The sequence below is a fragment of the Nocardia lijiangensis NBRC 108240 genome (assembly GCF_001613045.1).
Classification (GTDB): domain Bacteria; phylum Actinomycetota; class Actinomycetes; order Mycobacteriales; family Mycobacteriaceae; genus Nocardia; species Nocardia lijiangensis.
On record NZ_BDBP01000032.1, the window covers coordinates 1 to 56,978 of the forward strand.

Sequence of the window (56,978 nt, forward strand, 5' to 3'; positions counted from 1 at the left end):
CGGGCGCCGGGCTTGCGCGTGGCCGCGGGCGCGGTGCGCGATCTGACGCACCGCGGCCGGGGTGCGGCCGAGGATCTCGGCGATGTCGGTGTGCGGGTACCCGAACACCTCGTGCAGCACGAAGACCGCGCGCTCCAGTGGGGTCAGCGATTCCAGGATCACCAGCAGCGCCATCGAGAACGCCTCGGTGCGCACCACGCGGTCGGCGGCGTCGGGCTCGGGTTCGGCCTCGCGCACCACGGGCTCCGGAAGCCACTGTCCCACATAGGTTTCCCGTCGCCGGATCATCGCGTTGCGCCGGGCCAGCGCCTGATTCACGGCGACCCGCACCAGGTAGGCGCGCGGATTGCCGATCTGCTCGGCCGACAGCGCCGTATTGCGCGGCGCCAGCGACAGCCAGGTCTCCTGCAGGACGTCCTCGGTGTCGGCGACGCTGCCGAGCATCGTGTAGACGACCGAGAACAACAATTCGCGGTGTCGCACGAAAACCTCGGTCGCGGCATCGGTGTCCAACGCGCCCACGGTCCGATCTTCCATCACTTCTCCCTCTTTCGCCCGCTCGTCTCTCGAGCATGAGAGTGCTTCGCACCGTCACGGTGTGACGCCGCACGGCCTCGGCGTGATCCATCTCACTCCTGCGTCACATTCGCGGCGCCCGCACCACTCCTGATCTCCGTACGCGGCACCCGCCGCCGAGAACGAAGGAGACCACCCATGCGCACCGTGATCCGCGACGTCCGGCTGTTCGACGGGGAGAAGACCAGCCACGACGCCACCGTCCTGATCGTCGACGACCGCATCGCCGACTACGACGGCGGCCCCGCCGACGTCGAGATCGACGGCGCGGGAAAGACACTGCTGCCGGGACTCATCGACGCGCACACCCACGTGTTCGGCGACGACCTGGCGCAGGCGTTGCGCCACGGCGTCACGACCGAACTCGACATGTTCTGCCTGCCGAACCATCTACCCGCTCTGCGGGCGCTGGCCGCCGAGCGGGACGACGTCGCCGACCTGCGCAGCGCGGGCACCCTCGCGACCGCGCCCGGCGGACACCCGAGTCAGCTGCTCGCGGCGCCCGGGATGGACGCGCTCGATGTCGCACCGTTCGACACCATCGAGCGGCCCGACCAGGCAGCGGATTTCGTCCGCGCCCGCCTCGCCGAGGGCGCGGACTACCTGAAAATCGTCGTCGACGACGGCGCGGTACACGGCGCCGAACTGCCGGTGCTCGGTGCCGACACCGCGCGGGCGCTGGTGACCGCGGCGCACGCGGCCGGGTTGCGGGTCGTCGCCCACGCCATCACCGCCGCCGAGGTGCGCATCGCGCTGGACGCGGGCGTGGACGGATTGGCCCACGTGTGGACGGACCCGGACGACGCACTCGTCGACCGGGTCGCGTTGCAGGGCGTTTTCGTCGTCTCGACGCTGGTGTATTTCGCCGCGATCAACGATCGGTCGGTGCAGACGCCGGACTGCGCACGGAACGGAACCCTCGACGGCGCCACCTGGGTCGCACGCGCCCTGCACCGCGTGGGCGTGCCACTGCTGGCCGGTACCGACGCCACCCCGTTCGTCCCCGCGCACGGCGTGGACCTGCACACCGAACTGCGGCTGCTCACCGAGTCGGGCCTCACGCCGGAACAGGCGCTCGCCGCCGCGACCAGCCTGCCCGCCCGGCATTTCGGGCTCGCCGACCGCGGCCGGATCGCGCCGGGGCTGCGCGCCGACCTCCTGCTCGTCACCGGCGACCCGACCACCGATATCGCGGCGACCTCCGCGATCGCCGAGGTCTGGCGGCGCGGCGTGCGGCAGACCCGCTGACGCCCATCGATCCGACTTGTTCCGGGAGAATCCGTGACCGAATCCCTTGCGCCCCCGTCCTTCTGGCCGCTGGCGCTGTTCCGGGCCGTCACCGCGGCGCAGGCCGCGCTCGTGCTGAGCCAGGCCTTTCTGGCCGGCGAGTTCCTGTCCGGCCATTTCGAGGCGCTGGCCGCGCACGGACGCAACGGTGGTTTTGTCGCGCTGGCGATGGCCGTCCAGACCCTCGCCGCAATTCTGTTGTGGCGCCGCGGTTCCGGACCGTCCTGGCCGGTGCGGACCAGCGTCGTACAGACGATCGTCGCCGGTGCGCTCATCCCGCTCGGCGAACAGCGCGTCCTCGCGGTGCACGTACCGCTGGCCGTGGGACTGGCGATCGGCACCGCGCTACTGACGGTCTGGGCATGGCGGTGGCGCGCGTGAGCCGGATGAGCAGGCGCGGGTTCCTCGCGGCCGGTGCGGGTCTCGGCGCGGCGGCGACCTTGGGTGCGGCGGGTGTTCGCGGCGGCATGCTGCTCACACCGGGACAACCCGGCCGGTTGCTGCCGAGCGCGACGCCACCGCCACCGGCCTTTCGAACACCGCTGCCCATTCCCGCCGTGCTCGCTCCGGTGCGCAGCGATGTGGACGCGGACCACTACGAAATCGTCCAGCGCGAAACCGATTTGGCGATCCTGCCGGGTCTGCGCACCCCCGCGTGGACCTACGGCGGCAGCTTTCCCGGTCCGACGATTCGGGCGCGAGCGGGTCGCAAGTCCGTGGTGCGCCACCGCAACGAATTGCCGCATCCGGTGGTGGTACACCTGCACGGCGGACACACCCCGGCCGAGAGCGACGGCTACCCGATGGACGTCATCCTTCCGCGCGGAGCGACCGCTGCCCCGAGCGCGCACCACGGCGGACACGGTGCACCGCCGAGCGCGCACGCGGTCTCCCACGGTGAGCGCGACTATCACTATCCGAACAACCAACGCGCCGCGACACTCTGGTATCACGACCACCGGCACGGCTTCACCGGACCGGCGGTGTGGCGAGGCCTCGCCGGATTCCACCTGATCACCGACGACGAGGAAGCGGCGCTGCCGCTGCCCACCGGCGAACGCGACATTCCGCTGCTGATCGCCGACCGCTCGTTCGCCGAGGACGGGTCGTTCGCCTACCCGCTGGCCGATCCGGCGCTGCGCGTCGCGGGCGTCACCGACGCCTACATGAACGGTGTGCTCGGCGACGTCGTGCTGGTCAACGGCGCGCCGTGGCCGTGCCTCGAGGTCGACCCGCTGCGCTACCGGTTCCGGCTGCTGAACGGATCCAATGCCCGCCGCTATCGCCTGGCGCTGGATCCGCCGCCGCCCGGCGGTGGCGGGCTCGTCCAGATCGGCAGCGACGGCGGACTTCTCGAACGTCCCGTCGCCCACGACACGGTCGATCTCTCGCCGGGCGAACGGGTCGACCTCGTCGTGGATTTCGCGCGCTACCGTCCGGGGACGCGGGTGCGCCTGCGCAACGAGTTCGGTGCCGGACGCACCTCCGAGGTCATGCGCTTCGACCTCACCGGGTCAGCGGGGCGCGACGACACCGCCGTCCCCGAGCGGCTGAGCCGGATCGCCGCGCTGGACCCGAGCACGGCTGTCGCGGTGCGCACCTTCCACTTTCAGCTGCGCGAGCACGGCTGGGCCATCAACGGCAGGCTCTACGTACCGGGCGAGCCGCTGGCCAGGCCGAAACTCGGCACGGTCGAGATCTGGCGCTTCCTCACCGATTTCCACCACCCGGTGCACGTCCATCTCGATCCGTTCCAGGTGATCGGCCGAAACAACCGCGCACCAGGCCGATTCGACGCGGGCTGGAAGGACACCGTCGACCTGCGTCCCGCCGAGGCGGTCGAGGTCGCGGTGCGCTTCACCGACTACCCGGGCCCGTTCATGCTGCACTGCCACAATCTCGAGCACGAGGACATGGCGATGATGGCCGACTTCGTCACCGAATGACCAGAGCGCACACAACATTGGGGCCGGCGTCGCCGCCGACCCCAACGTCCCGGATTTCCCGGCCGGTGCTCAGACGCGGACGGCCGCGAAGTTCGCGGCGAGCCACATCGCCCAGCCGTAGTTGCCGTGCGCCGCCGGATCGAAACCGCCGCCGCACACCGGGTCACCGCCGGTGCAGTAGTTGGCGGTGCGCCAGGCGTAGTGACCTGGCACGTTCCATCCGAGCAGGCGGACAGGATCACCGAACAGCAGCACCGCGGCAATCCTCGATTCCAGCTCGTACGGCAGGACGTACATGCCGGGCAGCACGGTCACGATGCCGGTGCCGAGCACACCGTGCGTGACGACCGCACCCTGCGAGTAACCGACCAGGATGAACCGCTGATCAGGGCACATCGCCGCCTGGGCCATGATGTGCGCGGTCATGTCCCTCGTCCCGTCGCTCACCGAGGACGGAACGAGCAGGTTCGCCGGGTAGTTCACCGCGTACGCCGTGGAGTCGACCGGAAGTGCCTGGAGCAGAGTGCCGTACAGCGGGTCTCCGACCACACTGCCCAACCACCCCGGTTCCCCGGTACCTCGGGCCACGACCACGTCCACCGCCGCGCACGCGTCCGCTGACGCGTGCGTGCCGAGACTTGTCGCCGCTCCGACCCCCGCCACGAGCAATAGCACTGCGAATGCTCTTGCCAGAGGTCGCTTTCGGAACAGATTTACCTTCCGGTTCGCCATGACGATCACCCACTCACGCCGTTGTGAGAAAACACCGAGTGACGGTTGTCAGTGACAATCACTCGGCTATATACGCGAAGGTAAGAAGGTGAGTGGGTTGCGTCAAGCAACTCGATCCAAGTGAGACCGAGTCATCGCACAATCGTTGTGTGCGTGGGTCGCCCGGCGCCGCGAGGACGCTACGGGACGAGAACCGCTGCGCCCGTGAAACGTCCGTGCGCAAGATCGGCGAGGGCCCGATCCGCCCTGTCCAGGGAGTACCCCCGCGTCGTCACGGTTATCCGGTGTTTTTCGGCCAGTGCCAGGAATTCCCTGGCATCGGTTCGGGTGTTCGCGGTGACCGAGCGAATCTCCCGCTCCTGGAACAGGTGCCGTTGATAGTTCAGCGCGGGGACGTCGCTCAGGTGGATCCCGGCGATCGCGAGCACACCGCCGCGATCCAGTGCCGCGAGCGCGGGCGGTACCAGTTCGCCCACGGGCGCGAACAGAATCGCCGAATCCAACAGCACCGGTGGCGGATCGGCTGCGCCCTGCACCGAGGCGGCGCCGAGCTCGTGCGCCAGCTCCCGCGCGGCCGGATCACGGGTCATGACATGCACTTCGGCGCCGCGGGCCAGCGCGACCTGCGCCGCGATGTGCGCGCTGCCGCCGAAGCCGTAGAGGCCGAGCCGCCCGCCCTCGGGGAGGTCGGCGCGCTGCAGCGCGCGGTAGCCGATGATGCCCGCGCACAGCAGCGGCGCGGTCTCGGCGTTGTCGTACCCCGCGGGCAGGTGGTGCGCGTACTCGGCGGGGACGGTGGCGAATTCGGCATAACCGCCGTCGGCATCCCAGCCGGTGTAGCGCGAGTTCGGGCAGAGGTTCTCGGCGCCGCGCAGGCAGTAGCGGCAGGTTCCGCAGGTATGGCGCAGCCAGGCGATGCCCACGCGGTCGCCGGGCGCGAAGGCAGGTCCGGACGACGCCGTCGCCCCGGGACCCAGCGCGACGACTTCACCCACCACCTCGTGGCCGGGCGTCACGCCGTCCCGGTGCACCGGGAGATCGCCCTCGGCAACGTGCAGATCCGTACGGCACACCCCGCAGGCGAGCACCCGCACCAGCAACTCCCCCGCGCCCGGCTCGGGCACAGGCTCGCGCACCAGATCGATCGGCCCGCCATCGATCGGGCCGGGGCGGCGTACGCGCCAAGCGATCATCGATTCACTCCGATCCACCTCTTCGCGATGTGACGGACCCTCGAACAAGTCTGGCACGATCGCGCCGCCGCGGCGCATTCCCGGCTACCGGGCAGGTCGACGGTAGAGAACGAGTCGATCGCGCGGGAAGTCCAGCACCTGGCGCAGCGCGGCCCGGGACCGGTTCATCGACCCTCCGATCGGCCAGCCCGTCACGCTAGGGAACGCACAGCGCGGAGGCGACGGTCGACGGCTGGGTGTGCACGGGCAGGGTGGCGGGCGTGAAAAGCGGTCCGGGACCAGCCGGGGCGGCGGAGTACAGCCGCACGCCGGTCCAGTGTTCGCCGGGATCCGTCGTCACCCCGACTATCTCGGCCTCGTGCCCGTACGCGTCGGTGATCCGCGCGACGAACGGTCCCGATCCGGCCCCGGCGAGGGTCCAGTAGTTGTCGGTCCCGCGCCTCAGCTCGCGCCACTGCACGCCTTCCTCGTCGCGCAGCGCGACCTGGCGGATCGGGTTGCCGGTGCCCGTGACCAGCAGGGCCAGCCAGGCTGCCGTCGAGTCCGGCTTCACCGTGTAGCCGAGTTCGGGGGCGGGCTCCGGATCCCGCACCAGCCGATAGCTGATCTGCGCGACACCGTCGGCCGGGTCGGCGATCCGGTCGAACGCGGCGGCGCTCAGATCGAGCTGCCCTGGAGCACATCCCGGGCAACGATCGGCGACGAGCACGCGCACCGCGCCGAGCGGACCGCGGACGTCGAGGTGACCGCCGCACAGGTCGGCGCGGCCGAACTCCGCGGTGGACAGGCCGGCGTAGAGCCCGTCCGCGGGCAGGTCCTGGTACGAGCACGCGACGTTCGAGCCGAACGAGTAGTACCGCGCCTCACCTGGCATCGGCGGCAGCGGCGGCCAATGCCGCGCGGGCACACCGGGACTGCCTCCGGTCACCGGCGACCACGTCGGGACGGCCTGCTCGCCGCCACCCGCCGCCGGCTCGCACGAGACCGCTTCGGGCCGTGCCGCCCACACCGCGACGCCGACCAGCGCGATCACCGCGCCGACGACCGACCACACCCAGCCCATCCGAAAACGATCCTGCTGTATCGGTATTCGGTGCACCGCTGTCACCGGCTTCCACATGTCCCGCTCGCGGACTGTCGATCCTGACTCGACAAGGAAAGCAGCAGAATTCGTACCGTATGGCCTGAACGGAAATTCTTCACCGTGCGAGACTCACAACCCGGCAATCCGCAAGCAAATAGCCAGCATTCAGCGGAGGGCGACAGAGCGGCACCGGAAAAGATCCGACCGGTGTTCCTTTCGCATCCGTTCCGGCCGCGCGCGACTGTCGACGGAGATCGCCCGAGCGGACGCTACGAGCTCGCCCGCTCCAGCTCCGCCTCCATCTCCGACAGCTGGTGGTCCATCCGGTCGCGCTTGGCGCGCAGGTACCGGATGTTGTGCTCGGTCGGCGTGGATTGCAGCGGCAGCCTGCGCGCCACGGCGATGCCGTGCTCCTCGAGCCCCGCCTGTTTGGCCGGGTTGTTGCTCAACAGGCGCACCGAGCGGACACCGAGATCGGCCAGCACCTGCGCGCCCGCGGCGTAGCGGCGCGCGTCCACCGGCAGCCCGAGCGCCACGTTGGCCTCGACCGTGTCGGCGCCGAGATCCTGAAGCTCGTAGGCGCGCAACTTGTTCAGCAGTCCGATGCCGCGCCCCTCCTGCCCGCGCAGATACACCACCACGCCGCTGCCCTCGGCGGCGACCGCGCGCAGTGCGGCGTCGAGCTGGTCGCCGCAGTCGCAGCGCAGCGAGCCGAGCGCGTCGCCGGTGAGGCATTCGGAATGCAGGCGCGCCAGCACCCCGTCCGGCCCCGGATCGCCGAAGACCATGGCGAGCGCCTCGGTTCCGGTGAGCTCGTCGCGGTAGCCGACGAGCCGGAACTCGCCGTACTTCGTCGGCATCCTGGTCTGCACGACCCGGGTCACCGTCCGCTCGACCCGGCGGCGGTACTCGATCAGATCGGCGATCGAGATGATCGGCAGTCCGTGTGCGCGCGCGAACTCGCGCAATTCGGGCAGCCTGGCCATGGCGCCGTCGTCGCGCACGACCTCGGCGATCACCCCGGCCGGGCGCAGTCCGGCGAGACGGGCGAGATCCACCGCCGCCTCGGTGTGCCCGGGCCTGCCGAGCACACCGCTCGGGTGGGCGCGCAACGGGAAGACGTGACCGGGGCGGGTCAGCTGGTCCGCCTCGGTGCGCGGGTCGGCGAGTGTGCGCAGCGTGTGGGCGCGGTCGGCGGCCGAGATGCCGGTGGCGACGCCGTGCGCCGCGTCGACCGACACGGTGTACGCGGTGCCTTTCGGGTCCTCGTTGACCGCGGTCATCGGCGGCAGCAGCAGGCGGTCCAGGTCGGGCCCCGCCATCGGGGCGCACAGGACGCCGCTGGTGTGGCGAACCAGGAACGCGATGGACTCCGTGGTCGCCAGTTCGGCGGCCAGGATCAGATCGCCCTCGTTCTCGCGGTTCTCGTCGTCCACGACGACCGCCATACCGCCCGCGCCGATCGCCGCGATCGCCGTCTCGACCGGATCCAATGTCCGCTGTCCTGCGAATTCGGTACGCATGACCACCTCCTATATGACTAGTAGAAATATCCCTAATCGATATAGGAAGCGGCAGTCCCGCTCAGCGGGCCTGCCTCACGACACGCGACGCTTGCCCTTGGCGGCGCGCTTCGGGTGCTGCCCCGCGGCGAGCTTGTCCACATCGGCCAGCAGCTCCCGCGCGAAGTCCCGCTCGGCCTCGTAGTGGCGCACACACCAGCGCAGCACCGCGCCGGGGTAGGCCCAGTCCGGATTCTCGTCGGCGCCCTCGGCGTCCACCTCGGCGAGCTTGCGCATCCGCTCGGCGTAGCCGATGTGCTCGGTGAGGATCTCCCGCAGCCGGTCCGGTTCGGCGAGATGGCCGAGCCAGGCGCGCAGCATCACGCTGTGCTTGAGGACGGGCGCCTCCACCGGCGCGTGATTGACCCAGTGCGCCGCCGCGGCCCGCCCGGCCTCGGTGATGGCGTACATCCGCTTGCCGCGCACCCCATCGTCCTGCAGCACGGTGCGCGAGGTGGCGTAGCCGTGTTTCTCCAGCCGCTTGAGCTCGGCGTAGATCTGGCTGAACGACGGGCTCCAGTAGAAGAACTGCAGGCTCCAATCGGCCCATTTCTTCAGGTCGTAGCCGGACAATTCCTCGGCATGCGAGAGCATTCCGAGCACCGCCCAGCTCGTCGTGGGCAGATCGGGCACGCCGGCGTCCGCGGGAGCAGGCTTGGCATCGGTCACGCTAGGACTATATCGCCTAGGCATATAACAGGTGAAAAATCCCGTTGAGTGGGATTCGCGCGGCATCGATCCGGCCCCGGTGTGACAGGTTTCACAACACGTATCACCAGAACATCGGAGGGCGACCCATGTCCACCATTCCCCGCGACCCCGCGACCACCGAAAGTCCGGGCGTCGTATCCGAATCCGCCGACGACACGGGACGACTCGACGGCGCCTCGCGCGGCCGGATCTTCGCCGTGCTCGCGGTCATCGTGCTGTTCACCGAAGTCGCCCCGATGCAGTACACGATCGTGGCCGCGGCGCTGCAGAAGATCGCCCCGACCTTCCCCGGCGTCGGCGCGAACATCAACTGGGCCATCATCGTTTTCGGCCTCATCGGCGCCGCCGCCTCGCCGCTGATCGGCAAGATGAGCGATGTCTGGGGCAAGAAGCGGATGTTCCTCGTCTGCGGCGTGCTGTTCATGCTCGGCTGCCTGCTCGACGCGGTCACCTCGAACTGGGCGCTGTTCCTGATCGGGCGCGGCCTGCAGGCCACCGCCATCGCGACCGCCGTGATCGCCTACGGCCTGATCCGGGATCTGTTGCCGCGCAAGTATGTTCCGCTCGGCCTCGGCATCACCGCCACCGGTCTGGGTCTCTCGGCCATCGCGGGTCCGCTGCTCGGCGGCTTCCTGGTGGACAACTACAGCTGGCGGGCCATCTTCTGGTGCCTCGCGGGCTTCACGCTGCTGATGCTGCCGGTGGTCTACTTCGTGGTGCCGGAGTCCAAGCTGCGCGTGCCCGAGCGCATCGATGTCGTCGGCGCGGTGCTGCTCTCCGCGGGCGCCGGACTCACCCTGATCTACCTGGACAAAGGCCACGACTGGGGCTGGAGCAGGCCGACGACGCTGGCCTGGCTCGTGGCCGGTCTGGTGCTGCTCGTGCTGTTCGTGGTGATCGAGAACCGGGTCAGCCGGCCGATCATGGACATGCGCCTGCTGTTCCACCCGCGGGTGGCCCTGGTGCTCGCGGGCGCGCTGTTCGCGTCGTTCCTGATCGGCGTGCAGTCGTATGCGCTCGGCTACATGACGCAGACGCCCGACCAGGCCACTGTCTCCGCGGGGGTGCAGCAGGCCACGCTGGCGCAGATCCAGCAACAGACCGGACAACCGATGCCGCCCGAGGCCGTGCAGGTGGCCTTCGATCCGGGCTACAGCTACGGAAACGGTTACACGCTACTGGAATTCGCGGTACGCATCGCGCTGCTGCAAGCCGTGCTCGCGATGCTGTGCGGCGCGCTGGCCGGTGCGCTGGCCCGCAGGATCGGCGCTCGGCTGCCGCTGATCGCCGCGCTCGCGCTGTTCGTCGGCGCGGGGGTCTGCTACGCCGTCCTCCCGCACACCTCGGCGACCTTCCTCTGGGTGAGCGCCGCGTTCGGCATCGGATTCGGGTTCTACTACGCGGCGATGCCGATCCTCATGGTCGAGGCGGTCCCGCAGGAGCAACAGGGCATCAGCCTGGGCATGCTCGGGGTCATGCAGTCCATGGGCGTGGCGATCGGGTTGGCGATCGTCACCGCGTTCCTGAACGCCAGCCCGATGCGGGCGCTGGTCAGCGTCGCCGGTCAGCCCGCTGTGCCGAGCCCGATTCCCGACATCTTCGGCGACCGCGGCTACGAACTGGGGTTCTGGGTTGCGGCGGGAGCCTCGGCGCTCGCCCTGCTGATCGCGCTGGTCATGCGGCACGGCCGCACTCCGGCGACCGGCGGCACCGCCTACTGATGCCGTTGCCCGTGGCGGGGCCGGTCAGCTACCGGCCCCGCCACGCGTCATTCGGCCGTGGTATTGCTCAGAAAGCGATACTCCGCGTCCACGATGGTGCCGAAGTCCACCCCCGTGAGCCGCGAGATCAAGGCGAAGACGTCGTCCTCCTCGTACAGACCGATTCCGTCTTCCTCGGGCAGCGGGACGCCTTCCTCGGCGACCGTTTCCCCTTCGACCACGAGCACGTCGCGCACGACGGCCCCGTCTACGTACCAGCCCATGCCATACGTGCTGGTCACGCTGTTCGCGATGAACGTCAGCACCCGCCGCCCTTCGGCCAGGCGCGGCGAGAGCGTCTCGTCGTAGAGCGCGCTGATCCACGGGTCGGCGAGTACGGTCCAGCCGCCGACCGTCGCGACCGCGTAATCGGCCGGAAAACTGTTGCTGAAAACCTCGTCGCCCGAACCTTTTTCGCCCGATGCCTGCGGCGCGCCGGGCAGCGCTGCCAGCACGTCGGAGCCCACTTCCCCCTCCACCAGCAATCCGGCGGCGTTCCAGCCCATACTCTTCTCTCCTTGCCCTCGGTGACGGGGCGATCACCCCGGGAGTAGTCTGCTGCCCATGTCGCGGACGCGCATCATTCGCATCGCTACCCGATCCAGCCCCATGGCGCTCGCGCAGGCCGAGCACGTGGCGGCGCTGCTCGCCGGGCTGGGGGTGGACAGCGAACTGGTGAAGGTCACCACCGCGGGCGACCGCTGGATGGGGGACCTGTCGAAACTCGGTGGCAAGGGCGCCTTCGTCAAGGAGATCGACCTCGCGCTGCAGACCGACCAGGCCGACCTCGCGGTGCACTGCCTCAAGGACATCCCCGGCGACATCCCGGTGCCGGAGGGCTTGGCCTTCGCCGGATTTCTGGCCCGCGAGGACGTGCACGACGCGGTGATCACCGCGAGCGGCGCGAGGCTGGCGGAGTTGCCGGAGGGCACCGTGGTCGGCACCAGTTCGGTGCGCCGTAAGGCGCAGCTGAATCTGCACTTCCCGCACCTCACCGTGAAACCGTTGCGCGGCAACGTGAACACCCGCCTGGCGCGGCTCGAGGAGGGTCACGTCGACGTGCTCATCGCGGCGGTGGCCGGACTGCATCGGGTCGGCCAAGAGCACCGAATCACCGAGATCCTCGACCTCGACACCATGTGCCCGCCGATCGGCGCGGGCGTCATCACACTGGAATGCCGCGCCGACGACGCCTGGCTGCTCGACGTCGGCGGCGAACTCGATCATCCGGAAACGCACCGGCACGCCGACGCCGAACGCGCCATGCTGCACGCGCTACAGGGCCACTGCAACTCCCCCATCGCCGGCTACGCCACCACCGACCCCACGGGCCGACTCACCTTGCACGGCAAGGTCTTCAACAGCGACGGCAGCCGCTGGCTGGACGCCAAACACTGGGGCGTGCCGGAGGACCCCAAGGCGCTCGGCTTCTTCGTCGGCGCCGACCTGCTCCGCCAAGGCGCCCGCGCGCTCATCGATTCCATCCCGCACTGATACTGCAAGGGATCGCCCGAATGTGACGCGAGGGGACACACCCTATGGCGACCGGCGATCCACCGCGCGCTGCGCGATCGGCTCTTCCACCGCGGCCTTGGCCTGCGGCCAGATGCGGGCCAGGTCGATCAGGTGCGAAAGCTCGGCGTCGAAATCGTGCGCGACCACGGACAATGGCGGTGGTGCGCCGGCGCGCGGTAGGCCCGCCTTTCTGGCCTGCGCCGCCCGTATCAGCCGATGGGCGTAATCGGTGAGCTCCCGGTCGGATTCGTGCTCTCGCACGGTATTGCGTTGCGTTTCACCGGTTTCGGCCGGGAGGTAAGCGCCCAGGTGGAGCATTGCGTCGCGAATCTCCACGATCATCCGCAGTAGACGGGTGGCTGGATCCGAGCCGTGCCGCGCATCGACGGGCATGACGATCTCCGGGACCGCCGCGGTGAGATCACGCCACAGCGGCAACAGCCGACGGCAGGTTCTGGTGGCGCGATCCATACCCGCTCGCAGCACCAGCTCCGCGACCAGCGGTATCGCGTGCAGTGTCGCATTGATCGCGACCCACAGGGTGAACGCAGCTTGGACCAGCGATAGTTGTGGTCCGTCGGGCCATCCGGTGGCCAGCTGGGAAAGCGAGAGTGCATGCGCACCAGAGAGAACGGCATTGCTGCCGATCAGGACGGTACACACGATCCGCGCCGCGCGCGGGCTATCGACATCGCGGAGTGGGCCGAGACATATGCGAGTGAGCACGAACGTGTTGTAGGTGACGGCGAAGGCGCAACCGATGCCCAGTCCAACCCCCGCGAGGCGCAGGTCGACCGATCGTCCCGTGTATCTCGCCGCTGCCGCGGCCAAGACTATCGAGACCGTCGCGGTCAAGGCGAGGAGCGCGACGTTGCGCTGGTGGCGCCATACGGTATCCGGCTCGGAATCGGCGCTGACGAGCCGACCGATGCTGTACTGGTATGTGGTGATCATGAGAACGCAGCCCAGGGCAAGCTGATTTGCCGGGTCATCAATGGTCGGCGTCGATGCACACCGGTATATCAGCAGGGTCGCGATGCTCCACAGGCCCGTGTGGTTCACGAGCCGATCCATGACAGCGCCGCCGCCGAGCCAGAACCGAGCCGACAGGAGAACCGTGACGTAGCCGATCACCGCCCAGGCCACGACTCCCGGTATCGGTGACGACATCGACGCATCCTCTCGGCCCGGCGGAACTCGTGCCCGTCGGAGGATACTGCCCGCCGAATCGGCCCGTCGGCCGGAATGTGATGCACCGCAACGGCGTAGGCGGACAGCCGAGCGGCGAGGGCTGCGCAACGGGCCGTGTTCGGCGGTGCTGAGCACGGTCGGCGGCAGATCGGCAGATCCGCGCGCCGCAGATCGACCGCCGGATCCATGCTCAGTGCGCGGATTCGCCCTTCACGCGACCTTTGTCGCGGAGAGGATGGCTGGCACGGGAATGACGTCCGCCGGAAGGTCGGCGGAGCCCCTGGTCATCGCCTTGGTGACAGTGAACCCGCATTCCTCGAGCCAACTTTGGTAAGTGGACAGCTTCTGCGGTCCCCCCTGGCCCATCGTGCAGCCGAGGAAGAAGGCTGGGAAGAAGTCGACGTTGTAATTGTCCGAGTCTTTGATGTTCTCGGGGTAGACGGGCACCATGATGTGGACCTGACCACCGACCTCGAGCGAGCTGTTGACACCCTCGAGGATCCTGAACACATCGTCCTTGTCGAACATGTCCAAGAAATGCTTGATGAGTACGGTGTCGAAGCCCTTCGGGACGCCATCGAAAACGTCACCGCCGATGAACGAACAGTGTTCGTCCACTCCATGAGTCCTGAAGTTTTCCAGACACTCCCTTTCCTTCTCGGGCAGGTCGAAAGTGGTCACCCGAAGCCCGGGCGAGGCCTTCAGCTGGTACGCGTGAATCGCACCGACGCCGGTGTTTCCAGCCAGGTCGAGTACCTGCGCGCCGGATGGTATGTCTACGTTTTCGAAGAACCAGGGATCGATGCGGGCGGTGACGGCGTTCATCAACGTTGCCCAGGACTCGCGCAGATCCTTGTGCTCGGCCACGGCACCGTACAACGTTCCCTCTGATCCATAGAACTCTTTGAGGCCGACGAGCGTTCCGCTCCGCACGCTGTCGGCGAGGTAGTACAACTGCCTCAGCGTGACGACCTTGATCATGTTCATGTAGGTGAGCGCTCGCTGCAGATCGGCCTCGGCGACGCCCGCAAGTGCATCGAGGGAGTAGGCGCCCGAACGTTCGTCGTGCGCGACGAAACCCTCCTTGACCAGAAGATGCAGAAGTTGTTCGACGGCATCCGGTTTGGCGCCGATGGCTTTGCCGAGATCGGCCGCGGTGATCCCCGGGCTGTCTCGGAGACTATCGATAATGCCGAGCTGGAAGCAGGACAACAGGGTCATGAACCGTGTCGGTCCGACCATGTATTCGCGAAATCGAGCGAGTGTTTGTTCCGGTGTCATTGTGGCGATCCTCATTTCAGTTGGAAGTCGGCTGTTCCCCGAACCGACGCGCCAGCGCAACTCGCTGCACCTTCAGCGTGGCGGTTCGAGGTAGCTCTGCCTGCGGTATCTGGATCGGGTCGGCCAGCTGAGGGAAATCGGCGACGGCCTTGCGCCAGCGACCCTGGTCCACCGGCCGGTCGTCGTGCGTGCAGATCACCGGGACGGCCTCGGACTTCCGACCTCGCACAACGACGAGTTCGCTCAACTCTTCCAGCCTGCTCAACAAGACATCCTCGACTTCGAGAGCACTGCGCACGCCCGGGATCATGTCCACCTCCCGGTCGAGCATGTGCAGGCACCCACGCCGGGTGCGGTATCCGACGTCCCCGGTCCGCCACCAGTCGCCGAACCGGTTCGCGTCGTACCGATCCTGCTCGGCAAGATAGGTTTTCGCGAGCCCCTCCCACGCAACCTCGATGAAACCGGGGTTCGTCTCGGACGGCCGCGAGCCGTCCCGGCTCACCACCCGAACCTTCGCGCAGCCCGGCATTGCCCAGCCAACGCACCGCCCGTCCGCTCGGTGAGCGGACTTGCGGACATAGGCTCGCCCGACTGCCGGCCCGACCTCGCTCTGCCCGTATATCTGGAAGTACAGCGCCCCTCGGCGCTCGGACGAATCGACGAGGCGACTCATCGTTCTGGGATGGATCGCGTCGAATGTGCTGCTGAAGTATTTCACCGATGCGAACGGCTTACGCGGATCCTCGGTGAGGCATTCCCATTCCATCAACGAATTGGGAAGAGCCTCGATGAATCCTGGCCGGTACTCGACAAAGAACGCGGCGACCTTGTCAGGATCGGACTCCTTCATGAGCAGGACCGGCAGCTCTTTGAGCAGCGCCAGAGCCATCGCTGCGAACATCCGCGAATGTACGAAGGAGATGTGGATCGCGACGGTCTCGCGCTTCCGCATCAGCGACAGCAACCACCATTGCGGCTTCAGCCGGGCGGCCATGCTCCGTGGGGTGTGCACGACGAGCTTGGGCAGGCCGGTCGTGCCGGACGTGTGGGTGATCAGCGCGGGCTCGTCCTTCGGTCGAGACACCGGCTCGACTCGGGGAGCCCCGGCAAGTCCGGCGAGCGATACGGCACCCGGCCGGTCGCCGGACACGGTGATCACTGGATCGGCGAGGTCCATCACCGGCACGTCGGCCAGTGCGTCGAGCTTGTGCAGATCGGTGAGCAGGGCCGGCTGGTCCAACCGGCGGAGCAGGGCACCGACGGTGGCGCCGTCGAGGGCGGGCGACAGCATCACCGGAACTGCTCCGATGCGTGCGGCAGCGGTCGCGAGCACCCACACATCGAAGTTGGCGGCCTTGTAGATCGCGATGTGCCGGCCTGGTCGAATCCCGGCCGACCAGAGCCGGCCTGCGAGGTCGTCCACGTGGTCGGCGAGCTCGGACACAGTCAGTCGTCGCCCCGCCTCGGGAAGGACATCGAGATCGTGATCGAGCGTGAGCGGCGTCGAACTCTTCCGCGCAGCAGCCGTTTCCGGCACTGTGCCGAGAAAGAGACCTCGCCGGCGTATCGATCGCCAGATCGTGAAACCGTTCATTCGACATATCTCCTCGTCGATGTGTCGCCAACCCGATCAGGCGGCGGCACGTCCGGCCTTGAGTGCCGCCGCGATGTCGACGACGCGGCGGGCCTGGTGATGCGCCGCCCGCAGGGTCGCCTCGCTGGGTGGGCCACCGAAGGCCGCGTGGGAGGTGCCGTACGGATTGCCCGTCTCGAACTGGACGGGATCGGTGTAGCCGGGAGGCACGATGATGCCGCCCCAGTGATAGAACACGTTCCCCAGCGCCAGCAGCGTGGACTCCTGGCCGCCATGGGCGGTGCCGCTGGAGGTGAAGGCCGAGCACACCTTGTTGGCGATTGTGCCCTGCCGCCACAGGGCACCCGCGCCCTCGATGAACTTCGTGAGCGCGCTGGCCGGCGTGCCGAAGCGGGTCGGGGTCCCGAACAACACCGCGTCCGCCCACCCGAGGTCCTCGATGGTCGCCTCGACGACCTCGGCGGTGTCCTGAATGTGCTTGCCCCAGGCCGGGTTTGCCTCGATCGCCGCCGACGTTGCCGGCTCGGCGACCTTGCGCAGTCGCACGCGGGCTCCGGCCTTCTCCGCGCCCTCGGCAGCGGCGAGCGCCAGGGCGTGTACGTTGCCGGTGGCGCTGTAATAGATGATTGCGGCGTTCACGGGTTCCATGATGGGTATCCTTTCTTCGGGAGTTGCGAGCTGCTACAAGTACGCTCGCGCGGTCTGGATGAACAAGCGGGCGTACTCACCTTCGAAGTCGAATGACCGCTCCAGCAGCGGATTTCGCCGACCCGCGGCAAGCAACGCCCAGCTCTGCAGCGACCCCGACACCAGTTCCGAAGCGTCGCTCTTGCCCAGCGAATGGACACGCCCGGAATCTTCGTCGACCAGAACCAGCCGCACGTCCGGCCACCGCTCGACCGTGACGCGCGCCTTCGCCAGCGCGTATCGCACGGAATACAAGGACAATTCGGCGACACAGATCGCCCCCTCGACCGACCCGCTTCCGCTCGTTCCCAGCGCCGTCCGGATATCGCTGTGATGGGCCCAGTACTCCATGGTGCGGCCCATCACCAAATGCGTGGCCTGCATACCGAACCCCCAACGCACACGCTCGGTTCCGATGCAGTCGGAGAGCGCGGCCACGCACGACTGCGATGCCGCCGCCGACCACTCGCGAAGTTCGGCCGGCGTCAGATCCTTGCCTCGATCGCAGCCAGCTCTCGTGAAAGCCTCAGGAGTCGGGAACTCGTGGACCGCGCGAGCGAACGCGCGCGGCCCCTCGCGCACGGTGTCGGCCGCGACTTCATCGGTATCGGCGAGGTGAGCGACCTGATCGCGCACAGTCCAACCGGGACAACGGGTTTCCACGTCCAGATCGCGATATCCCAGCTCCGCGACCGTGTCTTGGAAGAGCCGGATCTCGCGACGCAGAACATCCAAGCGCTGTCGATGCGGAATCAACGCCGTACCTTGCCGGCGTCACCGTCCACGGTGACCCGCTTCAGGGAGCCCAGCGCCCGCGTGCCTGTCTCCGTGCCTGTCACACAGGGAATTCCGAGCTCTCGCGCAATGATCGCCGCATGGCTCAGCCCGCCGCCGATATCGGTGACGATCGCCGACGCCTCGGTCATGAGTGGCACCCAGTCGATCGACGTGTAGCGAACAACGAGAATATCGCCGTGCTCCCAGGCCTCGTCCTCCGGCGACAGCATGACTCGCGGCCGTCCGGTGCTGACTCCCCCGGCCGCCGCGAATCCACTCACCACGACATCGCCCTTGGAATCGCCGGATACGCCCACCGGAATTCGAGCCGTCACAGGCCGGCACTGCAACCAGACCAGCTGCCCGGCGTGCACACAGAACTCCAGATCGCACGCCGCACCGACGGCCTGCTCCACGATCAGGCAACGAGCACCGATCTTCCGCCCCTCCGCATGAAGTGGAGTGCCGCTCACGGCTGCACCTCGCTGGCGCTCGGTTCCGCCGTGCGCGAGGCGCGCTGTGTCGATGGTTCGCTCACTTCGTTCGCTCACGAGTTCTCCCGCCCGCCAAACCTCCCGGGAGGGCGTGACGGTCCCCGCGACGACTGCATCGGTCCCCGACGACGACCATTCCAGAACTCCACCACCCGCGCCGTCGCCGATCCACACCCCGGCCAGCGCGGCATCCAGGAAAGGCTGCAGCACAACGGGAATCGGACCGGGATCGGCGAAGCGATATCCAGCTCGCAGCCGTGCGTTCGTCCCCGAAGCACGAACGCGAGCCACCGCCGCGGGCACGGCGGTCGGCTCGACAGCCAACTCCGACGAGAACAACCCCGCGAAGGACCGCTGTTCACCGTCCTCACTGGCGCCGGACGAACGAACCGCCCACCGAGCCACCTCCGGGTCGAGCCCGGCGCCGTCGATCGCCTCCACTCCGACGGACGGCGGCACGAACCACGTCGGCGGAGTCGTAACCCCCGAGCGCCGCAGCCGAACCAGCCCCGCCGCCTTGCCGCCGAACTCCGCCGCGATCTCGGCGAGCGGCAGCGACGATTCGGCGATCGTGTCGATTGCGCGGATCTCGTTCACTTCGACTCCCGTCAGTAGCCGTCCGCGTCCGTGCGCACGCGCCCGTTCAGCTGCAGCAGCTCGGCGTGCAGCTCCATCCAGACCGAGTGGAACGATTCGGCCCGAATCCCCGACAGCGCCGCCGGATTGCCGCCTTCGGCGCGTTCGACCACCTTGATCAGCCGTTGCCGATACGTCTCCAACAGCCGCGCGACATCGCCGTCGCCGTCCGCAGGAAAGGCGAGATCGCCTACCGCGCTGCGTAATTGGGCGGCCACCTCGCGCACGAGTTCCTCGCTGCGATTGGCCTGCCAATTCGAGATAGCCGCCTTCACGATCTCGTTGGCGGTCAGGAAATGGCGATCGAATTCCTCGACCAAATCCAGATCCGCCCGCGACGCCCGCTCCCGCCACCGGTGTACGGCCGCATCGTCGGCGGCAACACCGTCGGCCGTGATGATGAAACTCCCCCGCACCGACCGCACATACCCTGCCTTGCGGATCCCATCGACCAGCGTCCAGGCATCGTCGCCCGGCACACCGACCAGATCGGCCAGTTCTCCGACGCTCACGCCGGACCGGAAGCGAATGACGTGCAACGCCTCGGCTGCCTTCGTATCGAACATGCTCGATCCTTACGCCACACGGCCGGTGCGCAATTCGTTGATCAGATCGATCAGCTGCTGCACATTTTCGACGCCCACGATCCTGGGGTTGTCGATCAGGCTCACCCCGAATCGGCTCTCCAACAGGCACATCATTTCGATGCTCGCCACAGAATCGATACCGAGATCCTTCGCGAACGAATCGTCGGGCCGCAGATCCCGCGCGATATTGGTCGCCGTGGCAAACGCCTCAGCGATATCCGCGACACTCACCGTGGTTTCACTCATGATTCTTCACCTTTCCTGTCCCGCCGTTGATGGCGATGACGGCTCCGGACGGGATACTGTCGATATCCGCACCGACGACGCAGGGTATGCCGTATTCCCGGCACAGAATGGCCAGATGCGACATCGCGCTGCCCCGCCGGCTGACCACCCCCGAGGCAAATCTCAGCAGCGGAACGACATCCGCGTCGGCGGCCTCGCAGACGATGATGAATTCCTCGTCGGGGACGTCTTCCTCCGGCCGAACCGCGATTCCGCTCGCGCTGCCGCCCGAGACACCGCGCGGCTGCACCCGCACCGCGGCCGCCATCGGCTCGATGATCTCACCGTCGGGCAGGATCTCGATATTCTCCGGCAGGACCACGGTAAGGGCTTCCTCGCACAGCGTGACCCGGTCCTCCACAATCTCGCGCAGGTTGCCACGCGGCGCGTTCACCAGCTCCTCCACGGTGAGGAACGGCCACAGCTCGTCCGGAATCGACTGCGCGGCAGCCAAAGCCGGACCGAGGATGCGGAAGACGTGCAGCACCCGCATCACCATCGATTTCGAATGCTCGCGACACGCCATCGTCTCGGCGACGGTCTTCGTGACACCCGCGATCACCCGATATCGAACGCCCTTGTACATCCCGGCAATCGCATCCGCCGGTGCCAGAAACGATTCGGACAGCTCGGTGCCGTCGGACTCGACCTGAAGCCGGTGGGAATACTTCGCCCACAGTGGGTGCCGATACGCGACCTCGTAGAACGGATGGTTCAGGAAGTCGGCGGAGTTCAGGTCACCGGTGGTGGTCAGCCGGTGCAGCCGCTTCCACACCAGTTCGTCGGGCCGGGTCAGCAATGCGACGATGTCCTCCGGCTCGTCGCAGACCCGCTTCAGGATCCTTTCCTGGTAGCTGGTCAACGGCACCAGTGCCGTTGTCGACAGAATGTGCTCGTACCAGCACGATTTCAGCAATGACAGAGCCTCGCTCGCCAGCAATCGCACATCGAATCCCGCCTCGCAGGCCCGCGCCTCGAGTTCGAAGAGACACTCCTCGAGATTGCGGATGCGGACGATCGCCAGCGAGACCTCCCGCGCGATCGTCACGACGCCCTTCGCCTTGATCAGTGGATTCTCGACCAGAGCCTCGTACGGTTCCGGTGCGGGAACGCCCTCGAAATACGCCTGCCCGACATCATCCGCGTCGATTCCCGGCACCGAGGCCGCGATCTGCCCGTAGGCCGAATAATTGTGGTACGGGCGGCATTTGAAATATCCGAGAAAGGTGAAGAACTCCCCCGACATCCACGCCCGCTCACCCCACATCTTGGTCGTCATCCGGCGGGTCGCCGCCTCCATCGGCGGGCCGACGAGCGACCAGGAGAACGGGGACAACCGTTCGGGGGCAACCTCGCCGAAGTTTCCGGCGGAGTATGTCCGAAACACCGGATGCGGATCGGTGTCGAGCGGGCCGACCACGCCGAGCCTCTTGGGTTCACGCATGGGAATACCTCGCCTCGATCCGGGCGGGCCACACCTGGCCCGCCATGGCGGCACTCATGGCCTGGATGTAGTCCTTACGACAGCGCGCGGCCCCCGCGTTCTCCAGGTCGGCACCGCAAGAGACCTCGATCCAGGGGTGCGCGTAGTCGGCGAGGTTGGGGTCGGTTCCGGTGCGGCGCATGGCCATTCGCAACAACCACTCGGCGCGCTTCACATCCGCCTTCAGAACGCGGGGATACTTGCCGAACGGGAGACAGACCCGGCTCAGGATCTCGAGCAGGCTCGGATTCTCCGGATCGAACCAGGTGATGGTGCGGCCGTGCGCTGTCCACTCCACCATGTCGGCGACCAGCTCCGCGGCACCGAGCACGTCGCCGACATAGCAGGGATAGCGACCTCCGTCGGTGAGCGGGAGCGGGTAACCGGCCAACACCAGCGGAAAGATCGCGGGCAGGCCGTCGCTGGTGGACGGCACCGTGCGGTCGTATCCCAGGCCGAGCAGCGGGCCGAACCGCACGATGTTGTGCTGCGTATTCGAATGCCGCACACGATGTTCGGCCACGTACTTGCCGTATTCGTACCAGTTTCGGAAACGCTGCCCGACGTAGAGCTGGTCGCTGGTCACCGGTTTGTCCGGCTCGCCGAGGGCCAGGATCGAGGACACGTGCACGATCCGCGGCGCCCGCTTCGCGGACTCCACCAGCCGTAGCAGGGCCGCGATGCCCCGATCGTGAATCTGCAGGCTTTCGGTGCTGGTCGCCTGCCACGAAACGCTACCGGCGGCAAAGACACACACGTCACTCTCGGTGATCACCGCACGCGTGTTCTCGTCCATTCCGAGGCCCGGCGCCGTGAGATCGCACCGCCGATGCTCCCAGGTCCCCCTCCCCGGATTGCGGGACAGCGCGACAACCTGGTGTCCGCGCGAGTCGCACCGCTCGGCGACGAGTTCGCCGAGGTAGCCACTGCCGCCGAAGACAGCCACTTTCATGCTCCGAACCTCACAAGCGAACGATGTTTCGGCGAGACGATCGACTCGCGAGCGGGATGCAGGCCGAAGGTCAGCCGTGCCGCTGTTTCCAGCGAGATCGACGGTGCCACCGCCGATTTGCTGAGCGTGTTGAGCGCTGTGAGCAGGTTGACCCGGTCGAACGAGCGGTCGAGGCCGATGTATCGCAGCCCGATCAACGTGTTCTGCCATTTGGCGCTCAGGCGGCCGAAGCGCTCGCCGAGGGCCGACACGTTGACGACGTGGTCGCGGCCGGCCGCAACGATGCGCACCCACTTGCCGAAGGCGTGCTGGTCGATCATGCGGGCCGCCTCTACCAGGGCACGCAGCGCGGGCGCCTGGGCGCCATTGGTGATGTGCACGATTTCGACATCCGAAAGCGACCGTGTCGCAAGGCCTTCCGCGAGAACGATCAGCACCTGCGCGGCGGTGTCACGTGGCACGCAGTCCACGCGCGCGTTCTTCATCGCGGGCAGCAGCCCCAACGGGAGGTCGTTCCAGCGCTCGGACAGCAGGTACAGCGAGTTCTTGTACAGGGTCTCCCCCGTCCGCGAGTCGCCGAGCAGGGCGGGCAGACGGGCCAGCAACAGCGGCACACCCAGCTCGGCCGCCCGGCGCAGCACGGCTTGTTCGCCCATCCACTTGAAATGCTCGTAGCGCGTACGATCACCACCGGCGCCGAGCCGGGTCTCGGGCACGACGCCCACCGCCGACCCGGCCACATACGCCGTCGAGGTCTGCAGGTACGGCACCGGGCGGCCGGAGATTTCGGTGAGCCGGGCGGCGAATCCGACCCCGTACACCGCACCGACGACGTTGCTCAGCTGCAGCGACTCCGCAGTGCCCTGCCAATCCGTGCTCCCGGCGCAGTTGACGACGCAGGTCACCTTCTCGGCAAGCCGCTCCAGCGCAGCGCGGTCGAGTCCCCAGTCGCGCGCGGTGATGTCGCCCTCGACCAATTCGATCTCTCGCGAACGGGATTCGATCCGCCGCCGCAGCCGAGTTGTGCCGGTCGAACGCCGCACGAGACCGATCGTGTTCGCCGGAACCTGGTCGACCAGCGCGTGCCCGAGTTGTCCGCCGAGGCCGGACACGAGGATGGTCATGACACCCTCACGTCGGAGTCGTAGCGATCCTCGCCCCGCAGGCCGCCGGCGACCATCTCCAGCATCATCTCGTCGCTGCCCCCGCCGAGCCGGGCCAGGCGGGCGTCGCGCCACAGCCTGCTCATCGGGGTCTCGTCCTCGAGATAGCCGGAGCCGCCGAAGATATGCATGCACTCGCTCATGACCCGCTCACCCAGCCGGGCTGTTGTCACCTTGAGCCCCGCGACATCGCGTGCGCCACAACCGCTTCCGGCAGCCAGGCGCTCCCCCGCCGCATAGACAGCGAACTCCGCCATCCGCACCTGGGCCGCCAGCTCGGCCAGCCGCAGCCGCAACGCCTGGTGATCGATCAGCGGGGTGCCGAACTGCTGGCGTTTGCGCGCATGCGAAACCGCCAATCCCAGGGTGTAATTGCAGCCGCCGACCAGCTGGGCGACGACGGACAGCCGCTCGTGCATCAGCGCCCACGAAGCCACCGCCAGTCCGCCGCCGATCCGGCCGAGGATCGCCTCGTCGCCCACCTCGGCATCGATGCGGACCCACGATGTGTCCAGGCAGGCGGTGCCCGCCTTGGTATGCCGCTTCACCGTGGTGATCGCGGCCGACGGCACGGTCACCGTCGTCAGCAAGGGCGGCTGGCCCTCCTCGACCACGTACTTGCCGAGAACGACGGCGAAGTCGCACACCTCGCCCAGCGACAAGTACTTCTTCTCGCCGCGCACCCTGATGCGACCGTCGCCGAGTGGCGTGATCAGGGTTTCGATCCCGAGCAGATCGGACCCGCCCACCGGCTCCGACGCCCCGAACGCGCCGATCGTTGTGCCGTCGAGCACGCCGGTCAACAGCCGCTCGTGCTCGGCGTTCGCGCCGAATCGCCGCAGCGCCGAGGCACAGGTTTCCAATTGCAGGCTCAGACCCACCGAGAGGCCGAACAGGCCCTGGTACGCAACGCGTTCGGCGATCAGCAGTCCCATGATTGGATCGCCGACCGTCGACTCCTGCGGCCACCGCTGCCGGAACAGCCCCTCTGCCGCCAGTTCCTCGACGAGTCCGCGCGGGAAGGTGCCCGATCGCTCGGCCTCGGCGCCGTAGCGATCGACGGCCGCGCCGATGATCTTGTCCAGGCGCGCCCGCTCGGAGTCGCCTTCGGTCCCCGCGTACCTCATATCCGGCCCCCGCCCACAGTCGTCACCGTGGCGTCCGTATGGTGGCGCAGCCATACCTCGCGACGGCGAGGTTTGCCGCTCGTCGTCATCGGCAGATCATTGGCTTTCAGTTGCAGCCATCCCACTTTCGTTGCCTCACCGAGGATTCCGGACAGAATGCGCTGAATTTCCACGCGCTCTGCCGGTTCGAGGGCGAACTCCGTCGCGATGATGACGGCGGGCCCCTCGGCCGAGTCCGAACCCACGACGCACGATCGGCGAAACAGGCTGGGCTGCAACACATCGACCAGCTGGCCCTCGAGATCCTCCATGTGGACGGCCTCGCCGCGGACCTTGATCGAATCACCGATGCGGCCCACCACGTAGAGCTCACTGTTGTAGACGAATCCGCTGTCACCGGTACGCAGCCAGTCGCCCACCCGGTCGGTATCGATCACGCCGTTCTCGGTCGAATAGCTCCGCGCCACCGATGCGCCCCGCACCCAGATCTCGCCGACGACACAGTCGGGGAGCTCCTGCTGATCCTCGTCACGGATCGACAGCTCCAGCCCCCGCAGCGGCATGCCGCAGCTGACCATCCACCCGGCCCGAACCTCTTGGGTGCCATCGATTTCGGTCTCGTTCCGGATCGTGACCCGTCGCCCGAACGGCGCGATGGTCTGCCCGAGGTCTACCGCCAACGCGCGCTGTCCCGGCCGCACCCCGGTCACGGCCAGCGTGCCCTCGGCAAGCCCGTAGGCCGGCGTGAGCGCGGTGAACTTGAAGCCGCCCGGCTGCAGCAGCGCGCCGAACTGCGAGAGCGTGTCGAGCTGCACACGCTCGGCCCCGCTGATCACCGAACGGACAGCCGAAAAGTCGCAGTCCTGCAGTTCCTGCGGCTGGACCCGCCGTACGACCCATTCGAACCCGAAGTTGGGCATGACCATGACCTCGTACCGCTTGTGCCCGTACTCGCGCAGCCAGACGAGCGGGTCACGCACGAAGTCGCCGGGCGACATCAGCTTCGCTTCGGCCTGTGTCGTGACCGGCGTCAGCATGCCGCCGATCAGGCCCATGTCGTGATACAGCGGAAGCCAGGACACCCCGAACTGGTCGCCGAAGCCCGCCCATTCGCGGAGCATCGCCAGATTTGCCTCGACGTTTTCGCGAGTAATGCACAGCCCCTTCGGGTTTCCGCGCGATCCCGAGGTGAATTGCATGATCACGGGACCGTCGTGGGACTGCTCGCCCGACTCGGCGCACGCACTCCACCCCAACTCGAGGGGACGCACCTCCCTACCGGAGGAATCGAAAGCGGCGGTGAGGGTTTCGCGATAGCGCTGCTCGGATACGAAGTGCCGCACGCCGCTGATTCCGGCGATGCCCGCAACGAAGGGCGCGTATCCGCTCGTCCCCGACAGCGCCTTGGGTCCAGGCAGCACCGTTGGCACCGCACCCATCCAGATCAGCCCGAAGAAGCTCAGGATGAAATCTGCGCTCTGCCCGAGCACGATCGGCACGACTTCGCCCGGCCGCACCCCCGCCTCGCCGAATTCGGTGGCCTTGCTGCGGACACCGGCGGCCAGCTCGACGTAGCTGTGCCGCTGCCACTGCATATCGCGCCAAAAGCTCACTCCGCGGTCTGGCGCGGGATGCTCGATCCATGCTGTCAGAGTCATTTGTCTCTCCGATTCGGTAGTGCTGATGCTCAGACCCGAGACCAGGCCGACTGCGAAAACGAAGAGACCGAGGGTTGCCAGCAGGCAATCCTCGGTCTCTGTGCGGCTCGCGGAGTTTCCGCCTGCCGAGTGGCTCAGTCCGTCCGAGCAAACTCGCGAGGAGGTTCCTCCTCGGCGAGCAGTGACGTCTCAGGCCGCTGGGCAAGAGCGCTTGGCCACCAGATCCTCGGACCGATGTCCAGGTTCAGCGCCGTCACCAGGATCGAGCGCACGATCAGCGCGTCGAGCAGCAAGCCGACGGCCACGAGTACGCCGATCTCGGCCATGAACACAATGGACAACGTTGCGAGCACCGCGAATGTACCGGCCAGCACCAGGCCGGCCGAGGTGATCACATTTCCGGTCGAGGCCAGCGCGATGAGCGCTCCGCGGCGTGTTCCGTGGTGCGCTGCTTCTTCGCGCACCCTGGACATCAGGAAGATGTTGTAGTCCACGCCGAGTGCGACGAGGAAGACGAAGCCGAGCAGCGGCAGTGAGGGATCGGCGCCGGTGAATCCGAACAACTCGAAGAGCCACCGGCTCAGACCCAGCGCCGCGAAGAACGACAGCACGACCGTTGCCATCAGCAAGACGGGCGCCAGCACCGCGCGCAGCAGGAGCATCAAGATCAACATGACCATGACCAGCACCAACGGCACGATCACCTTGTTGTCTCGCACCTGGGCACGCTCGGTATCGAGCGTAACGGCCGTATTTCCACCGACCTTCGCTTCGGCACCGTCGATCGCGTGCACCGCGGCACGGGTGCGGTCGATCGTGTCCTCCGCGGCCTTGCTGTCGGGAGGATCGGCGAGTGTGCCTTCGATGTAGAACTGCCCGTCCTTCACCACCGGACTTTTGACGGGCCCGATGCGATCGACGCTCGTCAATGCGGACTGGACTGCCGACACGTGGTCGGCAGTGCCGACGATGAAGAACGGGTTGCCGGTGCCGATGTCGAAGTGCCGGCCGAGAATCTCCTCACCGGCCACTGCGTCGGCCTCGCCGACGAACGAGTCCCTGGTCGCGATTCCGTCCGCTTCGAAGCCGATCACTCCGGTTGCCGCCACGAGCAGTACCGCTACTGTGCCGATCCATACTGTCCGCGGCCGAGTCGCGACCGCATTGCCGATGCGCTTCCAGATCCCGGTTTCGCTCGGTTCGATGGAACCAACCGCAGGGTGACGTGGCCAGAAGACCCATCGACCAGCAATCACCAGCAGCGCGGGCAGCAATGTGATCATCACGGCGAACGAGACCACTACGCCGATTGCGCAAACCGGTCCCAGCCCCTTGGTCGAGTTCATGTCGGCGGCGAGGAAAGCGAGCATTCCCACCACGACCGTCGCCGCGCTCGCCGTGATCGCCGGAGCGGCCCGCTGCAGCGCGATCGCCATCGCCTCGTGGCGGTCCTCATGCCGTCGCAGTTCCTCGCGATAGCGCGCCACCAGCAGCAACGCATAGTCCGTGCCCGCGCCGAATACGAGCACCATCAGCGCAGACGCACCCATCGCGGTGACCGTCACGTCGGCCTTGGTCGCCAAGTACACGGCGCCTTGCGCGACCACCAAGCCGAATATCGCTGCGGTGAGCGGCAACAACCACAGCACGGGACCGTAGCTGATCAACAGGACAACGATGACGACCGCGGCCGCTGCCAAGACCAGGACACCGTCGATAGCACCGAACGCCCAGCCGTAGCCCGCCTCATACCCGACGGGGCCCGTGATATGGAACGCAAGGCCGTCGGTCCGAGGAGGCAATTGCTCCTCGAGCTCGTCCACGATTTTCGCGATGTCCGGCCAGGCACCGCCGGCCGTGTGTACCGGAAGCAAGACCTGTAGCGCCTGTCCATCCTTCGACGGCACCGGCCCGACAACCTTTTCCGCGATGACGTGCTTGCTCTTCGCGAGCGCTGCGACGTCGGCCTCGGCTGCCGACACGTCGGCGGGTGTGATGCCGCTCGGACGTTCGTACACGAGGACGGCGGGCGATTCGTCCGCATCGAGGAACTTTTGCGATGCTTCGAAGGCGCGGGTCGATTCCGCGCTGCCGGGCAACCACTCCACCGCGTCGTTCGTCTGGGCGCCTTTCAGCTCGGAAGCCAATCCGCCGATTGCGACCAACGCGATGATCCATGCGATAAGAACGACCCACTTGGATCTTCTGCCAGTGGGGATTCGCGCGAGTCGGCCAAGGGTACCGGTCGCGTCGAACGTCGAACGACTCATCGATTCCTCCGTCGTGAACTACAGCGGATCGCGTCCGATCACCGACATCACAAGCGTGACATACACATTCGGTGCATGTCACGCCGTCTGTCAGTACGCGGACTCTCGCCTTTGATGGGGGTGCAGTGTCGGGTTACGGTGGTGGTCGGGCGGCGAAGGAAGAAGGGCCGAAGCGACCCTCCTGCCTGGCTAGCCGACCAGATAACGCTGGATAGTCGGGGCGATGACGCCGAGGATCTCATCGGGCGCTGCCGAGGCAATCGGCTCCACCTGCACAACGTAGCGCAGCATGATCACGCCCATCACCTGCGACACCGCCGCGTTGAGGTGCAGGGGCGGCACCCCGAGCAGCTTCGCGGTCTCCTCGATGGTCTTGGGCGGGTCCTCCATCTTCCCGACCGCCTGCGCAAACACCGTAGAGGACATGAACTCTCGCATCTGTGTCGCACCCGCGTCGCTGGTGAACGCGGCCCGATACCGCTCGAGAAGCGACGGCCTCAGCTGCGGATCGTCCCAGAACTGCAGAAAGGTACGGATGAGATTCTCGCCCAACTGCTCTCGTTCCCCGGTGTCCGACCCGACCGCGGCCGCGGCCAGCGCCTCTCCGTATGCGGTCAGGGCGTCCGACCCTTCCGTATCTGCTCCTGTAGACATTTTCCCTCCATCTATCAGCCCCGCTCGAGCAGGGACTCGGTATTTTGAAAGCCACTATGGTGATCGAAAAGCAACTATGCCGACTTGCGCTATGCGCTGTCCTCGATAGCGTCGAATACTTCCAATTTCCGCCACGTCGGATGCGGCTCCTGAAAATACCAGCCGAGTTTGTAATTCTCGCCACTGGCTGACAGTACGCCACCGTAAACAATGATCCGCTTGCCGGAGTACGAGTACGGAGCGTCCTTCAGGAATCGGCTGATCACCGGCCCGGCCGGTGTCGGAAGTGGTATCGGCTCCGGAGTTACGGCGGAAAAGCAAATCCGCTGGACCTCCGGAGTATCCCAGCTGAAGGTCGGATATATCGAGAAGGATTTTTGGACGAACTCCATCATCTGCTCGCTCGGTTCCGGAAGCCCGAGTTCACGAAGCATCGATGAGACCGTCTCCGGCGCCAGAATGCCTTCGGGCAGCCCGCCGAAGTACACATTGATCGTCCTGGACTGGTAGTCGATCGCGAGCATCGAGACGTTCTCGTCCAGGCCATAGCGTGCGAGACGCTCGGCATTCGCCGCCAAACCGGGCGGAATGGACGGCAGGCCGGACAGCGTGGCAAGTGTCTGCCAGTTGTCCAGCGGAAACCCGACATAGGATTTCCGGAAACCGCGAACTACTCCGCAGTCGACACCGTAAGCGGTGATGTCACATCGATCTCGGATTTCCGAGAGCAGCGTCGCTGCGGGATGCCCGGTCTCCGCAATGAATCCGTTCGACACCGCAAGGTCGTATGGATCGGCATCGCTCGGGGGCACGCTGAAGGTAATTTCGATCTCACCGCTGCGTGGCTCGTCCGCGTCGATGCCGAGGACGACCATGGATTCCGCGAGCACGTCTCGGTACGCGGTAAGAACCGGCGCAACCTTGTCGACCGAGCAGGCCACACCCAGTGACCGAGCCGTTTCCTCGACGACCGACAAAATCGCAGCCGCCCTGTCGGTATCAGGCATTTTGCCTCCAAGGAGTTGAATTGTCATTACCGGGCGAAAACCAACGTTGCGGGCGATGGTGTCGGGTGGAATGCAACGTCGTCGAAGCCGGCCTTGCCGAGCCATGTGTGGTAATCGGCCCGCCGCCAGGTCCCGCCCTGCTGGCTCTTGAGCAGCATTTCCGCTCCGAACATCAGGGCGGAGGGCGGGCCGCTGCGGTCGTCATCGACAACGAAGTCACAGATGACCAATGTGCCGCCGGGCTTGAGCGCCGCCCTGAGCTTCGCGAAGATCGCGACGTTGTCCTCCGGTCCCTCCTGGTGCGCGATGTGGGAGTACACCGCGACGTCGTACACGTCGGTGCCGAAGTCGGTGGTATGGAAGTCACCGTCGATGCAGGTGAATCGGTCTGCCACGCCTCGCTCGGCAAGCAGTCGGTCGGCGATTGCGTTCACCGGTGCCCAGTCGAGTTGAGTCGAGCGCGCCGCAGGGTTGCGCTCGAGCCAGATCGCCGAGTAGATGCCTGAACCGCCGCCCACGTCGAGGATGGAGATCTCGCCGGCACCTGCCAGCTGCAACAGGTCGGCGGCGACCGTTGCCACGGGAACGGACTGCGCGGCGATGGCCGGGACAACCTCCGCCCAGTGCGGATTGTCGGCCACCTCCACCGCCGGATTCGCCATCGGCCCTCCCGCGCGCACGACGTCGGGCAGAGTCGCCAAGGTGCCCATCTGGGTCAGCTTGAGTGTGGCGAATCTGCTCAAGCAGGTGGGTTTGCCGTCGACCAGGAACGCGGCCGCTTCTGCGGTGTTGCGGTAGCGGCCGTCGCGCAGCTCGACCAGGCCGAGACTGACCAGCCCGTCGAGGAGGGTTCGCGCGCCCCGCTGGGAGATCCCCGCGCGGACGGCGAGCTTGTCGGCAGTGTCCGCGCCGTCTTCGAGGTGGGTGAACAGCGAGTGGCTCGCCGAAGCGCCGACGATGCCGGTGGCCCAGTAGCCGTTGATCAACTGCATGATCCGATCCGGAGTCGGAAGGATCTCGGTCATGCTGTGTCCTTTCTGGCTGCCGCCGCCGGGCACTGACTCGGTCATGCCGCCCCCTCTCGTGTTCCGTATGAGCGCGCATGGGTCCGGACCGCGGCTCGCAGTGCCTCCGCGACCCGTTCGACCTGGCCGTCGCTGAGCTCGGCGTGCATGGGGATGGCGAGGTTGCGGTGGAAGAGGTCGGCCGAGACCGGGCACGGCTGCTTCGGCTCGTACACGAGTTGCAGGTGGCACGCCCACGCACCGTGCCCGCAGCCGATGCCCTGAGCTCGGAGATCGGCCGCGACACCCGCGCGGTCGACCTGCGGATCCAACGTCACCAGATAGGACTGCCATGCGTGGGTGCGGTCCTGCGGCACATGCGGAACGGTGAGGAGTTCTTCGTCGGCGAGCAGTTCCGCATAGCGCGCTGCGACGAGGCGCCGACGATCCAGCAGCTCGCCAATTCGCGTGAGCTGCACCTGCAGGATCGCTGCGGCAATGTCGGACAGCTTGTAGTTGTAGCCGATCTCGGTGAATATCGGGATCGGCAGGCCGACGACCTGCGCGTCCGCGAAGATGCTCCCGATACCGAAGGACGACCGCAGCCGCACGTCGTCGGCGAGCGCCGGATCGGCCGTGAGCAGGGCCCCGCCCTCGCCGCTGGTGATTCCCTTGCGCCCGTGGAAGGACAGGCAAGACACCGGTGCCAGCGCACCCGCCGGTATCCCCTGGTAGGTCGCACCTACGGCACATGCGGCGTCCTCGATCAGAAACAGATCACCGCGGTCCGCGATCGACCTCAGCTCCGAGTAGTCGGCGGGGAGACCGACCGTGTCCACCGCGATCACACCCACCGTTCGTGGACCGACGAGATCCGCTACCGCCTGTGGGTCGACGGTGCCGGTATCGGCACGCACGTCGGCGAAGACCGGGACCGCGTCGACGTAGCGCACCGCGTGGGCTGGAGCCGGGAACGTGTAATCGGCAACAATCACCTCGTCACCCGGTTGGACCCCGAGCGCAAGCAATGCGAGGTGTAGTGCCGCGCCGCAGCTGCTCAATGCGACCGCGCCACCAGTTCCGTAACGTTCGACCAGCTCGACCTCGAGTGCTTTCCCCCGCGGGCCCTGACCGGCCGGCCAGCCCGAGGCGAAAACCTCGGCGACAGCAGCCAATTCCCGCTCACCCAGACTTGCGCGCACCAGGGGAATGGTGTCCATCGTGATTCACCTCCCGCTGCTCGGTGGTTCGTAACGCAGCGGCGTGATCTGGTTGATGTCGTAGCGGTCACGCAGCCGCTGAACGGCGTCGGCATCCACCGACCGGCCGGACTCGAAGATCGCGACAATCTCCTCGAAATAGACTTCGTGATCGGGGGATGGGTAGCTTTGGAACAACATTCGAACCGGCTTGTCGGTGGCATTCCTGAACGCGTGCGGACATCCGGCCGGAACGAACATGCAGCTACCCGGGCCCCCGCGGACGACTCGATCGCCATCCGGCGATTCCCAGTCGTGCCAACCGTCCGGCGTACGCTGATTCGGCTCGAACGCCAGCAGGTCCAGCTCTCCTTCCAAGATGTAGAAGAACTCCTGCGAGTTGCGATGGGAATGCGCCCCGACGTCGAAGCCGGGCGGAACCACCACCTCGAAGCTCGATACGACGGACCCGTTCGCCCCGGTGACCTTGAAGGTGACTTCCTGCTTGTCTGTGATCAGCTTTCGACCCTCGCCGGGCCGGAGAACAACACCGCTCATGTCATTTCTTCCCATGTCAGTTGATATCTCGCTGTAGGCGTGGTGCCGACGCGCCCGGTTGTCAGTGATTCATGCCGCTCGGCGCGTCAACACTCCATCGACCTACCGACATCTCCGCGGTGATGCCGGGACCGAAACCCGCGATGAGACCCTTGGCGCCGGGCATCGGCGAGTCTTCCTCGAACAGCCGGCGCAGCGCGTCGAGTACGACCGCGCTGGCGATGTTCCCGTACTCGGTCAGAGTCGCCCAGCTATGCCGGAACATCGTGCGTTCGATATCGAGGTGCGTGCTGAGGTCGTCGAGGATCCGCGGACCGCCCGCGTGAATGATGTAGTAGTCGAGCTTGCCGATGTCCCAGCCATCGTCGGCGACGAACTCACGAAGTACCGGCGCCAATGGCTCCATCGTCCCGGGCACCCGGCGATCGAGCTGGAAGTGGAAGCCGGTCGCACGAACGGCGTAGGAGATCCAATCCTCCGTGTTCGGAATCAAATACGAGGCATTGCGCTCCAGCGCTATGCCGGTGCCGCCGTTTCCCCGGACTACGGCAGCCGCGACCGCATCACCGAACAGTCCGTCGGACAGCAACGAACCGACATCGTCGTCGTCGGGTTGGTAGCACAGCGAGCAGAGCTCGCACGCCACGATCAGAACATTGCTCCCGGGGTGGGCCACGCAGAAGTCGTGGGCGCGATTGATCGCCGCGGCACCTGCCGCGCAACCCAGCTGCGCGATCGGTATCTGGCGGGTGTCCGACCGAAACCCCATGGTGTTGATCAGCCATGCGGTCAGCGATGGCATGAGAAATCCGGTACAGGACACGTAGATGATCGCGTTGATTTCCTGTTCCACGACACCCGCGTTCGCCAAGGCCTTTGCGATGACCTCAGGGCATCGCTTCTTGGATTCGCGCTCGTAGATCCTGTTGCGTTCCTCGAATCCGGGGTGCCGCAGGGTGCTGTCGATATCCTGCACGATGTGCCGCTTCCGCACGCCCGTGTTCTGGATCAATTTGAGCGCCAAAGGAAGATTAGGATTTCCGGCGTACATCCTTTCGGCAAATTCCAGAGTATCTTCCATGCTCAGGACGTTTTCCGGCACACTCACCGACGGTTTGCACAGCATCGACATGTCTGGAATCTACTTTCTCGACCGGGTTCAACTTTTCCGGGAATTCGCACACTGCAGCGGAAGGGCATGTCGATCAATGCTTTCGCCCATGGATCAGATGCGCGATCTCATCGATATCGTATTCGGCCTTGTCGCGCAATCCATATCGAGTCAGCCGCCCTCGCTTGGCCCATTGGCGAATCGTTGCTTCCTGAATTCCGAAGGCTTCTGCGGCAACCTTCGTCGGCAAAGTTCGCCGTTTCGGCTCTTCCGCCGCGGGGTCGGTGATCAGGCGTTCATCGGACAACCATTCATAAACGGTCCAACGATGTCCCGACTCGCATCTGACGACAGCGCATTTGTCGATACCGTCCAACTCGACGGTCACCGGCGCAACGCATCGAGGATCGCGACACTTCCCGCTCACCGCTGCCGAGCCGTGTTCTCGCTCCACGAATCGCAAGACGTCGCGGAAGAGATCGCCGATCTCGACGACAAAATCCGCGGCACTCGGATGGGCTGCCAGCCAGATGGTCCTGCCGACGAGGAACTGCGCTGCCGGCGCTGTGTCGCGACGGGGAGGCCGGATCGTGGGGCATTCACTCAGGACGAGGTCCACCCATGAGTCCAGGATCGAGCTGATCCAGACCCGCAAGGCGATGGCGCCCGACGAAAGCGGCAGTGTGCGCTGATCACGCGGACGTCCGTGTCCCGCAGACCAATACCCCCATTGGGACGGACCGACACATTGCGCGGCCAGCCATGGGAGCGCGGCGAGTCGTTGTTCTGTCGCAGCGATGCAGTCTCGGCACAATCGCAGCGCGGTCCCCGCACGGGCTGGAGGCGAGCCGGTATTGTGGCGGTCGACTTCGCATATCATCGCGTGGTCCGAAGCTGGGGGCATGACATTTCTGGTCGGTATTATTTCCATTTACTGGACCTCGTGAATATCGTTCTCGACTCAACCGCCGGCTACGGCATCTCACCCTGCCGATCAGTCTCTGCGAAGTGCAAGTCATTGCCGCCAAGAAAGTGACGCATCACCATGCAAGTAAACTCCCGCAATCTTCGGTAATTCTGTTCGATCTGTTGCAGTCAGCGGACGAGTTCGACCCCGAATGTCCGAGGTCGAACTCCCGACAAGGAACCCTACTCGGCGAGCCTGCTCAATTGTCGCGCAAATATTTCCGCCCGGAGCAAAGCGCAGATACTCGGTAGCGACACAGCACGACACTGCATTGCAATCGATGGAGGTCACAGCGAATACATCGAAGCTACTACATCCGAACCGCCGAGTTGGGCATGCTTCCGCCCCACAGACAGCGTGACAGAGCTAATGTTCGGCGTCAACTCGCCGCGTCGACTCATCAAAAGTTCCGCGTAGATCGGTTCGTTGCGTGAAAAAGTCCGGATCGGTCCGGCGCGCCTCCGTCTGCAAACTGCATGTACGCGGTCCATCGGGGTGATGGAGCTGTCGATGGTGGGTCGGAGGGCGATCACGTGGTCGGAGGTGTGCGGTATCGGAACGGCACGAAGACGGCGATTCTGAATTCGTTATGCACGGTTACCGATTACCGCCCGGTATTATGCGCGCGCCGGTGTACTATCCGGATGTTGTTGCGGCGCTGGAGAAGTGCTGGGCCGTAACGAACGCGCTGGCCGGTAAGCGGCCGGGTGCCGGCATTGGCGCAGATTGCGCCGATGCTACGCCAGTTCGGGGAGTTGTGTGTTCGCCGCAATTACCGATGTGCGGTAGTGCCAGGCAAATGATGTGAAGTGATGCTCACCCACAAACAGTCAGCGATCCGTCCTTTTCAGGACGCGACAACATCGCCTGTGGGAGCGTCAGCGGTCTCGTCGGCCAACCGCAGTCGGGCGCGGTCCGCGAGTGCGGACCAGAAGTAGGCCTGACACTGGGCAAGCTGGACGATGGCAGCCGTGCGGTGCTGGGGGACGGTGCTCACGAGAGCCTCGCATTGCGCGGCGGCCGCGACGGACATGGTGAGCAGACGAATGACGGTCCGCCCGCTTTCGCTCGACCGCATCGCGGGATCGCGCCGCAACCGCTGAAGAACCTCCGACACGGCAAGCCCGGCAACCGGATTCGACTCCTGCGCAGCCGACGGGTGTCGCGCACCCGTTGACGCCGTCGCATGGTCGCGCTCGGTGACATCTTGATGCACGCCTTCGACAGGCGACCGCTGACCAGCGAGCAGCGGACTCTCTCCGCGTTCGAGTCGCAGGCGGACGTCTCGAGCGGTGCCGATCGACAGCCCTGATTGCCGCGCGATCTCCGACAGTGAAGCATCCGGGTCACGGCGGATCACTTCTGCGGCCAGGCGGCGGCCCGTGGCCGTGGAGGCTGGGCGAACTTTGCCGTCTCGCCCCAGCCGTTCGGACAACTGGCCATCTTTTCCAGTTGCACAGCGCCGAATCGTGCCGACAGTGTTGTGCGACAGTCCGCTGACGCGTGCGATCAGCCGATCCGACCACCTCGGATGTTTCTCGAGCAGTCGCTCGGCCGCTGCCTTGCGCTCCTTCAGTGTCAGCGGCATGCCGTGCCCGACGTTCGCCCGCACCGACAGCGCGAACAGATCGTCATGGTCGCCGTCATAGAGCCGCGCAGCCAATGTCTCCTCACCACGACGAATCGCCGCTTGCACACGGTACATGCCATCGATCACGCGCATCGTCGGTCGGTGAACGAGAATCGGCGGCAGGTCGCCCTCGGACTCGGCGATCGCGGCGACATACGCTTGGTCTTTGCCACCCAACCGCGGCGTATCAGCAGGACGCAACTGTGATACAGGCAGCGACTCGATCGGAAGCCGACCGATGAATTCATCCCACCCGTCGACCGCGGCCTTCATGCTGAATCCAGCCAAACCGTCGATCACGTTGTCCATCCCCGCCTGAGCCGGTGAAAATCAGGTACACAACAGCGGAAGCCGCAGAAGTTTATGCTGCTGCGAAATTATAGTCCAGAGTGCGATCCCTCACATTGACAGACAACGAATGATTTCCGGCTGGAACTCGTCAAACTGATGAACAACAAGCCCTCGATTTATTCCGGGCGACCAGTTTGTGCGGACCGCCGATGAGGAGTGCGAAAAGGCCGTTTCGGCCGGGCCTGCGACAGTCCGCCAGACACCCCGCCGTAGAGACCGCCAGTGCGCCGTCCTCGGCAGGCCACGGCGGAACTGGCGCCCAGCGATCAGCGCGGCACTCGGTCTTGCGGTGCCACCTTCGCGTTGGCCGTCTGGTCGGCTCGGCGTAGCCGTGCGGGTGCGGCGTTGGATCTGCTGCCGGGCAGGTCATCCGGCGGCCGGGGCGAGGAACGGCCAGCCTCGGAGGTGGATGCGATAGTGTCTCAACGCATTTGCGTGAGAAAAGAGTGGCAGTGGCGGACGAGTCGATCGAATCGTTGAGCGAGACCGGGCGTGCGGAGCAGGCGACGGAGTCGGATCTGGAGAAAATCCTCGACGAGGATATTCGCGATTGCCTCGATGACGACACCAAGGTGCACCGCGGCGACTTGAGGATCGACGGGGATCTCGACATCTACGACGGCGCGCTCATCGTAATCGGAAACCTTTCGACGACAGGCTCGGTCGCCACCGACGAGACCGGCAGCCTCATCGTGACCGGCTCGGTCGAGTGCAGGCATCTGTACCTCGAGGGCAATCTCGAGATTCAGGGGAACGCAACGATGCGGGGCGTCGTCTACGGCTTCTACGAAGCGGGTATCTCCGGGGTGTACGGGACGACGAAAGCCAAGGTCGGCCTCATCGGGAATCACTGCTGGGAGTGCCAGAACGAGGAGTACGAGGTCGGAGGCACGTTCTCGAACTTCCGCGCGGGAAGCTTCACCGGCGATCCAGAAGCGCTCCGCCGAGTGATCGGCGAACGTGCCTTCCAGGGGCTTGGCATGTTGCTCGGCTTGAGCGAGGAAGAACCGAAGGAACGAAACTCCGCATGGGGGCTCTCGCTGTTTCGCGATCTGTGACCCGAATCCTGCACGAGCAGCAAGGTGTGACCGGTTTGGACGCGGACGAGACACTACTCTTGCGCCCGTTGTGCAACGAGCGCAGCGTGGGATAGAGGTTTCGAAAGGTCTGCAACGTCACCGTTGGTGGTGTAGTCGAGGAGCACGACAGTGCGTGTGTCACCGAGCACGCGAAGTTCGGCTACGAGATCTGCGACCCGATGATCGAGCACCCACCGGTAGACCGGCAGGTAGATCTCTCGGCGGGCCTGCTCGTAGCCGAGCAACTCACCGTCGATCCGATGCCCGAGCGGTTGGCCGAGCCGACGCGCTGTGCGTTTGATGCCTTTCATCGTGGTGATGTCGAGCTTGGAGAGGTCTTCTCCTTCAGAGGCAAAGACTTTCAATGCCTGCCAGACACCTTCGACGGATTGTGCTGCGCGATCCGGGTGCCCGGGTACCGGGATGCCACCGTGGGGGTAGAACGGGCTGAGGCGCACCCAGGGTTCGGCACCCCGCGAGGTGACGTCGATGATGAGTGCGTCGGGGAATTCGCGCCGCAGTGTGGTGCGGCGGCGGTTGGCGACGTGCAGAGCCATGAGGCCGAGAATGCCACCGGGGTCCGACACTCATCCAGTGCGAATCGGGTGCGCACTACGGCACGGTGAACTTCTTTGCCTGTCCGGAGACCACGGTGCCGTTGCGGTCGACGAGCGCCACCCGGACCTGCGCCTCGGAGCCCGAGGTCAGCGGTGGCTGGCTGGGGTCCGTCGTCAAGGGGACGGTGGCGCTCTGCGGGGAACCGTTGCATTCGACGGAGTTCTGGATGCCCTGGGCGGCGGGACGGTCGGCGTTGGGGTCGCCCATCATCGCCTGAATGCTCGCCACCCCGGCGGAGCCGTCGCAGCTGTAGTCGATTTGGATGATGTTCGATCCGGCACCGGTGATGTCGAGAGTCGCGGCGGCGAGCGCGGGAGCGGCAGCCACCACCGAGGCCGCGGCCATCGAAGTGAAGACAACGGCGATGCGGGCAGGGCGCCGACAGTTCGGGGTAGTCATCATGGAGATTCCTTCCTCCTGTGTGGCGGACATAGATCGCGGAACACGACGGGAAGAGACGCGGTACGCATCGCACCGCCCGTATCCATGGTCCAGCCCCTTGCACGCTGCGGTGGGGAATCCGCTCGAATCGGCCGTCGCGGCGGCACCTGCGTTTCAGCTATGCCTCCTAGGCCCGCCGGGACCCAAGTGTCACAGCGCCGCCGGGATCGGATTGCCCTGACGCCGAACCGCTCAGCGCCAGCGCGCGTGCCGCGGGAACAGCGCGCGACCCGCCTCGTGGGCGACCTCGACGAGCACCCGCGCCAGCCGAGCGGTGTCCAATGCGGGCCGCTCCCCGCTGACCTGTCCGGACAACGACAATGCGGCCACCGCGGCCCCGCGCCCGCGCACCGGAACCGCCACGCAGGCGATACCGCTGACCGACTCCTCGTTGTCGACGGCCACACCCTGGCGGTGCCGGATCCGGTTCAGTTCCCGGTGCAATTCGCCTCTGTCGCAGACGGTCCGGGCGGTCAGCTGGGGCATCCGGTCACGGAACGACGCCTCGACGATGCTGGGTTCCAGCGTCGCGAGCAGCGCCTTGCCCAGCGCCGTGCTGTGCGCGGGCATGCGGCCGCCGAGCCGGGTCGGGATGGTCGCGGCCAGGCGTCCACCCGCCTTGTCGAGATAGAGCACCTCGCGTCCGTCGAGCACGCCGAGGTGTCCGACCATCCCGGTGCGCTGACACAGATCGTGCAGCAGCGGGCTCACCACATCGCGAATCTCGTTGTGGTCGGCGGCGAGTCCGCCGAGCTCCAGGGTGCGCATGCCGAGGCGGTAGCCGCCGGGGGCGTGCGCGAGCCAGCGCAGGCGGATCATCTGATCGAGGATGCGGTGCACCGTGGAGCGGGGTAGCCCGGTGCGTTCGGCGAGGCCGAGCAGGGTCAAAGTCGGTGTCGCGCCGTCGAACGCATCTAGGATCAGCGTCATTCGTTCGATCATCGACACCGGCGGCTGGGCCGGCTTGGCGGTCGCACGACCCGTACCTGTCCACTCGCCGGACTCGGGATGGGTCAGCATCTCGACCGTCATGGCTCACCTCCATTGTGTAGCGGCTCAAGCTTAGAAGTATTTCGATTAGGCATGTGCATTTTCGGCACATGTGTTTGTGTCTCCCATCACAGTGCCGTGCCAGCGTCGAGCCTGAATCCCGGAAACTACGGAGATCGGTACGGATCTTCTCGGTAGCCGGAACCGATGCTTGACATCTCCGGCACCCCGCCGCCTACGGTCATGACGAAACGGAATATTTCTAGTCGAAACTAGGAGCACCATGGCCGTCGATCTCGACTTCAAGGCCGTCCTGGGCCGATTCTGCACCGGCATCACCGCGATCACGGCACTCGCAGACGATCAGCCGCTCGGCTTCGCCTGCCAGTCGTTCTCCGCGCTGTCGCTGGACCCGCCCGCGGTCGCCCTCTTCCCGGCCCGCACGTCCACCACCTGGCCGCGCATCCGCGAGGTCGGCCGGTTCTGCGTCAACATCCTGGCCCACGATCAGGAAGACGTGTGCAGGCAGCTGGGCCGCAGCGGCCAGGACAAGTTCACCGATCTACGCTGGCACCGCTCCCCCAACGGCTCGCCGCTGCTGGACGGCTCCCTCGCCTGGATCGACTGCACCGTCGAACGGGAGGTCGACGGCGGGGACCACACCATCGTCATCGCGCACGTCACCGATCTCCGCGAGCACCGGGAGGCGGCGCCGCTGCTGTTCTACCGGTCCGGCTACGAGCGACTGGCGGTCGTCTGAGCGTCCTCCCGATCAGTGGGACCACGCCTACCGGCGCCGCGACCGCCGACTCAGCATCGAAATAGCCCGGAACGACATAGGCCTGAGCGAAATACCTCTGGAGGACCCGACATCATGAGCACGGCGAACACCGACGATCAGGTGCGCGTGATCGACACCGGCGCCCCGCCTGCCCGCTACGCGCGCGGCTGGCACTGCCTCGGCCTCGCCGACAGCTTCCGCGACGGCAAGCCGCACACCATCACCGCGTTCGGCACCGAACTGGTGGTCTTCGCGGGCGCGGACGGCACGCTCAACGTGCTCGACGCCTACTGCAGGCACATGGGCGGCAACCTCGGCGACGGCACCGTCAAGGGCGACACCATCGCCTGCCCGTTCCACGACTGGCGCTGGAAGGGCAACGGCCGCTGCGCCTCGATCCCGTACGCGCGCCGGGTGCCGCCGCTGGCCCGCACCAAGGCGTGGACCACCCTGGAGCAGAACCGGCAGCTGTTCGTCTGGCACGACCCCGAGGGCAACCCGCCGCCGGAGGACGTCACCATCCCGCGCATCGAGGGCGCGTTCAGCGACGAGTGGAGCGACTGGACCTGGAACCAGATCGTGATCGATGGCGCGAACTGCCGCGAGGTCATCGACAACGTGGTCGACATGGCGCACTTCTTCTACGTGCATTTCGCCTTCCCGACCTACTTCAAGAACGTCTTCGAAGGCCACGTCGCCAGCCAGTACATGACCTCCATCGGCCGCGAGGACATGCAGGGCGAGCTGGCCAAGGAGGCGGGCGGCAAGAACGTGCTGCACTCCGAGGCGCACTACTACGGCCCCTCCTACATGATCGACAACCTGGTCAACGAGTCCAACGGCCAGACCGTGGAGGCGGTGCTGATCAACTGCCACTACCCGGTGACACCGACCAAGTTCGTGCTCCAGTACGGCGCGATCGTCAAGAAGCTGCCCGGCCTGGCCCCGGAGGAGGCCGACGCGATGGCCGTGCGCTTCGCGGGCGGTCTCGGCCGCGGCTTCGAGCAGGACGTGGCGATCTGGAAGCGCAAGACCCGCATCGACAACCCGCTGCTGTGCGAGGAGGACGGGCCGGTCTACCAGCTGCGCCGCTGGTACGAGCAGTTCTACCGGGATGTCGCCGAGGTGGACGGGAAGATGACCGACCGTTTCGAATTCGAGGTCGACACCACCCGCGCAATCAGCGCGTGGGAAGCCGAGGTCGCCGAGAATCTGGCCGCCCAGCGCGCGGGCAGCGGGGCCTGAGCGCAGCGCCATGGACGCCGTCATCTGTCAGGCCTGCGGAAACCGGGTCGCCGTAGTCAAATTCAGCCCCGCGCACACGAGCGTGCAGTGGACCGCCACCGCGGCGGGCAACTGCGCGGAGCTGCGCGGCAACGGCGGCGGGCCCACGCCGGGGTGCGCCGCGCTGCGCCGCAGCATCGACAACGCGGTCATCGCGGGCGCGCTGGGTCTCAGTACCCGAGAGCAGGATCTGTTGTGAGCGAGCGAACCATGTACGCAGCAGCTCTGCTCACGACGGAACCGAGCACCGGCGGGGTCGGATCGTGAGCATCCGGTTGCGCGTCGCGCGCGTGATCGCCGAGACCGCCGACGCGGTGTCGCTGGAGCTGGTCGCCGAGGGCCAACGGCCCGCGTATCGTCCGGGCCAGTTCCTCACCCTGCGGATTCCCAGCGATCGCACCGGGTCGGTGGCGCGCTCGTACTCGCTGTCGAGCGCCCCGCACGAGGACGGTCCGCTGAAGGTGACCGTGAAGCGGACGGCGGGCGGTTACGGCTCGAACTGGTTGTGCGACAACGCCGTCGCGGGCATGGAGTTCGAAAGCCTACTCCCGGCGGGGGTGTTCACCCCGGCCTCGCTCGACGACGACCTGTTGCTGCTCGCCGCGGGCAGCGGTATCACGCCGGTGCTGTCCATCGCGAAATCGGCACTGGCGCAGGGCAGTGGGCGTTGCACCCTGGTCTACGCCAACCGGGACGAACGCTCGGTGATCTTCGCCGCCGAACTGGCGGAGCTGGCCGCGGCGCACCCGGACCGCCTGACGGTGGTGCACTGGCTGGAGACCGTCCAGGGCCTGCCGTCCGCACGTCAGCTGGCGGCACTGCTCGCACCGTGGGCCGACCGCGCCGTATTCGTCTGCGGGCCGGAGCCTTTCATGGACGCCGTCGAATCGGCGGCCGCCGCGCTCGGCGTCGGCCGCGTGCACTCGGAGCGGTTCCTGTCCCTCACTGGCGACCCGTTCGCCCCGGTCCTCGCCGCGGACACCGAGACCGAGGACGGCGCCGCCGTCACCGTCGAGATCGACGGCGAGACACACGAACTCGGCTGGCCGCGCGAGACCGTGCTGCTCGACGTGCTGCTCGCCCGGGGCATCGAGGCGCCGTACTCGTGCCGCGAGGGCGCGTGCAGCGCGTGCGTGTGCCGTGTGCGGGACGGCGAGGTGAAGCTGCTGCGCAACGACGTATTGGAGAAAGAAGACCTGGCCGACGGCTATGTGCTGGCCTGCCAGGCGATTCCGGTCACCGACACGGTCCGGATCACCTATGACTGAGGAGAACAACCCCATGGCTGTCATCAGCTCGCTCGGTTATGTGAAGGTCGCGGTCAGCGATCCGCACGCCTGGCGCACCTTCGCCTTCGACGTGATGGGTTTCGCCGAGGGCAGCGGTCCCGACCCGGACGCGATCTACCTGCGGATGGACGAGCGTGGCGCCCGCCTGGTGCTGGTGCCCGGCGACACCGACAAGGTGCTCGCCGTCGGCTGGGAGGTCCGCGACCACCGGGCGCTCGCCGCCGCGCGCGACGTGGTGCAGGCGGCGGGGATCGAGGTCACCACGCTCTCGGTCGAGGAAGCCGACGCGCGCCGGGTCGAAGAGGCGATCGCCTTCACCGACCCCGCGGGCACGCCCGTCGAAATCTTCCACGGCCCGGTGCTCGACCACAGCCCGGTCGTCACCCAGCACGGAAACCGTTTCGTCACAGAGGGTCTCGGCCTCGGGCATGTGGTACTTCCGGTGCCGGACCTGGACGTCGCGTTCCGCTTCTACACCGACGTGCTCGGCTTCCTGCCGCGCGGCGCGTTCCGCCTGCCGACCCCGCCGGAGTACGGCCCGATGCGCGTGCGGTTCCTCGGCGTCAACCAGCGCCACCACAGCCTGGCGCTGATCCCCTCCGGCGGCAAGGAAGGCTCCGGCCTGGTGCACATCATGGTCGAGGTCGACGCGCTCGACGACGTGGGCCGCGCGCTGGACCGGGTCGGCAAGGCCGGCTACCACCTGTCCTCCACCCTGGGCAGGCACACCAACGACAAGATGATCTCCTTCTACGTCCGCACCCCGGGCGGCTGGGATCTGGAATTCGGCACCGAGGGGCTGCTGGTGGACGAATCCACCTACACCGCGGAGGAAATCACCGCGGACAGCTACTGGGGCCACGACTGGTCGCGCTGACGAGCGCGAACCCGAAGTCAGGACAACTGAATTGAGCGACACCGCATCGTCCGGACCCACCCGGTTCGGCTTCTTCCTCGCCCCGTACCACCCGCTCACCGGCAACCCCACGCTACAACTCCAGCGCGATCTGGAGTTGGTGGAGCTGGCCGACCGGCTCGGTTACGCGGAAGCCTGGGTCGGCGAACATCATTCGGCCGGGCTGGAGATCATCGCGGCACCCGAGGTGTTCCTCGCCGCCGCGGCGCAGCGCACCAGCCGCATCCGGCTCGGCACCGGGGTGAACTCGCTGCCCTACCACCAGCCGTTGATGCTCGCCGACCGCCTGTGCCTGCTGGACCACCTCACCATGGGTCGGACCATGATGGGCGTCGGCCCCGGCCAGCTGGCCACCGACGCGGCCATGCTGGGGATCGACCCGGTGCGGCAGCGGGACATGATGCACGAGTCCATGGCGGTCCTGGTGCGGCTGCTGCGCGGGGAGACGGTGACCGCCGAAACCGACTGGTATCGGCTCGGCGAGGCACGGCTCCAGCTGCTGCCCTATCACCCTGGCGGCATGGAAATGGCTGTGGCGTCGACCATTTCGCCGTCCGGCGCGGTGCTGGCCGGGCGGCACGGCGCCGGACTGCTCTCGCTGGCCGCCTCGGATCCCAGCGGCTACGAGGCGCTGGTGCCGAACTGGAAGGTCTACGAGAAGACCCTGATCGAGCACGGGCACACCGTGGATCGATCGCGCTGGCGGCTGGTCGCGCCGATGCATCTCGCCGAAACGCGGGAGCAGGCGATGCGGGACGCCGAGTGGGGCGTCGAGCATCTGGTCGACTACATCGAGAAGCTCAGCGGCCGGACCGCGCCGTGGGGCCGCTCGCCGCGGGCGGCCGTCGAGCAGTGGGTCGGCGAGGGATTCCCGGCCTTCGGTCGCGCCACCATCGGCACACCGGACGACGCCATCGCCACCATCGAGAAGCTGGCCGAACAGTCCGGCGGCTTCGGGACCTTCCTGCTGCTCGGACTGAACGTCGCGGACTGGGACGCCACCCAGCGGTCGGCGCGCCTGTTCGCCGAACACGTGATCCCGCACTTCACCCAGGCCAACCGGAACCGGGTCGCGTCCCTGGAATGGGCGGAGGCCAACAGCGAACGCATGATCGGCGGCCTGCAGGCAGGCATTCAGAGCGCCTTCGACAAACACGGGCAGACGCTGGCCGCCGCGCTCGGGGCCGATGAGGAGGGCCGCTGATGCGCGCGGTGGTGATGCGGGATCGCCGTCTGGTCGTCGACGAGGTGGCCGATCCGGTCCCTGGCCCAGGGCAGGTGCTGGTGGAAACCGTGGCCTGCGGAATCTGCGGATCCGACAAGCAGGCGCTGGATTTCACCGACGAGTTCCTCCAGGCCTCGCGGGACAGCGGCGTGCCGACCTTCGAGTTCGATCCGGCCCGGGATGTGGTGCTCGGCCACGAAATCGCCGCCCGGGTCGTCTCGGCGGGACCGGACACACCGCACGAGCCCGGGCAGCTGGTGGTCGCGCTGCCGTGGGCGGTGGACCACGCGGGGCAGATCCACGGTGTCGGATTCTCCAACGAGTTCCCCGGCGGCTACGGGGAACGCATGGTCTTGCAGGCCATGGCGCTCGAGCCGATCCCGGAGCACGTGCCACCGCACATCGCCGCGCTGACCGAGCCGCTCGCGGTCGGATTCGGCAATGTGGCGCGCACCGGGATCGGGCCGTCCGGGTCGGGCATCGTGATCGGTTGCGGCCCGGTCGGTTTGGGCGCGGTCGCGGCGCTGGCCGAACGCGGCGTCGCGCCCATCGTCGCCTCGGATCCGTCGAAACTGCGGCGCGACACAGCTTTACGGCTCGGCGCGCACCGCGTCGTCGACCCGGCGGTGGCGGACCCGATCGAGGTGTGGCGCGAGGCCGCCGCGCCAGGGCAGCTGCTGCACATCTGGGTCTGCGCCGCGGTGCCCGGCCTGATCAACGACCTGATGTACAAGGCGCCGCGCCAGACCACCATCCTGCAGATCGGCGCGGTGATGACCGACGACGTCATCCGCCCGATCGTCGGCATCTACAAGGACATCTCCCTGCAGATGTGCATGGTCTACCCCCACGAGGAATACGCCAGAACCCTCACCCGAATCGCCGACGGCACCATCGACGCCGCCTCCCTCATCACCGCCGAAGTAGGACTCGACGGTGTCGCCACCGCCATCGACGCCCTCCGCAACCCGGACGCCCACATCCAAATCCTGGTCCGCCCGGACCTGTGAGAGGGGCCGTGCGTCGGGCCCACCACCTCTGCCCGGGCCCGACGCACGCACGCCGACCTGTCGTCATCATCGCCCGCCTCGGCGCGGGCGGCGATGAAGAACTGCCCCTGCCGGTCCGGAGCCCGAAGCCTCGACGACGCTCATTCGAGCCTATTCAGGTGCGTACAGCTCGGGTTCGAACAACGCCTCGGCTCCGGCACGGGTGAAAAGCTTCCGTTGCAGCGAACGCAGAATCGTGACTGCTTCGGCGTCGCGCATAGGGCTTACCAGCTGGAACTCCACACCCGCACCGAAGAGGTCGCTACCGAAAGCCAGCTCGCTGAGAAACAGCACCCTGGCGGTCTCGACCTCGGTCAGCTTCGCGCCTTCACGCACCGCGTGACGAAGCCTGCCGACCTCCTCCTTGAACCGGCGACGGTCCGGAAAACCCAGTGCGCGCACCGGAATCGGTGCGGTAGCCGACACTCCGGTCCAACTGGCCAGTGCGGCGTCCAAGAAGTCGTGTTCCCTGGGCGTCAGCGTCGACATATCGAATTCCAACGGTGCATCTCCTGATGTCGTGTTATCGGCTACCGCCGGGCTTTCATGCGGCGTCCCTCCGGTTCCGCCGGGAACCCTCGGAGGTCCGAGTGAGGGATCCCGTCGTCTGGTTGGTGAGCCGGCACGGTGTCTCGTCAACGATCCTCCATGAGACACCACATCTCGGTATGTCGCTCAGAAACCCTGGGCCGGAGCGAGATCCACGTCGCCGGGCGCGGCCGCCGAAGCAGCGGGCGCGCCTGGATTCTTTCGGATTCGAGGACATCGGCACGACCGCGTGGCGCGACATGGCGGGCTGCGCGACAGGGACCATCGCATCTCCGCTGATCAGCGGCGCACACTCCGATCTTGCTTTATACGTATACATCTACGTATAGTCAGACTCGTCATTCAGACGACGACAGTGCCGAAGACTCGCGTTCGATCGGAAAAGCCATGACCGTCCTGCAGATAACCCACCCGGGAGCGCTCCCCAGCCCCAGCGTCTACACCGCGTGGGCCGCTCCCTACTCGACGCTGCGCACGGAACGGCACAACCGACTCGACCGCGTGCGGCAGTACCTGCGCGGCGACCACGCCTTCGCCCAGCTGATCCGCTTCGCCCTGGTCGGCGGCTCCAGCAATGTCGCCTACGTGCTGCTGTTCATGGCCATGCACGGCATCGGCCCGCTGGTCGCCAATATCGCCGGATCGGTTGTGAGCACGGTGATTGCGAACGAATTGCACCGGCAGCTCACCTTCCGGGCGGCGGGCCGGGTCGGCTGGTTCACCGCACAGTGGGAGGGCGGCGGGCTGGCGTTGCTCGGGCTCGGGATCAGCACGGCGGCGCTGGCCGGTCTGGACTTCTGGGCACCGAGCCTCGGCGAAGCCGCTCAGGCGGGCGCCGTGATCGCCATCATGGCGGCGGTTGGCGGACTGCGCTTCCTGGCCCTGCGAGGCTTGGTCTTCTGAAGGTCGTCAGCTGACAGCGGACTACCGGACGTGCGGATCTGTTCGAACCGACCCGGCAATAGGGTTCTCGCGCAGCCGTTGCGCGACAACGGCTTCCAATGACGACTGTCGGGTTCCGCCTGGGGTGGCCGACTCCGTCGGCACCTGGGTCGAGGCGCAAGACCGCCCAGCTCAGGCCGGAGCGCCCTCCCACTCGAATCCGTCCAGGTCGGCGAAGGCCCCAAAATTGCCGCCGAGGACCATCCGGTGCGACCCGGCGCCCTCCGGCGAGACGCCAGCATCCTTGGCGGCGGCACGGCGCCCATAGAGAGCCAGCTTGACCGTGGACGGCGGGGTGTCGAACTCGACGTACTTGCTGCCGAAGCTCTTTCCCACGGCCAGGCCGCGGTCGACGTAGAACTGCTTGGTCGCCTTGACATTGTCGACTCCGAGGAGCACCACGAAGTCGTCGATCTCCCGGGTGGCGGGCCGGGTGTCCTTCTTCGCCGACGTCGCGATCTTCCAGATCGCCCCGTCCGGAGCCTGGACGACGCCGCCGTACCCCCAGAAGCTCTTCTTGGCAGGCTTCAGCGTCGTCGCGCCCGCGTCGAGCGCGGTGCCGATGAGGCTGTCGACGGTGCTCGGCTGCGACACCACGAGCGACAGGATGAAGCCACGGAAGCCGGTCGTGGGCGTCTCCGAGGCGCGGACGCGCACCTTGTCGCCGAGACCGAACGCGGCGTCGTAGAAGGCCGCGGCGGCAGTGGGGTCGGACACCTCGAGGATGACCGAGCCGATGGTGGTCTGATCAGTGGTTTTGTTCATGGCTCCAACGCTAATTGCGGCCCGGCGACCAGCGCTTCTCGATTCCTGATCGGTTCGGCCGCCTACGCCGAGGTTTCGGCTTCGGCCAGGGCTTGGAGCCATTCGCGGGTGTAGCGCTCGGCGAGCAGGGGGAGGAAGTTGTCGAAGGTGGCGCGGTCGGCCATGCGGTCGTAGGCGGTCTGGAGAAACTGTTCGATGGCGGCGTCAGGGGCGACGCCGCCGAATTCCTTCTCCAAGCGGGCGGCGGCGGTGTGCAGGGCGTGCCGTTGATCGAGGGACGGCTCGGCGGGGCGGTCGGCGGGCACGGGCGTCTCGGTCACGGTTCCTCCTCGTGACGGGATGTGCACGGCAGCGGCGCGGAGCGGTTCCGCACCCGCTTGTCGATTACCCATCCGCTCGCGCCCGATTCATCCGGAATCGACCGCGAATCGAATGAGAACACGTTCTTGTCGAGCGGCCCGCCCCGTGCCAGGCTGAGCGCATGGATCTCGCCGCCATCGAAGCCGTGCGCCAGCTGAAGTACCGCTACTTCCGAACCCTCGATCTCAAGCTCTGGGCGGAGTTCGCGGACACTCTCGCCGTCGACGCGGTCGGACGCTACGGCACCCACGCGCTGGGCGAACCGCTCGCCCTCGACGGCCGCGCCGCGATCACCGACTTCATGCGCCAGAACCTCGGCCCCGGCATCCTCACGGTGCACATCGCCAACCACCCGGAGATCACCGTCGACGGCGACACCGCGACCGGATCGTGGGCCTTCGAGGACACCGTCATCGCCACCGAGTACGGCGTGCTGATCCGCGGCGCCGGGTACTATGACGACCGGTACCGGCTCGACCCGGACGGGCGGTGGCGCATCACCGAGACCGGCTACCGGCGCATCTACGAGTCCAGCCAGTCGCTCGCCGATACACCGAGTCACCAGCTGTTGAGCAATATGTGGGCCGGCAAGGTCTGAACGGTTCCGACGCACGAGAACAGGGTCGCGGAAAGCGCCCACCGCCAAAGTAATACGCCCTGGTAGCGGGGCAACCGGTTGCGGCGGCGACGATTACGCGGAATAGTCCGTTCGGATACCCACCAGAAAGGTCCAACGATGGCATACCGGTTCCGGCGGCGATCGTCGCGCGCATTGGCGCTCGCCGCGGTCGCCCTGTCGCTGCTCGCGCCGACCGCGGGGGCCGACGCCACCGGGCCGGTGGCCTACATTCCGGTGGCGGGCGACGGTGCGGTCGTCGTGGTCGACACCGCGACCGACCGGGTCGTGGGCCGGGTCGAGGGAGTCGGACCCCAGGCGTCCGCGGTGACGGCTTCGCGAGACGGACGCAGGCTATACGTCCAGTCGTTCAATCCGCCGTTCGTCGGCGCCGACGACATAGCTGTCATCGACCGCGCCACCGACAGCGTTACCGCCCGCATCCCGATCAGCGGCACCGACGGCATGGCGCGACCGATCACCGATCCGGTCCGGGACCTCGTCTACGTCGTCACCGCCCGCCCGTCCATCGACGTGCTGAGCACCACGTCCAACACACTGGTCCGGTCGATGCCGCTGCCGTCGCTCGCGCTCGCCGCCGCCATCGCGCCGGACGGCGGCCGTCTCTACGCCGTGTTCGCCGACTCGACCGCGGCCGCCTTCGACCCCGAGTCGGGATTCCAGCTCGGCGAACGCATTCAGATCGACGGCTCGGTGCCCGCGTTCGCCGCGGTCTCCCCCGACGGCCGCAAGCTCTACGCGATGAACGCGCTGGGCGACAACGTCTCGGTGATCGACACCGCGGCCTGGCAACGGCTCGGTGCCATCCCGCTGCCGCCGGGCAGCGCCCCGGTCTCGGGCGCGTTCAGCCCCGACGGCGACCGACTCCTGGTGGCCACCCCGGGCGCGAACGCCGTCCAGGTCGTCGACGTGGCGGCCGACCGCGTGACGGGCTCGGTCCCGGTGGACGCGCCGGTCTCGGTCGGCTTCACCGCCGACGGCGCCAAGCTCTACGTGGGCAGCCTGGGCCCACAGTCCGCGCCGGTCGTCTCCCCCATCGCCGGATTCGAACCGGCCTCGCTGATCCAGCCACTGCTGCGGGCGAGCAACCGGCCGAGCGCGGTGATCCCGTTCGACGCGGCCGCGCTGCAACCCAGCGGATCGCCGATCACCACGGGAGCGACTCCCGGAGCGGGCGCCTTCCCGAGCTGAGTCTCCCCCGCACCGTCGGTCCCTGCGGATCGTCTTCGTCGGAGACCATCGAGGAGGCGACGGGTGCCCCCAATCCGCTGATCGGCCAAGATCATCCGGCCGCACTGCTGCGGGAAACGCTGCGCCGCACGGTATCCAGCCACGGCGGATCGGTGCTGGTGTCCGGTGAGGCGGGGATCGGCAAGACCGCGCTCGTCCGCACCGCGGCGGTGACGGTCGCACTTGAACGCGGGCTGCTGCGGTTGAAGGAGCGTTAGTCGGCGACGTAGCGCAGCATCACCACCTCGTCGAAGTGTTTCGTTTCGACCAGCCGGAGCTGGATTCGCTTGTCCAGCAACGGGAAGAGCGGCGTGCCGCCGCCGAGGACCACCGGCGAGAGGAATAGCCAGTACTCGTCGATGAGCCCGTGCGGCATCAGCGAGGCCGCGATTTCCGCGCCGCCGACCTCCATCACGCCGTCGCCCCCGGCCTTCAGCCTGCGGACCTCCTCGACCGCGTTCTCGCTGATCAGGGTGCTGTTCCAATGGACCTCGGTGAGCGTCCTCGAGAAGACGACCTTGGGCTTCTCCGTCCAGAGCCGACCGAACTCGCGCTCGATGCGCGGCGCGTCCTCTGGCACGTGCGGCCAGTACTCGGCCATCAGCTCGTACAGGCGACGACCGTGCAGCGAGACTTCGATCTCGCGGTACCTGTCGTTGTGGAACTGGTGCAGTTCCTCGTCCGGGTTCGTCCAGTCGATGCTGCCGTCGCGGTCGTTGACGTAGCCGTCGAGGGACACGCCGTACGTGTAGATCAGTTTCCTCATGACTGGATAGACCTCCCGGACGCGGAGAACTCATCGGACAAGGACGAGACTAGTTCTGCGGAACGGGCTGGACTGCACCAACTCGGAACAGTTGGTTACGCGAGCCCACCAGTACGACCCCTGGTAGGAGGCTCACTCTTCCCGCTACCGCCGGATTCCGACCGCCTGGACCCCTCTACCCAGATCTACGACGTCGTCCGCTCCAGCTGCCTGCGGAGCGCGATAGCCGCCGCGACCACCGTCCACGCTGGACATGCGAATGCCGCGACCCGTTCTGTGCCACCCATCCCGATCAGGGGGCCGTGCCCGGCGAAGAACATTACCGTCGACAACACCGCGGCGGCCGCCAGGGCGCGAGTCACCAGGGGTGCCCGCCCGAACGAGGCGGTCCGCGGTAAGAACCCCGCACAGACGAGCCCGATATTGCCTAACCCCATGATCAACAGCGCCCCGAAGAGATGACGGTTTTCATCGATGTCCGCGGGAGCCAACCCAACAATGATCCATCCAATCGCGCTGACCGCCAGTAGCGCCCGGGCCGTCCACCACTTGGCTGTCCGGCCCCAGTACGCGGTGGTCAAAACCGCGCCTACCAGCAGCAAAATCCCTTCGGCGATGAAGGATGCGTTCATGACCGCGTGCAGTGGTGAACATACGTATCGGGGACGGGATTGATCCCAGATCCCGCAATCGACATTACCCAGATCGCTGATGTTGTTGGTCGTCCAGCTGTAGCTAGTTGCCCACTCGGCTCCCACGACCAGCTGCACGATCAGAAATTGTGCAGCGCCGACCAACCATGCGATGGCCCCGACCCGGCCGGTCACGACGACATGCCTTGTACACCGGCGGGACACGGGAAACCTGTTACGACACAAGGGGGTCGATGTCCACGACCTCGCTGTTGGTTACGCCGAACTCCCAGCAGTGCAAATATCATCCTCACGGGCGTCAAGCTACGGAGACCGGCCCGCGCTGAGCAGCCTGCTAACTCCCCAATGCCAAGTAGTGCCAGCACGACAAGGGGGTCCGGTCACCTGACGGATGGACGCCGTCACGAATCCGCGATACCTCTGTATCTGTCAAGCCGCTTCGACGTGGTGGCTGGATACGGTTGATCCGGTGCGTCGTTCGTCGACAGTTGAATAAGCGACCTCACCAGTCGAGCGCCGTTGCATAAACAGCCACACGGCAACTGGATCGACTTGGCTAGCTGGGCGACAGCCGGTATCTGCGCCCTTATCCGATGAACACAATGGCGTGGCCGCTGTCGATGCTCTGCAGGCATGCTTCATGCAATGCCAGCCACGCCATCCACTCGTAGGTGAATTCTCCGCTGTCGGCCTGGATCAGTTCGTCGATGCGCTTCGCTTCGGTGTCCGACAACGAGAGATCCGGCTCGAGCCGAATTCCGATCGCCGGAGCACAGTGCCGTAGTTCGGCGAGCAGGCCTTGGCTGGAGCCCACGCGCTCGTAATCGTCGCCGATGAGTTCCGGGATATCGAAATCGACGGGGATGTAATATCCGTCGACGTCCGAGTGGTAGATGAGGTGAGATTCGAACATTTCCCTCTCAGCAGCCACCACCTCGTCCTCTTCCACCTCCGCCATGTCGGACACCGGTGTGACGGGCAGTCCGGCGTTGTATCGCGCGTAAGCCCGCTGCAGGCAGTAGAGCGCGGAGTACGGCATCGATGTCATAGTCGCGCGGCCGGGTGGCAGCACGCACGCCTCGGGCTGCTGCCATTCGACCCCTTCTTCTCTCAGCAGAATGGCGAGCTGGTCCAGTTCTTCTCGGCTGTCTTCATCGCCGACCTCGATCGCTAGTCCCATGCGGGGCACCCTAGCGGGCTCCACCGACAGCAGGAACGACATCGCTTGCCACAGGGCGGTATTGACCGAACTACTGCCGCTCGACGATCAGCGCCGAGAGGAAGCTCTCGTGCTCGGCGCCTTTGGCTGGACGGCCATTACCGGCCAAGGCATTACCGCGGAGGAAACCTTCGCCGCACCAAACATTTTGGTCATGATCGTTGCGGATCAACTGCGCGCCCAGCGGCATGAGCGTACGGCTTCTATCGATGGATCGGCGTGGTAGGCGATTCGGTGTCGGTGGAGATGGCTCGGGGCGGGCGTGGTCGCCGAAGTCGTGACACCCGCCGTTGTGACGGCGCGGGGTCGGGACCGAACACCGCGGGCAGCTGTGTGGTGACCGGATCGGTGACCGGTGTGGTGCGGATCAGATCAACCGGGTTGGCGTTACGAGGGTGCGCGTCATCGAGGACAGGTTCGCCCAGACCGGCCTTCTGCTGAATGCGTTTCATCCATTGTGGTGCCCACCAGCAGTCGTCGCCGAGCAGTTTCATGGTCGCTGGGACCAGCAGCATGCGCAGGACCGTGGCGTCGATCACCAGCGCCGCGATCATGCCGACAGCGATGTACTGCATCATCACCAGATCCGAGAACGCGAACGCGCCGACAACCACCAGCAGGATCAACGCGGCGGCGGTGATGATGCGGCCGGTGTGCGCGGTGCCGATGCGCACCGCCTCGGTGGTCGAGGCTCCTTGCGCGCGGGCTTCGACCATGCGTGAGAGCAGGAAGACCTCGTAGTCGGTGGACAGACCGTAGATGATGGCCATGATGACCACCAGCACCGGCGAAGTGATCGGTTGCGGGGTGAAGTTCAGCAGCGTCGCGCCGTGGCCGTCGATGAAGATCCAGGTCAGGATTCCGAGGGTGGAACCGAGGCCGAGCGCGCTCATCAATGCGGCCTTGATCGGCAGCACCAGTGATCCGAAAGTCAGAAACATCAGCACCGTCGTGACGAGCACGACCAGGGTGACCATCCACGGTATCCGCGACAGCAGGGTGTCGACACTGTCCTTCTGCAGGGCGGGCATACCGCCGACGAGCATACGCACGGACTCGGGCTGTGGCAGGTCACGCAGGTAATCGATGGAGGGCCCGGCGTTGCTGGAGTCGGTGAGCGCGGCGGTGGTGCGGAAGACCTCGGGTTGTGTGGTCGATCGGGTCGGCACACCGAAGGGTGCGGCCAGGCCGGGTGCTGTGTTGGCTTGTTTCCACAGCGCGCCGATGGCGTTGGTGTCGTTGGAGACGAAGACCAATTCGATGGGGTCGGATTTGCGGAGCGGGAAGAGCTGGTCGAATTCCTGTTGGGCAAGACGTGTCGGATTGTCCGGCGGCAGGTATTTCTCGCTGAGTCCGCCGAATGCCAGGTTGCCGATGGGCAGAATCAGCAGCACGAGCCCGAGCACCAGTGGGACCGATACCTTGGCCGGGTGGCGCATGACCCAGCGGGTGCTGCGTCCCCAGAACCCGTTCTCTACCTCTTCAGCCGACTTCGTTTTGCGGAATCGCTTGATCCCCAGCATGTCCACGCGCGGCCCGAGCACGGCCAGCATCGCAGGCAGGATCGTGATGGCGGTCAGCGCCGCCATCGATACCGTGGCGATCGCGCCATAGGCAAAGGATTTCAGGAATCCTTGCGGGAACAGCAGCATTCCGCCGACGCTGGCGACGATCATCGTCGCGGAGAAGACAACGGTGCGGCCCGCGGTCATCACCGTGCGCCGCACGGCGGCAGGAGTGTCATAGCCTTCGGCGAGCTCTTCGCGGAACCGGCTGACGATGAACAGTCCGTAGTCGATGGCAAGGCCGAACCCGATCATCGAAACCACCGCGGAGACAAACGAGTTGACCTCGGTGAACTCGGTGAGGAACTTGACGATGCCGAAGGCGCCGAAAACCGTCAGCCCGCCCACGACCAACGGCAGCGACGCGGCGACGAGACCGCCGAAGATGAAGAACAACAGCAGCCCGACGACGGGGAAGGCCAGCAGCTCCATCCGGTGGATATCGTCGGCAATGGTGTCGTTGAGTGCGCCGGCAACCGGCTGCAACCCGCTCACCTGCACATCGACGTCAGCGATGTCGAAGGCGCCTTTGACAGCCCGGTAGTTGCGGATCATCGTCGTGTCGTCGTCGCCGTGCAGGGCGATGGCCGCGAAGGCGTGTCTGCGATCGTCGGTCGCTACCCGGGGGCCACTGATTCTTCCGGTTTCGGTGCGCCAGTAGGCGGCGGTGATCCCTGAGATCTGCTCCGGGTATCGCCGCGGTAGATCGTTGAGGCTTTCGACGACCTTGGCCGAGAACTCGGGGTCGTCGACGGTCTTCCCCTCGGGCGCGGTGTAGACGACGAGCACATCACCTTCGTGGTTGCGCCCGAACGCCGTATCAGCCAGCCGCGCGGCTTCCGAGGACTCCGAGGTCGGGTCGAACATCCCACCCGAACTCAGATGATCCGCGAGCCCGGCCCCGTAACCGGCCAAACCGAGCATGCCCGCGGCCACCACCCCGATGACCACGAACCGGATCCGCGAGACCAGGCCACCCCACCACGCAAACACTCACACCCCCGCCACAATGCGCGCGGCGGTTAATCGTTCGATGCGTTCTCCAACTGCGATACTCCCGAAACGCACCTGTTCGAACGTGCCTATCCGCATCAGGCCGACATCCTTCCCACCGTTGAACCCACCCGATGTGTCTCCCCGCCAACGGCTCTCACAATTTTCGAGTTCCCATATGGCGCGCATTCTCAGGAAAGAATCAGGGTTATCGGCCCCGCAGGCGTTGCTCTTGCGAGGCTCGCAGCAGATTGGAAGTGCCTGGCATGCCACGGCGGCGCCCCCACATCGCCGTTGGCGCTACCGAGAATTAATCGCCTTCACACGCGGGTGCCGGTTCGCGACCAAGCGTCCCGACGTCTGAGCAGCAGCATCACCCCCAGCACCAACAGCGCCACCGCACCGACACTCAACCCGATCAACATCAGATTGCGCGCCGGGAGGTACCAGCCGGGACCATCCGTCTCCTGCACACAGGCATCGGTGCGGCAGCGCATAGCCTGCAGCGGGTTGACGTTCGATGAGATGAACGCATAGATCGCCACACCGGCCCCGGACGCGAGGACGGGCAGAGCTGCCAGGCGCGGCCAAC

At 66.5% G+C, this 56,978-nt stretch carries 56 protein-coding genes and 1 pseudogene (1 of these 57 running past the window's edge); 17 read left to right on the forward strand and 40 right to left on the reverse strand.

All coding sequences use genetic code 11. The features are described 5' to 3' along the window. A partial coding sequence (locus tag NL1_RS12745) for a sigma-70 family RNA polymerase sigma factor (RefSeq protein WP_156094819.1) occupies window positions 1-537 on the reverse strand: 537 nt, incomplete at its 3' end. A 177-nt stretch (window positions 538-714) separates the two neighbouring features. Here NL1_RS12745 and NL1_RS12750 point away from each other — a divergent pair. From NL1_RS12750 to NL1_RS12760, 3 genes are read left to right on the forward strand one after another with little or no spacing between them, the layout of a single operon-like run. Beyond that, window positions 715-1,824 (forward strand): amidohydrolase family protein, encoded by a 1,110-nt coding sequence (locus tag NL1_RS12750; protein WP_067838423.1) that lies wholly within the window; start codon window positions 715-717, stop codon window positions 1,822-1,824. A 33-nt stretch (window positions 1,825-1,857) separates the two neighbouring features. Further along, entirely contained in the window at window positions 1,858-2,244 is a 387-nt protein-coding gene (locus NL1_RS12755; protein WP_067838425.1) for a hypothetical protein, read from the forward strand. A 5-nt stretch (window positions 2,245-2,249) separates the two neighbouring features. Next, the gene (locus tag NL1_RS12760; RefSeq protein WP_067838636.1) at window positions 2,250-3,809 is read left to right on the forward strand and encodes a multicopper oxidase family protein; all 1,560 of its coding nucleotides are present in this window, start codon (window positions 2,250-2,252) and stop codon (window positions 3,807-3,809) included. A 69-nt stretch (window positions 3,810-3,878) separates the two neighbouring features. Here the strand turns inward: NL1_RS12760 and NL1_RS12765 are convergent, their stop codons facing one another. The 5 genes from NL1_RS12765 to NL1_RS12785 form a co-directional block, all read right to left on the reverse strand. Next, on the reverse strand, window positions 3,879-4,541 hold the full coding sequence (locus tag NL1_RS12765) for a cutinase family protein (protein ID WP_067838639.1): 663 nt from the start codon (window positions 4,539-4,541) through the stop codon (window positions 3,879-3,881). 179 nt (window positions 4,542-4,720) lie between these two features. Then, window positions 4,721-5,734, reverse strand: coding sequence for a zinc-binding alcohol dehydrogenase family protein (locus NL1_RS12770; RefSeq protein ID WP_067838642.1), 1,014 nt, complete (start codon window positions 5,732-5,734; stop codon window positions 4,721-4,723). Between the two features lie 196 nt (window positions 5,735-5,930). Then, window positions 5,931-6,797 (reverse strand): expansin EXLX1 family cellulose-binding protein, encoded by an 867-nt coding sequence (locus NL1_RS12775; protein ID WP_067838427.1) that lies wholly within the window; start codon window positions 6,795-6,797, stop codon window positions 5,931-5,933. A 290-nt stretch (window positions 6,798-7,087) separates the two neighbouring features. After that, the gene (locus NL1_RS12780) at window positions 7,088-8,341 is read right to left on the reverse strand and encodes a bifunctional 3,4-dihydroxy-2-butanone-4-phosphate synthase/GTP cyclohydrolase II (protein ID WP_067838645.1); all 1,254 of its coding nucleotides are present in this window, start codon (window positions 8,339-8,341) and stop codon (window positions 7,088-7,090) included. A gap of 75 nt (window positions 8,342-8,416) precedes the next feature. Continuing rightward, a complete protein-coding gene (locus tag NL1_RS12785) occupies window positions 8,417-9,049 on the reverse strand; it encodes a PadR family transcriptional regulator (RefSeq protein WP_245673212.1) in 633 nt (210 codons plus the stop codon). Between the two features lie 128 nt (window positions 9,050-9,177). Here NL1_RS12785 and NL1_RS12790 point away from each other — a divergent pair, with 128 nt between their 5' ends. Further along, window positions 9,178-10,812, forward strand: coding sequence for an MFS transporter (locus tag NL1_RS12790; protein WP_067838431.1), 1,635 nt, complete (start codon window positions 9,178-9,180; stop codon window positions 10,810-10,812). A 47-nt stretch (window positions 10,813-10,859) separates the two neighbouring features. Here NL1_RS12790 and NL1_RS12795 read toward each other — a convergent pair whose 3' ends face one another. Then, window positions 10,860-11,357, reverse strand: coding sequence for a DUF6461 domain-containing protein (locus NL1_RS12795; protein ID WP_067838433.1), 498 nt, complete (start codon window positions 11,355-11,357; stop codon window positions 10,860-10,862). A 58-nt stretch (window positions 11,358-11,415) separates the two neighbouring features. On the opposite strand from NL1_RS12795, the gene hemC reads away from it, so the two are divergent. Then, a complete protein-coding gene (gene hemC, locus NL1_RS12800) occupies window positions 11,416-12,345 on the forward strand; it encodes a hydroxymethylbilane synthase (RefSeq protein WP_067838436.1) in 930 nt (309 codons plus the stop codon). A gap of 42 nt (window positions 12,346-12,387) precedes the next feature. On the opposite strand, the gene NL1_RS12805 is transcribed toward hemC, so the two are convergent. From NL1_RS12805 to NL1_RS12910, 22 genes are all read right to left on the reverse strand, one after another. Further along, window positions 12,388-13,536, reverse strand: a complete 1,149-nt coding sequence (locus NL1_RS12805) for an MAB_1171c family putative transporter (RefSeq protein ID WP_156094821.1) — start codon at window positions 13,534-13,536, stop codon at window positions 12,388-12,390. 231 nt (window positions 13,537-13,767) lie between these two features. Beyond that, on the reverse strand, window positions 13,768-14,838 hold the full coding sequence (locus tag NL1_RS12810; protein WP_218024397.1) for a methyltransferase: 1,071 nt from the start codon (window positions 14,836-14,838) through the stop codon (window positions 13,768-13,770). Between the two features lie 16 nt (window positions 14,839-14,854). Continuing rightward, window positions 14,855-16,435, reverse strand: coding sequence for a class I adenylate-forming enzyme family protein (locus NL1_RS12815; protein ID WP_067838441.1), 1,581 nt, complete (start codon window positions 16,433-16,435; stop codon window positions 14,855-14,857). 36 nt (window positions 16,436-16,471) lie between these two features. Beyond that, entirely contained in the window at window positions 16,472-17,083 is a 612-nt protein-coding gene (gene wrbA / locus NL1_RS12820; protein WP_067838445.1) for an NAD(P)H:quinone oxidoreductase, read from the reverse strand. A gap of 33 nt (window positions 17,084-17,116) precedes the next feature. Continuing rightward, window positions 17,117-17,878: a maleylpyruvate isomerase family mycothiol-dependent enzyme gene (locus NL1_RS12825; protein WP_084510533.1), complete on the reverse strand. Its 762-nt coding sequence runs from the start codon at window positions 17,876-17,878 to the stop codon at window positions 17,117-17,119. Beyond that, window positions 17,875-18,990: a PEP-utilizing enzyme gene (locus tag NL1_RS38145; protein ID WP_067838450.1), complete on the reverse strand. Its 1,116-nt coding sequence runs from the start codon at window positions 18,988-18,990 to the stop codon at window positions 17,875-17,877. The genes NL1_RS12825 and NL1_RS38145 overlap by 4 nt, the downstream gene beginning before the upstream one ends. Before the next feature lie 11 nt (window positions 18,991-19,001). Further along, on the reverse strand, window positions 19,002-19,595 hold the full coding sequence (locus tag NL1_RS38150; protein ID WP_067838451.1) for a hypothetical protein: 594 nt from the start codon (window positions 19,593-19,595) through the stop codon (window positions 19,002-19,004). Window positions 19,596-19,604: 9 nt separating this feature from the next. After that, the gene (locus tag NL1_RS12840) at window positions 19,605-19,862 is read right to left on the reverse strand and encodes an acyl carrier protein (protein ID WP_067838452.1); all 258 of its coding nucleotides are present in this window, start codon (window positions 19,860-19,862) and stop codon (window positions 19,605-19,607) included. Next, complete coding sequence (locus NL1_RS12845; protein ID WP_067838459.1) at window positions 19,855-21,345, reverse strand: PEP-utilizing enzyme; 1,491 nt, start codon at window positions 21,343-21,345, stop codon at window positions 19,855-19,857. Before NL1_RS12845 ends, NL1_RS12840 begins: the two co-directional genes overlap by 8 nt. Next, on the reverse strand, window positions 21,338-22,336 hold the full coding sequence (locus tag NL1_RS12850) for an NAD-dependent epimerase/dehydratase family protein (RefSeq protein ID WP_162272723.1): 999 nt from the start codon (window positions 22,334-22,336) through the stop codon (window positions 21,338-21,340). The genes NL1_RS12845 and NL1_RS12850 overlap by 8 nt, the downstream gene beginning before the upstream one ends. After that, complete coding sequence (locus tag NL1_RS12855) at window positions 22,333-23,460, reverse strand: SDR family oxidoreductase (RefSeq protein WP_067838466.1); 1,128 nt, start codon at window positions 23,458-23,460, stop codon at window positions 22,333-22,335. Before NL1_RS12855 ends, NL1_RS12850 begins: the two co-directional genes overlap by 4 nt. Then, window positions 23,457-24,626, reverse strand: a complete 1,170-nt coding sequence (locus NL1_RS12860; protein WP_067838469.1) for an acyl-CoA dehydrogenase family protein — start codon at window positions 24,624-24,626, stop codon at window positions 23,457-23,459. Before NL1_RS12860 ends, NL1_RS12855 begins: the two co-directional genes overlap by 4 nt. Continuing rightward, window positions 24,623-26,284 carry an AMP-binding protein gene (locus NL1_RS12865; RefSeq protein WP_084510536.1) on the reverse strand — a complete coding sequence of 554 codons (1,662 nt, stop codon included), beginning with the start codon at window positions 26,282-26,284 and terminating at the stop codon, window positions 24,623-24,625. Before NL1_RS12865 ends, NL1_RS12860 begins: the two co-directional genes overlap by 4 nt. Window positions 26,285-26,418: 134 nt before the next feature. Further along, on the reverse strand, window positions 26,419-28,449 hold the full coding sequence (locus NL1_RS12870; RefSeq protein WP_245673213.1) for an MMPL family transporter: 2,031 nt from the start codon (window positions 28,447-28,449) through the stop codon (window positions 26,419-26,421). A 294-nt stretch (window positions 28,450-28,743) separates the two neighbouring features. Beyond that, on the reverse strand, window positions 28,744-29,208 hold the full coding sequence (locus NL1_RS12875; protein ID WP_067838478.1) for a TetR/AcrR family transcriptional regulator: 465 nt from the start codon (window positions 29,206-29,208) through the stop codon (window positions 28,744-28,746). Between the two features lie 89 nt (window positions 29,209-29,297). After that, window positions 29,298-30,215: an aromatic prenyltransferase gene (locus tag NL1_RS12880; protein ID WP_162272724.1), complete on the reverse strand. Its 918-nt coding sequence runs from the start codon at window positions 30,213-30,215 to the stop codon at window positions 29,298-29,300. Window positions 30,216-30,241: 26 nt separating this feature from the next. Next, on the reverse strand, window positions 30,242-31,285 hold the full coding sequence (locus NL1_RS12885; protein WP_218024398.1) for a class I SAM-dependent methyltransferase: 1,044 nt from the start codon (window positions 31,283-31,285) through the stop codon (window positions 30,242-30,244). After that, the gene (locus NL1_RS12890) at window positions 31,282-32,439 is read right to left on the reverse strand and encodes a DegT/DnrJ/EryC1/StrS family aminotransferase (RefSeq protein ID WP_067838486.1); all 1,158 of its coding nucleotides are present in this window, start codon (window positions 32,437-32,439) and stop codon (window positions 31,282-31,284) included. The genes NL1_RS12885 and NL1_RS12890 overlap by 4 nt, the downstream gene beginning before the upstream one ends. A gap of 6 nt (window positions 32,440-32,445) precedes the next feature. Then, window positions 32,446-32,991 (reverse strand): cupin domain-containing protein, encoded by a 546-nt coding sequence (locus NL1_RS12895; RefSeq protein ID WP_307622584.1) that lies wholly within the window; start codon window positions 32,989-32,991, stop codon window positions 32,446-32,448. A gap of 46 nt (window positions 32,992-33,037) precedes the next feature. After that, window positions 33,038-34,108 (reverse strand): type III polyketide synthase, encoded by a 1,071-nt coding sequence (locus NL1_RS12900; RefSeq protein ID WP_174553414.1) that lies wholly within the window; start codon window positions 34,106-34,108, stop codon window positions 33,038-33,040. 73 nt (window positions 34,109-34,181) lie between these two features. Beyond that, window positions 34,182-34,706: a hypothetical protein gene (locus NL1_RS39410; protein WP_245673214.1), complete on the reverse strand. Its 525-nt coding sequence runs from the start codon at window positions 34,704-34,706 to the stop codon at window positions 34,182-34,184. A gap of 1,195 nt (window positions 34,707-35,901) precedes the next feature. Further along, entirely contained in the window at window positions 35,902-36,993 is a 1,092-nt protein-coding gene (locus NL1_RS12910) for a ParB/RepB/Spo0J family partition protein (RefSeq protein ID WP_084510538.1), read from the reverse strand. Between the two features lie 494 nt (window positions 36,994-37,487). Here NL1_RS12910 and NL1_RS12915 point away from each other — a divergent pair, with 494 nt between their 5' ends. Further along, window positions 37,488-38,093, forward strand: coding sequence for a bactofilin family protein (locus NL1_RS12915; RefSeq protein WP_067838492.1), 606 nt, complete (start codon window positions 37,488-37,490; stop codon window positions 38,091-38,093). A 53-nt stretch (window positions 38,094-38,146) separates the two neighbouring features. On the opposite strand, the gene NL1_RS12920 is transcribed toward NL1_RS12915, so the two are convergent. The 3 genes from NL1_RS12920 to NL1_RS12930 all read right to left on the reverse strand — a co-directional run bounded on the left by NL1_RS12920 (window position 38,147) and on the right by NL1_RS12930 (window position 40,205). Beyond that, window positions 38,147-38,671, reverse strand: coding sequence for a DUF6939 family protein (locus tag NL1_RS12920; protein ID WP_067838660.1), 525 nt, complete (start codon window positions 38,669-38,671; stop codon window positions 38,147-38,149). A gap of 55 nt (window positions 38,672-38,726) precedes the next feature. Then, on the reverse strand, window positions 38,727-39,131 hold the full coding sequence (locus tag NL1_RS12925) for a hypothetical protein (protein ID WP_156094822.1): 405 nt from the start codon (window positions 39,129-39,131) through the stop codon (window positions 38,727-38,729). 234 nt (window positions 39,132-39,365) lie between these two features. Then, window positions 39,366-40,205, reverse strand: coding sequence for an IclR family transcriptional regulator (locus NL1_RS12930; protein WP_067838498.1), 840 nt, complete (start codon window positions 40,203-40,205; stop codon window positions 39,366-39,368). 241 nt (window positions 40,206-40,446) lie between these two features. On the opposite strand from NL1_RS12930, the gene NL1_RS12935 reads away from it, so the two are divergent. From NL1_RS12935 to NL1_RS12965, 7 genes are all read left to right on the forward strand, one after another. Then, a complete protein-coding gene (locus NL1_RS12935) occupies window positions 40,447-40,923 on the forward strand; it encodes a flavin reductase family protein (protein ID WP_067838500.1) in 477 nt (158 codons plus the stop codon). Between the two features lie 114 nt (window positions 40,924-41,037). Beyond that, on the forward strand, window positions 41,038-42,189 hold the full coding sequence (locus tag NL1_RS12940) for a 3-ketosteroid-9-alpha-monooxygenase, oxygenase component (protein ID WP_067838503.1): 1,152 nt from the start codon (window positions 41,038-41,040) through the stop codon (window positions 42,187-42,189). Between the two features lie 10 nt (window positions 42,190-42,199). Next, window positions 42,200-42,427: a hypothetical protein gene (locus NL1_RS12945; RefSeq protein ID WP_067838505.1), complete on the forward strand. Its 228-nt coding sequence runs from the start codon at window positions 42,200-42,202 to the stop codon at window positions 42,425-42,427. Window positions 42,428-42,491: 64 nt separating this feature from the next. Then, the gene (locus NL1_RS12950; protein ID WP_084510539.1) at window positions 42,492-43,496 is read left to right on the forward strand and encodes a ferredoxin--NADP reductase; all 1,005 of its coding nucleotides are present in this window, start codon (window positions 42,492-42,494) and stop codon (window positions 43,494-43,496) included. Window positions 43,497-43,509: 13 nt separating this feature from the next. Next, entirely contained in the window at window positions 43,510-44,394 is an 885-nt protein-coding gene (locus tag NL1_RS12955; RefSeq protein ID WP_067838662.1) for a VOC family protein, read from the forward strand. A gap of 31 nt (window positions 44,395-44,425) precedes the next feature. Further along, the gene (locus tag NL1_RS12960; protein WP_067838508.1) at window positions 44,426-45,637 is read left to right on the forward strand and encodes an LLM class flavin-dependent oxidoreductase; all 1,212 of its coding nucleotides are present in this window, start codon (window positions 44,426-44,428) and stop codon (window positions 45,635-45,637) included. Then, the gene (locus tag NL1_RS12965) at window positions 45,637-46,668 is read left to right on the forward strand and encodes a zinc-binding dehydrogenase (protein ID WP_067838510.1); all 1,032 of its coding nucleotides are present in this window, start codon (window positions 45,637-45,639) and stop codon (window positions 46,666-46,668) included. Before NL1_RS12960 ends, NL1_RS12965 begins: the two co-directional genes overlap by 1 nt. Window positions 46,669-46,818: 150 nt before the next feature. Here NL1_RS12965 and NL1_RS12970 read toward each other — a convergent pair whose 3' ends face one another. Then, on the reverse strand, window positions 46,819-47,196 hold the full coding sequence (locus NL1_RS12970; protein ID WP_067838513.1) for a hypothetical protein: 378 nt from the start codon (window positions 47,194-47,196) through the stop codon (window positions 46,819-46,821). A 447-nt stretch (window positions 47,197-47,643) separates the two neighbouring features. Here NL1_RS12970 and NL1_RS12975 point away from each other — a divergent pair, with 447 nt between their 5' ends. Then, window positions 47,644-48,159 (forward strand): GtrA family protein, encoded by a 516-nt coding sequence (locus NL1_RS12975; RefSeq protein WP_067838515.1) that lies wholly within the window; start codon window positions 47,644-47,646, stop codon window positions 48,157-48,159. A gap of 171 nt (window positions 48,160-48,330) precedes the next feature. Here the strand turns inward: NL1_RS12975 and NL1_RS12980 are convergent, their stop codons facing one another. Continuing rightward, window positions 48,331-48,963 (reverse strand): VOC family protein, encoded by a 633-nt coding sequence (locus tag NL1_RS12980; protein ID WP_067838518.1) that lies wholly within the window; start codon window positions 48,961-48,963, stop codon window positions 48,331-48,333. Between the two features lie 62 nt (window positions 48,964-49,025). Next, the gene (locus NL1_RS12985) at window positions 49,026-49,283 is read right to left on the reverse strand and encodes a three-helix bundle dimerization domain-containing protein (protein WP_156094823.1); all 258 of its coding nucleotides are present in this window, start codon (window positions 49,281-49,283) and stop codon (window positions 49,026-49,028) included. 161 nt (window positions 49,284-49,444) lie between these two features. Here NL1_RS12985 and NL1_RS12990 point away from each other — a divergent pair, with 161 nt between their 5' ends. Next, window positions 49,445-49,921, forward strand: a complete 477-nt coding sequence (locus NL1_RS12990) for a nuclear transport factor 2 family protein (protein ID WP_067838524.1) — start codon at window positions 49,445-49,447, stop codon at window positions 49,919-49,921. A gap of 138 nt (window positions 49,922-50,059) precedes the next feature. Beyond that, window positions 50,060-51,151: a YncE family protein gene (locus NL1_RS12995; RefSeq protein WP_067838525.1), complete on the forward strand. Its 1,092-nt coding sequence runs from the start codon at window positions 50,060-50,062 to the stop codon at window positions 51,149-51,151. 253 nt (window positions 51,152-51,404) lie between these two features. Here NL1_RS12995 and NL1_RS13000 read toward each other — a convergent pair whose 3' ends face one another. From NL1_RS13000 to NL1_RS13010, 3 genes are all read right to left on the reverse strand, one after another. Then, complete coding sequence (locus tag NL1_RS13000) at window positions 51,405-51,956, reverse strand: dihydrofolate reductase family protein (RefSeq protein ID WP_067838526.1); 552 nt, start codon at window positions 51,954-51,956, stop codon at window positions 51,405-51,407. A 185-nt stretch (window positions 51,957-52,141) separates the two neighbouring features. Then, window positions 52,142-52,783: a DUF998 domain-containing protein gene (locus NL1_RS13005; protein ID WP_067838666.1), complete on the reverse strand. Its 642-nt coding sequence runs from the start codon at window positions 52,781-52,783 to the stop codon at window positions 52,142-52,144. A gap of 412 nt (window positions 52,784-53,195) precedes the next feature. Then, window positions 53,196-53,831 (reverse strand): putative DNA-mimic protein, encoded by a 636-nt coding sequence (locus tag NL1_RS13010; protein WP_162272722.1) that lies wholly within the window; start codon window positions 53,829-53,831, stop codon window positions 53,196-53,198. Window positions 53,832-53,850: 19 nt separating this feature from the next. On the opposite strand from NL1_RS13010, the gene NL1_RS36445 reads away from it, so the two are divergent. After that, the gene (locus NL1_RS36445) at window positions 53,851-54,054 is read left to right on the forward strand and encodes a hypothetical protein (RefSeq protein WP_174553415.1); all 204 of its coding nucleotides are present in this window, start codon (window positions 53,851-53,853) and stop codon (window positions 54,052-54,054) included. Here NL1_RS36445 and NL1_RS13020 read toward each other — a convergent pair. Both NL1_RS13020 and NL1_RS13025 read right to left on the reverse strand, forming a co-directional pair. After that, window positions 54,050-56,386, reverse strand: a pseudogene (locus NL1_RS13020) (MMPL family transporter); the annotation flags it as partial. The gene NL1_RS36445 and the pseudogene NL1_RS13020 sit on opposite strands and share 5 nt — an antisense overlap. Window positions 56,387-56,706: 320 nt before the next feature. Continuing rightward, on the reverse strand, window positions 56,707-56,978 hold the 3' portion of the coding sequence (locus NL1_RS13025; RefSeq protein ID WP_067838537.1) for a hypothetical protein. The gene runs 256 nt beyond the window's last position; 272 of the gene's 528 nt are visible here — the last part of the coding sequence; its start codon lies off the right edge, out of view; the stop codon is at window positions 56,707-56,709.

Excerpts from the sequence above, each read along its gene's own strand:
- NL1_RS12900 (WP_174553414.1), bottom strand. The coding sequence starts at position 34,108 with ATGTCGATGCTGTGCAAACCGTCGGTGAGTGTGCCGGAAAACGTCCTG.
- NL1_RS12945 (WP_067838505.1), top strand. The coding sequence starts at position 42,200 with ATGGACGCCGTCATCTGTCAGGCCTGCGGAAACCGGGTCGCCGTAGTC.
- NL1_RS12795 (WP_067838433.1), bottom strand. The coding sequence starts at position 11,357 with ATGGGCTGGAACGCCGCCGGATTGCTGGTGGAGGGGGAAGTGGGCTCC.
- NL1_RS13010 (WP_162272722.1), bottom strand. The coding sequence starts at position 53,831 with ATGTCGTTCCTGCTGTCGGTGGAGCCCGCTAGGGTGCCCCGCATGGGA.
- NL1_RS12920 (WP_067838660.1), bottom strand. The coding sequence starts at position 38,671 with ATGGCTCTGCACGTCGCCAACCGCCGCCGCACCACACTGCGGCGCGAA.
- NL1_RS12810 (WP_218024397.1), bottom strand. The coding sequence starts at position 14,838 with ATGACACCGGAACAAACACTCGCTCGATTTCGCGAATACATGGTCGGA.
- NL1_RS12845 (WP_067838459.1), bottom strand. The coding sequence starts at position 21,345 with ATGCGTGAACCCAAGAGGCTCGGCGTGGTCGGCCCGCTCGACACCGAT.
- NL1_RS12765 (WP_067838639.1), bottom strand. The coding sequence starts at position 4,541 with ATGGCGAACCGGAAGGTAAATCTGTTCCGAAAGCGACCTCTGGCAAGA.
- NL1_RS12760 (WP_067838636.1), top strand. The coding sequence starts at position 2,250 with ATGAGCAGGCGCGGGTTCCTCGCGGCCGGTGCGGGTCTCGGCGCGGCG.
- NL1_RS12975 (WP_067838515.1), top strand. The coding sequence starts at position 47,644 with ATGACCGTCCTGCAGATAACCCACCCGGGAGCGCTCCCCAGCCCCAGC.
- NL1_RS12935 (WP_067838500.1), top strand. The coding sequence starts at position 40,447 with ATGGCCGTCGATCTCGACTTCAAGGCCGTCCTGGGCCGATTCTGCACC.
- NL1_RS12895 (WP_307622584.1), bottom strand. The coding sequence starts at position 32,991 with ATGGGAAGAAATGACATGAGCGGTGTTGTTCTCCGGCCCGGCGAGGGT.
- NL1_RS38150 (WP_067838451.1), bottom strand. The coding sequence starts at position 19,595 with ATGTTCGATACGAAGGCAGCCGAGGCGTTGCACGTCATTCGCTTCCGG.
- NL1_RS12990 (WP_067838524.1), top strand. The coding sequence starts at position 49,445 with ATGGATCTCGCCGCCATCGAAGCCGTGCGCCAGCTGAAGTACCGCTAC.
- NL1_RS12750 (WP_067838423.1), top strand. The coding sequence starts at position 715 with ATGCGCACCGTGATCCGCGACGTCCGGCTGTTCGACGGGGAGAAGACC.
- NL1_RS12805 (WP_156094821.1), bottom strand. The coding sequence starts at position 13,536 with ATGTCGTCACCGATACCGGGAGTCGTGGCCTGGGCGGTGATCGGCTAC.
- wrbA (WP_067838445.1), bottom strand. The coding sequence starts at position 17,083 with ATGGAACCCGTGAACGCCGCAATCATCTATTACAGCGCCACCGGCAAC.
- NL1_RS12860 (WP_067838469.1), bottom strand. The coding sequence starts at position 24,626 with ATGAGGTACGCGGGGACCGAAGGCGACTCCGAGCGGGCGCGCCTGGAC.
- NL1_RS12980 (WP_067838518.1), bottom strand. The coding sequence starts at position 48,963 with ATGAACAAAACCACTGATCAGACCACCATCGGCTCGGTCATCCTCGAG.
- NL1_RS12910 (WP_084510538.1), bottom strand. The coding sequence starts at position 36,993 with ATGGACAACGTGATCGACGGTTTGGCTGGATTCAGCATGAAGGCCGCG.
- NL1_RS12770 (WP_067838642.1), bottom strand. The coding sequence starts at position 5,734 with ATGATCGCTTGGCGCGTACGCCGCCCCGGCCCGATCGATGGCGGGCCG.
- NL1_RS12780 (WP_067838645.1), bottom strand. The coding sequence starts at position 8,341 with ATGCGTACCGAATTCGCAGGACAGCGGACATTGGATCCGGTCGAGACG.
- NL1_RS12970 (WP_067838513.1), bottom strand. The coding sequence starts at position 47,196 with ATGTCGACGCTGACGCCCAGGGAACACGACTTCTTGGACGCCGCACTG.
- NL1_RS12840 (WP_067838452.1), bottom strand. The coding sequence starts at position 19,862 with ATGAGTGAAACCACGGTGAGTGTCGCGGATATCGCTGAGGCGTTTGCC.
- NL1_RS12940 (WP_067838503.1), top strand. The coding sequence starts at position 41,038 with ATGAGCACGGCGAACACCGACGATCAGGTGCGCGTGATCGACACCGGC.
- NL1_RS12880 (WP_162272724.1), bottom strand. The coding sequence starts at position 30,215 with ATGCCTGATACCGACAGGGCGGCTGCGATTTTGTCGGTCGTCGAGGAA.
- NL1_RS12955 (WP_067838662.1), top strand. The coding sequence starts at position 43,510 with ATGGCTGTCATCAGCTCGCTCGGTTATGTGAAGGTCGCGGTCAGCGAT.
- NL1_RS12890 (WP_067838486.1), bottom strand. The coding sequence starts at position 32,439 with ATGGACACCATTCCCCTGGTGCGCGCAAGTCTGGGTGAGCGGGAATTG.
- NL1_RS12775 (WP_067838427.1), bottom strand. The coding sequence starts at position 6,797 with ATGGGCTGGGTGTGGTCGGTCGTCGGCGCGGTGATCGCGCTGGTCGGC.
- NL1_RS12965 (WP_067838510.1), top strand. The coding sequence starts at position 45,637 with ATGCGCGCGGTGGTGATGCGGGATCGCCGTCTGGTCGTCGACGAGGTG.
- NL1_RS12815 (WP_067838441.1), bottom strand. The coding sequence starts at position 16,435 with ATGAACGGTTTCACGATCTGGCGATCGATACGCCGGCGAGGTCTCTTT.
- NL1_RS12855 (WP_067838466.1), bottom strand. The coding sequence starts at position 23,460 with ATGACCATCCTCGTGTCCGGCCTCGGCGGACAACTCGGGCACGCGCTG.
- NL1_RS12875 (WP_067838478.1), bottom strand. The coding sequence starts at position 29,208 with ATGTCTACAGGAGCAGATACGGAAGGGTCGGACGCCCTGACCGCATAC.
- NL1_RS13000 (WP_067838526.1), bottom strand. The coding sequence starts at position 51,956 with ATGAGGAAACTGATCTACACGTACGGCGTGTCCCTCGACGGCTACGTC.
- NL1_RS12930 (WP_067838498.1), bottom strand. The coding sequence starts at position 40,205 with ATGACGGTCGAGATGCTGACCCATCCCGAGTCCGGCGAGTGGACAGGT.
- NL1_RS12925 (WP_156094822.1), bottom strand. The coding sequence starts at position 39,131 with ATGACTACCCCGAACTGTCGGCGCCCTGCCCGCATCGCCGTTGTCTTC.
- NL1_RS12995 (WP_067838525.1), top strand. The coding sequence starts at position 50,060 with ATGGCATACCGGTTCCGGCGGCGATCGTCGCGCGCATTGGCGCTCGCC.
- NL1_RS12790 (WP_067838431.1), top strand. The coding sequence starts at position 9,178 with ATGTCCACCATTCCCCGCGACCCCGCGACCACCGAAAGTCCGGGCGTC.
- hemC (WP_067838436.1), top strand. The coding sequence starts at position 11,416 with ATGTCGCGGACGCGCATCATTCGCATCGCTACCCGATCCAGCCCCATG.
- NL1_RS12850 (WP_162272723.1), bottom strand. The coding sequence starts at position 22,336 with ATGAAAGTGGCTGTCTTCGGCGGCAGTGGCTACCTCGGCGAACTCGTC.
- NL1_RS12865 (WP_084510536.1), bottom strand. The coding sequence starts at position 26,284 with ATGACTCTGACAGCATGGATCGAGCATCCCGCGCCAGACCGCGGAGTG.
- NL1_RS12885 (WP_218024398.1), bottom strand. The coding sequence starts at position 31,285 with ATGACCGAGTCAGTGCCCGGCGGCGGCAGCCAGAAAGGACACAGCATG.